The 55,639-nt window shown below is 48.9% G+C and carries 67 protein-coding genes, 2 tRNA genes and 1 rRNA gene (1 of these 70 cut by a window edge); 7 read left to right on the plus strand and 63 right to left on the minus strand.

Going from position 1 to position 55,639, the window contains the following annotated elements:
* The 12 genes from HMPREF9469_RS25805 to HMPREF9469_RS25860 all read right to left on the minus strand — a co-directional run.
* Positions 1-194 (minus strand): 16S ribosomal RNA (locus HMPREF9469_RS25805); the annotation flags it as partial.
* Between the two features lie 262 nt (positions 195-456).
* A tRNA-Ser gene (locus tag HMPREF9469_RS25810) sits at positions 457-545 on the minus strand.
* 65 nt (positions 546-610) lie between these two features.
* Positions 611-696: transfer RNA gene (locus HMPREF9469_RS25815), tRNA-Ser, on the minus strand.
* 156 nt (positions 697-852) lie between these two features.
* A complete protein-coding gene (gene ispD / locus HMPREF9469_RS25820; RefSeq protein WP_007869165.1) occupies positions 853-1,596 on the minus strand; it encodes a 2-C-methyl-D-erythritol 4-phosphate cytidylyltransferase in 744 nt (247 codons plus the stop codon).
* A 5-nt stretch (positions 1,597-1,601) separates the two neighbouring features.
* Complete coding sequence (tsaD, locus tag HMPREF9469_RS25825) at positions 1,602-2,636, minus strand: tRNA (adenosine(37)-N6)-threonylcarbamoyltransferase complex transferase subunit TsaD (RefSeq protein ID WP_007869168.1); 1,035 nt, start codon at positions 2,634-2,636, stop codon at positions 1,602-1,604.
* A gap of 24 nt (positions 2,637-2,660) precedes the next feature.
* Positions 2,661-3,572, minus strand: a complete 912-nt coding sequence (locus tag HMPREF9469_RS25830) for a ribonuclease Z (RefSeq protein ID WP_007869173.1) — start codon at positions 3,570-3,572, stop codon at positions 2,661-2,663.
* Between the two features lie 199 nt (positions 3,573-3,771).
* Positions 3,772-5,457, minus strand: coding sequence for a vWA domain-containing protein (locus HMPREF9469_RS25835; protein WP_007869175.1), 1,686 nt, complete (start codon positions 5,455-5,457; stop codon positions 3,772-3,774).
* Positions 5,458-5,598: 141 nt separating this feature from the next.
* Entirely contained in the window at positions 5,599-5,841 is a 243-nt protein-coding gene (locus HMPREF9469_RS25840) for a hypothetical protein (RefSeq protein WP_007869178.1), read from the minus strand.
* Positions 5,842-6,021: 180 nt separating this feature from the next.
* The gene (rimI, locus tag HMPREF9469_RS25845; protein ID WP_007869181.1) at positions 6,022-6,471 is read right to left on the minus strand and encodes a ribosomal protein S18-alanine N-acetyltransferase; all 450 of its coding nucleotides are present in this window, start codon (positions 6,469-6,471) and stop codon (positions 6,022-6,024) included.
* 13 nt (positions 6,472-6,484) lie between these two features.
* On the minus strand, positions 6,485-7,237 hold the full coding sequence (tsaB, locus tag HMPREF9469_RS25850; RefSeq protein ID WP_007869183.1) for a tRNA (adenosine(37)-N6)-threonylcarbamoyltransferase complex dimerization subunit type 1 TsaB: 753 nt from the start codon (positions 7,235-7,237) through the stop codon (positions 6,485-6,487).
* Positions 7,237-7,662: a tRNA (adenosine(37)-N6)-threonylcarbamoyltransferase complex ATPase subunit type 1 TsaE gene (gene tsaE, locus HMPREF9469_RS25855; protein WP_040417433.1), complete on the minus strand. Its 426-nt coding sequence runs from the start codon at positions 7,660-7,662 to the stop codon at positions 7,237-7,239. Before tsaE ends, tsaB begins: the two co-directional genes overlap by 1 nt.
* 5 nt (positions 7,663-7,667) lie before the next feature.
* Entirely contained in the window at positions 7,668-9,812 is a 2,145-nt protein-coding gene (locus HMPREF9469_RS25860) for a Tex family protein (RefSeq protein ID WP_007869188.1), read from the minus strand.
* Positions 9,813-9,991: 179 nt separating this feature from the next.
* Here HMPREF9469_RS25860 and HMPREF9469_RS25865 point away from each other — a divergent pair, with 179 nt between their 5' ends.
* Positions 9,992-10,444, plus strand: coding sequence for a DUF4190 domain-containing protein (locus HMPREF9469_RS25865; protein WP_007869190.1), 453 nt, complete (start codon positions 9,992-9,994; stop codon positions 10,442-10,444).
* A 20-nt stretch (positions 10,445-10,464) separates the two neighbouring features.
* Here the strand turns inward: HMPREF9469_RS25865 and HMPREF9469_RS25870 are convergent, their stop codons facing one another.
* From HMPREF9469_RS25870 to secA, 5 genes are all read right to left on the minus strand, one after another.
* Positions 10,465-10,815 (minus strand): DUF2752 domain-containing protein, encoded by a 351-nt coding sequence (locus tag HMPREF9469_RS25870; protein WP_007869192.1) that lies wholly within the window; start codon positions 10,813-10,815, stop codon positions 10,465-10,467.
* Between the two features lie 76 nt (positions 10,816-10,891).
* Complete coding sequence (locus HMPREF9469_RS25875; RefSeq protein WP_007869200.1) at positions 10,892-12,133, minus strand: homoserine dehydrogenase; 1,242 nt, start codon at positions 12,131-12,133, stop codon at positions 10,892-10,894.
* A gap of 81 nt (positions 12,134-12,214) precedes the next feature.
* Positions 12,215-12,658: an ACT domain-containing protein gene (locus HMPREF9469_RS25880; protein WP_007869203.1), complete on the minus strand. Its 444-nt coding sequence runs from the start codon at positions 12,656-12,658 to the stop codon at positions 12,215-12,217.
* A gap of 234 nt (positions 12,659-12,892) precedes the next feature.
* Positions 12,893-14,030 (minus strand): peptide chain release factor 2 gene (prfB, locus tag HMPREF9469_RS25885; RefSeq protein ID WP_117452023.1). Its coding sequence is split into 2 segments (ribosomal slippage): positions 12,893-13,954 and positions 13,956-14,030, totalling 1,137 coding nucleotides; the frame shifts between segments, so codons are not numbered across the junction.
* A 61-nt stretch (positions 14,031-14,091) separates the two neighbouring features.
* Positions 14,092-16,665, minus strand: a complete 2,574-nt coding sequence (secA, locus tag HMPREF9469_RS25890; RefSeq protein WP_007869207.1) for a preprotein translocase subunit SecA — start codon at positions 16,663-16,665, stop codon at positions 14,092-14,094.
* Between the two features lie 628 nt (positions 16,666-17,293).
* Between secA and HMPREF9469_RS25895 the strand changes: the two genes are divergently transcribed.
* The 3 genes from HMPREF9469_RS25895 (at position 17,294) to hpf (ending at position 19,210) form a co-directional block, all read left to right on the plus strand.
* Positions 17,294-17,497 carry a cold-shock protein gene (locus tag HMPREF9469_RS25895; protein ID WP_007869208.1) on the plus strand — a complete coding sequence of 68 codons (204 nt, stop codon included), beginning with the start codon at positions 17,294-17,296 and terminating at the stop codon, positions 17,495-17,497.
* A gap of 103 nt (positions 17,498-17,600) precedes the next feature.
* Positions 17,601-18,101 carry a CarD family transcriptional regulator gene (locus HMPREF9469_RS25900; protein WP_040417408.1) on the plus strand — a complete coding sequence of 167 codons (501 nt, stop codon included), beginning with the start codon at positions 17,601-17,603 and terminating at the stop codon, positions 18,099-18,101.
* A 578-nt stretch (positions 18,102-18,679) separates the two neighbouring features.
* Entirely contained in the window at positions 18,680-19,210 is a 531-nt protein-coding gene (gene hpf / locus HMPREF9469_RS25905; RefSeq protein WP_007869210.1) for a ribosome hibernation-promoting factor, HPF/YfiA family, read from the plus strand.
* Positions 19,211-19,292: 82 nt separating this feature from the next.
* On the opposite strand, the gene HMPREF9469_RS32200 is transcribed toward hpf, so the two are convergent.
* Genes HMPREF9469_RS32200 through trxB form a run of 3 tightly spaced genes read right to left on the minus strand, consistent with a single transcriptional unit; the run spans position 19,293 to position 21,900 of the window.
* Positions 19,293-19,430: a hypothetical protein gene (locus tag HMPREF9469_RS32200; RefSeq protein WP_156199993.1), complete on the minus strand. Its 138-nt coding sequence runs from the start codon at positions 19,428-19,430 to the stop codon at positions 19,293-19,295.
* A 45-nt stretch (positions 19,431-19,475) separates the two neighbouring features.
* Positions 19,476-20,954, minus strand: coding sequence for a C40 family peptidase (locus HMPREF9469_RS25910; protein ID WP_416390401.1), 1,479 nt, complete (start codon positions 20,952-20,954; stop codon positions 19,476-19,478).
* A 28-nt stretch (positions 20,955-20,982) separates the two neighbouring features.
* Positions 20,983-21,900, minus strand: coding sequence for a thioredoxin-disulfide reductase (trxB, locus tag HMPREF9469_RS25915; RefSeq protein ID WP_007869215.1), 918 nt, complete (start codon positions 21,898-21,900; stop codon positions 20,983-20,985).
* Positions 21,901-22,071: 171 nt separating this feature from the next.
* Between trxB and ymfI the strand changes: the two genes are divergently transcribed.
* Positions 22,072-22,803, plus strand: a complete 732-nt coding sequence (ymfI, locus tag HMPREF9469_RS25920) for an elongation factor P 5-aminopentanone reductase (protein ID WP_007869219.1) — start codon at positions 22,072-22,074, stop codon at positions 22,801-22,803.
* Positions 22,804-22,934: 131 nt separating this feature from the next.
* A complete protein-coding gene (locus HMPREF9469_RS25925) occupies positions 22,935-23,390 on the plus strand; it encodes a hypothetical protein (RefSeq protein WP_007869222.1) in 456 nt (151 codons plus the stop codon).
* A 143-nt stretch (positions 23,391-23,533) separates the two neighbouring features.
* Here HMPREF9469_RS25925 and rpsI read toward each other — a convergent pair whose 3' ends face one another.
* The 11 genes from rpsI to HMPREF9469_RS25980 all read right to left on the minus strand — a co-directional run bounded on the left by rpsI (position 23,534) and on the right by HMPREF9469_RS25980 (position 33,889).
* Positions 23,534-23,926 carry a 30S ribosomal protein S9 gene (rpsI, locus tag HMPREF9469_RS25930; RefSeq protein WP_007869226.1) on the minus strand — a complete coding sequence of 131 codons (393 nt, stop codon included), beginning with the start codon at positions 23,924-23,926 and terminating at the stop codon, positions 23,534-23,536.
* Positions 23,927-23,950: 24 nt separating this feature from the next.
* Positions 23,951-24,379, minus strand: coding sequence for a 50S ribosomal protein L13 (rplM, locus tag HMPREF9469_RS25935; RefSeq protein ID WP_007869229.1), 429 nt, complete (start codon positions 24,377-24,379; stop codon positions 23,951-23,953).
* 224 nt (positions 24,380-24,603) lie between these two features.
* Positions 24,604-25,347, minus strand: a complete 744-nt coding sequence (gene truA, locus HMPREF9469_RS25940) for a tRNA pseudouridine(38-40) synthase TruA (RefSeq protein ID WP_007869231.1) — start codon at positions 25,345-25,347, stop codon at positions 24,604-24,606.
* 42 nt (positions 25,348-25,389) lie between these two features.
* Positions 25,390-26,190: an energy-coupling factor transporter transmembrane component T family protein gene (locus tag HMPREF9469_RS25945; protein ID WP_007869233.1), complete on the minus strand. Its 801-nt coding sequence runs from the start codon at positions 26,188-26,190 to the stop codon at positions 25,390-25,392.
* Complete coding sequence (locus HMPREF9469_RS25950; RefSeq protein WP_007869234.1) at positions 26,183-27,064, minus strand: energy-coupling factor transporter ATPase; 882 nt, start codon at positions 27,062-27,064, stop codon at positions 26,183-26,185. The genes HMPREF9469_RS25945 and HMPREF9469_RS25950 overlap by 8 nt, the downstream gene beginning before the upstream one ends.
* Before the next feature lie 47 nt (positions 27,065-27,111).
* Positions 27,112-27,972 (minus strand): energy-coupling factor transporter ATPase, encoded by an 861-nt coding sequence (locus HMPREF9469_RS25955; RefSeq protein WP_007869236.1) that lies wholly within the window; start codon positions 27,970-27,972, stop codon positions 27,112-27,114.
* Between the two features lie 158 nt (positions 27,973-28,130).
* Positions 28,131-29,474, minus strand: coding sequence for an enolase C-terminal domain-like protein (locus tag HMPREF9469_RS25960; RefSeq protein WP_007869239.1), 1,344 nt, complete (start codon positions 29,472-29,474; stop codon positions 28,131-28,133).
* Positions 29,475-29,505: 31 nt separating this feature from the next.
* Positions 29,506-31,002 carry a tripartite tricarboxylate transporter permease gene (locus HMPREF9469_RS25965; protein WP_007869241.1) on the minus strand — a complete coding sequence of 499 codons (1,497 nt, stop codon included), beginning with the start codon at positions 31,000-31,002 and terminating at the stop codon, positions 29,506-29,508.
* A 15-nt stretch (positions 31,003-31,017) separates the two neighbouring features.
* Entirely contained in the window at positions 31,018-31,416 is a 399-nt protein-coding gene (locus tag HMPREF9469_RS25970; protein ID WP_007869243.1) for a tripartite tricarboxylate transporter TctB family protein, read from the minus strand.
* A 108-nt stretch (positions 31,417-31,524) separates the two neighbouring features.
* Positions 31,525-32,532 (minus strand): type 2 periplasmic-binding domain-containing protein, encoded by a 1,008-nt coding sequence (locus HMPREF9469_RS25975; protein WP_007869245.1) that lies wholly within the window; start codon positions 32,530-32,532, stop codon positions 31,525-31,527.
* A gap of 28 nt (positions 32,533-32,560) precedes the next feature.
* Complete coding sequence (locus HMPREF9469_RS25980; protein WP_007869248.1) at positions 32,561-33,889, minus strand: enolase C-terminal domain-like protein; 1,329 nt, start codon at positions 33,887-33,889, stop codon at positions 32,561-32,563.
* Positions 33,890-34,086: 197 nt separating this feature from the next.
* Here HMPREF9469_RS25980 and HMPREF9469_RS25985 point away from each other — a divergent pair, with 197 nt between their 5' ends.
* On the plus strand, positions 34,087-35,019 hold the full coding sequence (locus tag HMPREF9469_RS25985) for a LysR family transcriptional regulator (protein ID WP_007869252.1): 933 nt from the start codon (positions 34,087-34,089) through the stop codon (positions 35,017-35,019).
* Positions 35,020-35,063: 44 nt separating this feature from the next.
* Here HMPREF9469_RS25985 and HMPREF9469_RS25990 read toward each other — a convergent pair whose 3' ends face one another.
* The 32 genes from HMPREF9469_RS25990 to rplB form a co-directional block, all read right to left on the minus strand.
* Positions 35,064-37,004, minus strand: coding sequence for a sensor domain-containing diguanylate cyclase (locus HMPREF9469_RS25990; protein WP_007869260.1), 1,941 nt, complete (start codon positions 37,002-37,004; stop codon positions 35,064-35,066).
* Complete coding sequence (locus HMPREF9469_RS25995; RefSeq protein ID WP_007869262.1) at positions 36,997-38,424, minus strand: extracellular solute-binding protein; 1,428 nt, start codon at positions 38,422-38,424, stop codon at positions 36,997-36,999. Before HMPREF9469_RS25995 ends, HMPREF9469_RS25990 begins: the two co-directional genes overlap by 8 nt.
* Positions 38,425-38,748: 324 nt before the next feature.
* On the minus strand, positions 38,749-39,744 hold the full coding sequence (locus HMPREF9469_RS26000; protein ID WP_007869265.1) for a hypothetical protein: 996 nt from the start codon (positions 39,742-39,744) through the stop codon (positions 38,749-38,751).
* Positions 39,745-39,866: 122 nt separating this feature from the next.
* Positions 39,867-41,111: a hypothetical protein gene (locus tag HMPREF9469_RS26005; RefSeq protein ID WP_007869271.1), complete on the minus strand. Its 1,245-nt coding sequence runs from the start codon at positions 41,109-41,111 to the stop codon at positions 39,867-39,869.
* Positions 41,112-41,341: 230 nt separating this feature from the next.
* Positions 41,342-41,878, minus strand: a complete 537-nt coding sequence (locus tag HMPREF9469_RS26010) for a bL17 family ribosomal protein (RefSeq protein ID WP_007869272.1) — start codon at positions 41,876-41,878, stop codon at positions 41,342-41,344.
* A 161-nt stretch (positions 41,879-42,039) separates the two neighbouring features.
* Entirely contained in the window at positions 42,040-43,002 is a 963-nt protein-coding gene (locus HMPREF9469_RS26015; protein ID WP_007869282.1) for a DNA-directed RNA polymerase subunit alpha, read from the minus strand.
* Positions 43,003-43,168: 166 nt separating this feature from the next.
* Positions 43,169-43,762, minus strand: a complete 594-nt coding sequence (gene rpsD, locus HMPREF9469_RS26020; RefSeq protein WP_007869283.1) for a 30S ribosomal protein S4 — start codon at positions 43,760-43,762, stop codon at positions 43,169-43,171.
* 25 nt (positions 43,763-43,787) lie between these two features.
* The gene (rpsK, locus tag HMPREF9469_RS26025) at positions 43,788-44,189 is read right to left on the minus strand and encodes a 30S ribosomal protein S11 (protein WP_007869284.1); all 402 of its coding nucleotides are present in this window, start codon (positions 44,187-44,189) and stop codon (positions 43,788-43,790) included.
* Between the two features lie 88 nt (positions 44,190-44,277).
* Positions 44,278-44,646 (minus strand): 30S ribosomal protein S13, encoded by a 369-nt coding sequence (gene rpsM, locus HMPREF9469_RS26030; RefSeq protein WP_007869285.1) that lies wholly within the window; start codon positions 44,644-44,646, stop codon positions 44,278-44,280.
* Positions 44,647-44,672: 26 nt separating this feature from the next.
* Entirely contained in the window at positions 44,673-44,786 is a 114-nt protein-coding gene (rpmJ, locus tag HMPREF9469_RS31585; protein ID WP_003497809.1) for a 50S ribosomal protein L36, read from the minus strand.
* A gap of 199 nt (positions 44,787-44,985) precedes the next feature.
* Entirely contained in the window at positions 44,986-45,204 is a 219-nt protein-coding gene (gene infA, locus HMPREF9469_RS26035; RefSeq protein WP_007869287.1) for a translation initiation factor IF-1, read from the minus strand.
* A gap of 13 nt (positions 45,205-45,217) precedes the next feature.
* Complete coding sequence (locus HMPREF9469_RS26040) at positions 45,218-45,481, minus strand: KOW domain-containing RNA-binding protein (protein ID WP_007869290.1); 264 nt, start codon at positions 45,479-45,481, stop codon at positions 45,218-45,220.
* A 13-nt stretch (positions 45,482-45,494) separates the two neighbouring features.
* Entirely contained in the window at positions 45,495-46,241 is a 747-nt protein-coding gene (gene map, locus HMPREF9469_RS26045) for a type I methionyl aminopeptidase (protein WP_007869292.1), read from the minus strand.
* A 3-nt stretch (positions 46,242-46,244) separates the two neighbouring features.
* Positions 46,245-46,889 carry an adenylate kinase gene (locus HMPREF9469_RS26050; RefSeq protein ID WP_007869295.1) on the minus strand — a complete coding sequence of 215 codons (645 nt, stop codon included), beginning with the start codon at positions 46,887-46,889 and terminating at the stop codon, positions 46,245-46,247.
* Between the two features lie 106 nt (positions 46,890-46,995).
* Complete coding sequence (gene secY, locus HMPREF9469_RS26055) at positions 46,996-48,312, minus strand: preprotein translocase subunit SecY (protein ID WP_007869298.1); 1,317 nt, start codon at positions 48,310-48,312, stop codon at positions 46,996-46,998.
* The gene (gene rplO / locus HMPREF9469_RS26060) at positions 48,312-48,752 is read right to left on the minus strand and encodes a 50S ribosomal protein L15 (protein WP_007869300.1); all 441 of its coding nucleotides are present in this window, start codon (positions 48,750-48,752) and stop codon (positions 48,312-48,314) included. The genes secY and rplO overlap by 1 nt, the downstream gene beginning before the upstream one ends.
* Positions 48,753-48,777: 25 nt before the next feature.
* Complete coding sequence (rpmD, locus tag HMPREF9469_RS26065; RefSeq protein ID WP_007869301.1) at positions 48,778-48,960, minus strand: 50S ribosomal protein L30; 183 nt, start codon at positions 48,958-48,960, stop codon at positions 48,778-48,780.
* Between the two features lie 15 nt (positions 48,961-48,975).
* Positions 48,976-49,485, minus strand: coding sequence for a 30S ribosomal protein S5 (gene rpsE / locus HMPREF9469_RS26070; protein ID WP_002566497.1), 510 nt, complete (start codon positions 49,483-49,485; stop codon positions 48,976-48,978).
* 15 nt (positions 49,486-49,500) lie between these two features.
* Positions 49,501-49,869 (minus strand): 50S ribosomal protein L18, encoded by a 369-nt coding sequence (rplR, locus tag HMPREF9469_RS26075; RefSeq protein WP_007869311.1) that lies wholly within the window; start codon positions 49,867-49,869, stop codon positions 49,501-49,503.
* A gap of 17 nt (positions 49,870-49,886) precedes the next feature.
* On the minus strand, positions 49,887-50,429 hold the full coding sequence (gene rplF / locus HMPREF9469_RS26080; protein WP_007869315.1) for a 50S ribosomal protein L6: 543 nt from the start codon (positions 50,427-50,429) through the stop codon (positions 49,887-49,889).
* 164 nt (positions 50,430-50,593) lie between these two features.
* A complete protein-coding gene (gene rpsH / locus HMPREF9469_RS26085; RefSeq protein ID WP_007869317.1) occupies positions 50,594-50,995 on the minus strand; it encodes a 30S ribosomal protein S8 in 402 nt (133 codons plus the stop codon).
* Between the two features lie 32 nt (positions 50,996-51,027).
* A complete protein-coding gene (locus HMPREF9469_RS26090; RefSeq protein WP_002604691.1) occupies positions 51,028-51,213 on the minus strand; it encodes a type Z 30S ribosomal protein S14 in 186 nt (61 codons plus the stop codon).
* A 16-nt stretch (positions 51,214-51,229) separates the two neighbouring features.
* Positions 51,230-51,769, minus strand: a complete 540-nt coding sequence (rplE, locus tag HMPREF9469_RS26095; protein ID WP_007869322.1) for a 50S ribosomal protein L5 — start codon at positions 51,767-51,769, stop codon at positions 51,230-51,232.
* 23 nt (positions 51,770-51,792) lie between these two features.
* Positions 51,793-52,098, minus strand: a complete 306-nt coding sequence (gene rplX / locus HMPREF9469_RS26100; protein WP_007869324.1) for a 50S ribosomal protein L24 — start codon at positions 52,096-52,098, stop codon at positions 51,793-51,795.
* Positions 52,099-52,111: 13 nt separating this feature from the next.
* On the minus strand, positions 52,112-52,480 hold the full coding sequence (rplN, locus tag HMPREF9469_RS26105; protein ID WP_007869326.1) for a 50S ribosomal protein L14: 369 nt from the start codon (positions 52,478-52,480) through the stop codon (positions 52,112-52,114).
* Positions 52,481-52,505: 25 nt separating this feature from the next.
* Positions 52,506-52,760: a 30S ribosomal protein S17 gene (rpsQ, locus tag HMPREF9469_RS26110; protein ID WP_040417435.1), complete on the minus strand. Its 255-nt coding sequence runs from the start codon at positions 52,758-52,760 to the stop codon at positions 52,506-52,508.
* 96 nt (positions 52,761-52,856) lie between these two features.
* Positions 52,857-53,060 carry a 50S ribosomal protein L29 gene (gene rpmC, locus HMPREF9469_RS26115; protein ID WP_007869329.1) on the minus strand — a complete coding sequence of 68 codons (204 nt, stop codon included), beginning with the start codon at positions 53,058-53,060 and terminating at the stop codon, positions 52,857-52,859.
* Entirely contained in the window at positions 53,050-53,487 is a 438-nt protein-coding gene (gene rplP, locus HMPREF9469_RS26120; RefSeq protein ID WP_002566507.1) for a 50S ribosomal protein L16, read from the minus strand. Before rplP ends, rpmC begins: the two co-directional genes overlap by 11 nt.
* A complete protein-coding gene (gene rpsC, locus HMPREF9469_RS26125; protein WP_007869332.1) occupies positions 53,487-54,143 on the minus strand; it encodes a 30S ribosomal protein S3 in 657 nt (218 codons plus the stop codon). Before rpsC ends, rplP begins: the two co-directional genes overlap by 1 nt.
* Positions 54,144-54,152: 9 nt before the next feature.
* The gene (gene rplV / locus HMPREF9469_RS26130) at positions 54,153-54,539 is read right to left on the minus strand and encodes a 50S ribosomal protein L22 (RefSeq protein WP_007869335.1); all 387 of its coding nucleotides are present in this window, start codon (positions 54,537-54,539) and stop codon (positions 54,153-54,155) included.
* A gap of 31 nt (positions 54,540-54,570) precedes the next feature.
* Complete coding sequence (gene rpsS, locus HMPREF9469_RS26135; RefSeq protein WP_007869338.1) at positions 54,571-54,855, minus strand: 30S ribosomal protein S19; 285 nt, start codon at positions 54,853-54,855, stop codon at positions 54,571-54,573.
* A gap of 20 nt (positions 54,856-54,875) precedes the next feature.
* A protein-coding gene (rplB, locus tag HMPREF9469_RS26140) for a 50S ribosomal protein L2 (RefSeq protein WP_007869341.1) crosses the window boundary here: on the minus strand, positions 54,876-55,639 show its 3' portion. Its footprint extends 82 nt past the window's final position; only the last 764 of its 846 coding nucleotides appear in the window; its start codon lies beyond the right edge, outside the window; its stop codon occupies positions 54,876-54,878.

Raw genomic sequence — 55,639 nt, forward strand, 5'->3', positions numbered from 1 at the left:
TTATGCGGTATTAGCAGCCATTTCTAACTGTTATCCCCCAGTGTGAGGCAGGTTATCCACGCGTTACTCACCCGTCCGCCACTCAGTCAATCAGAAATCCATCCGAAAATTTCATTCTGATTGCTTCGTTCGACTTGCATGTGTTAGGCACGCCGCCAGCGTTCATCCTGAGCCAGGATCAAACTCTCAAATTAAAGCTTCGTTAGAAGCGGGCTGATTGACTCGGTCAATCAGATTCCTCTGTTTGATTCTTGGTCTTAGACTACTTAGCTTGGCTATAGTTATCTTTAACCTTCATTACTTGGTTTTGTTCCGAATTTTCTCAAATCCAAAGGTCTAAACCAGACCTTTTGTTTTTAGAATTTTCAGGGTTTGTGTATTATTCAGTCTTCAATTGTAAAGGTACATGACACTTGGGCCGGACCAGATCTTATCTTGTCCCGTTCAAACGCCGAACGCAGAAGGAGGGATTTGAACCCTCGCGCCGCTACTAACGACCTACTCCCTTTCCAGGGGAGCCCCTTCAACCTCTTGGGTACTTCTGCTTGGTTGAATCTTGTTACTTATTATATTATATTCTCGCAGGCAAATCATACAAATCCGTCTGCAGCGGAGAGAGTGGGATTCGAACCCACGCGCCCTTGCGGACAAACGGTTTTCAAGACCGCCTCGTTATGACCACTTCGATATCTCTCCAAACGTGCTTTTCAATATTACAGGACTTTAGCAGTTTTGTCAAGTGTTTTTTTGATTTTTCTCAAAAAACTTTTTTGTCAGTGTTTTTTGTCTTGCTGCTCTTCAGCGGCAACTCGATTAGTCTATCACGTATTTCGACAGAAGTCAACACTTTTTTTATCTTTTTTTCTTTAATATTGCTTCCGCTATGAGCAGGTCTTCCGGAGTGGTGATCTTTATGTTCTCATAACTGCCGTTTGTCATGTGTACCCTCACCCCCATCTGCGCCTCCACCACCATGGCATCATCTGTCACATGGGTGCAGTCCTCCCTTAACTGGCGTTCAAAGGCTTTGGTGATCAGGGGTACGGAAAATACCTGAGGGGTCTGGGCCTGCCAGATCAGGCTGCGGTTGGGACTGTCCACCACAAAGCCCTTCTCATCCACTCGTTTGATGGTATCCTTTACAGGCATCCCCACCACACAGGCATCCCAGCGGCATACATCCTCATAAGCGCGTGCAATGATATCCGTTGTCACAAAGGGACGTGCTCCATCATGTATGAATACATAGCCGTTTTTCCTGTCTGCCCATAGTCCCTCATCTTCCTTTTCATCCCGGTCCATCACGGTGCAGAGCGCTTTCCACACACTTTCATATCGTTCGCTCCCCCCCGCCCCCACGGTGGAAACCTTACTCAGCTCATACGCAGGGATCATTTCCCTTGAACAGTATCCAACATGCTGCGCATCTGTCATCAGGATGATCTCATCAATCAAAGGGGAAGCCTGAAATGCCTCAAGGGCATGGACCACCACAGGCTTTCCCCCGATTTCCAGGTATTGCTTTGCGGTCTGTGTCTCCATTCTGGCGCCCTTTCCGGCTGCCAGCACCACAGCGGTACAATATTTCTTATTCATATCTCCTACCGTTCTCCAAGCTTAAGATTGGGAATCGCATTCAGATCCCAGCCTGAGACATTTCCCTTCAGATACTCATAATATGCAGCCACGCCGATCATGGCGGCATTATCCGTACAATAAATAGGGGACGGGTGATAGAACCGGATCCCTTCCCTTTCACATGCCTCTGCCATGGCGCTTCTCAAAGCGGTATTGGATGCAACACCCCCGGCTATGGCTAATTTCTTGTAGCCGTATTCCCTGGCCGCCAGGATTCCCCTGCTTACCAGGGACTCCACCACGGAGTTCTGGAAAGAGGCTGCCAGATCAGGCACATATATCTCCTGCCCGGTCATGCGCATGTGATTAATGTGGTTCAACACAGCTGACTTAAGGCCGCTGAAACTGAAATCATAGGGCGCTCCCTCTACCTTTCCACGGGGAAACTCCATGGCATGGGGATTTCCCTCCCTAGCTGCCTTGTCCACCTTAGGGCCGCCGGGATATCCCAGCCCAACCGCCCTGGCCACCTTGTCAAAGGCTTCCCCGGCAGCATCATCCCTGGTACGTCCGATAATTTCAAATTCCCCGTAATCCTTTACAATCACAAGATGAGTATGGCCTCCGGATACGATCAGGCACACAAAGGGCGGTTCCAGGTCCTGATTCTCAATAAAATTGGCTGATACATGGCCTTCGATGTGGTGAACCCCGATCAAGGGCTTTCCGGCTGCGTATGCAATGGCCTTAGCCTCTGCCACCCCTACCAGCAATGCTCCCACCAGCCCGGGTCCATAGGTCACCCCAATGGCGGTCAGGTCCTCCAAAGTCACGCCTGTCTCTGCCAGGGCCCGCTGGATCACATAATTGATCGCCTTAATGTGCTCCCTGGAGGCGATCTCAGGGACCACTCCTCCATATATGGTATGGGTGCTGATCTGGGATGAGATCACATTGGACAGCACGGTCCTTCCGTTTTTCACCACAGAAGCAGCCGTCTCATCACAGGAACTCTCAATTGCAAGTATTAATATATCTTCTAATGTATGATCCATCATTTTTCCATCTCCACTAATAGGACATTATTCTTCATCAAACTCCAGTTCGGCGGTCCAGCCATCCCTGGCCGCTTTGGCACGGGGGAAAATGCTTCTCACCTCATCCATATACTCCTCCGGCTTGATCAGGGACGGGCTGTAATGGGTGAGCCACATCTGCTTTGGCTGTGCCTCTTTGGCCAGGGCCGCGGCCTCATAAAATGTCATATGCTTGTTTTCCTTTGCCTTGACCGCCTTTTCCTTTTCACCGTACATTCCCTCGCATATAAAAAGATCTGCCATGGAAGCATACTCGGCGATCACCGGCACCGGTCTGGTGTCTGTACAGTAGGTAACCTTAAGCCCCCTGCGTTCTTCTCCCAGAACCATATCCGGGGTCAAAAGCCGCCCCTCATACTCGATCTCCTCGCCCTTTTGCAGCCGGTTCCAGAATTTCTGGGGAATGTCCTGGGCTCTGGCCCGCTCCACATCAAAACGTCCTTTTCTCGGTATGGTAATGGAATAGCCGTAGCAGATCACATTGTGGTTGACCCGGTAGGCATCTATCACATAAGGGCCCATTTCCATGCGTTCCCTGTTCTCGGTAAGTTCTATGAACTGCAATGGAAAAGGCAGTTCCGGGGCTATGGTCCTGAGAGCCGTCACCACCCGCTCAAGGCCCTTGGGCCCGATCATGGTCAGGGGTTCCCTGCGCTCAGCATTGCCCATGGTAAGAAGCAGGCCCGGCAGGCCGCTGATATGGTCCGCATGATAATGGGTAAAACAGATTATGTCAATGGGTTTCGGGCTCCATCCCTTCTCCTTTAGTGCGATCTGGGTTCCCTCACCGCAGTCTATGAGCAGATTGCTTCCCCCGCATCTGGCCATCATGGAGGTAAGCCATCTGTATGGAAGAGGCATCATGCCTCCGGTTCCTAATAAACAAATATCTAACATATTATTTCCTCATTTTTCTTGGAGCGTGTATGAAAATCCATTTTTGGAACGCTCTGATACGTATTAACTCAGGAAATCATATCACATTTTATTAGGAATAATCAAGTAGGGCTGAAAAAGTTATGGAAGATAGGAAATAAAAAAGTCCAGAGGACCCGGGATTAAACCTCCGGACCTCTGGATCCTATGATATGATTCCCTACCGGGATTGATCGGCTGCAGCTGCAACTCGTTTTACCAGATATAAAAATTCATTGCTGTAGTCATCTTCTTTTATACGTTTTAGATCCTGGAGCCTGCTGATCACAGATGCGTAAGAGGCATTGGATGCATATTCCGATGATTTCAAAAGAAGACCTGTTTCAGCCACACAGGAGGCAAACACCATATCCTCCGGCATCTGGGTGTGGAAGCTGTCATCCTTTACCGGATATTCCAACAGGTCGCTCCTGTCCTGGTCCGGCTGTTTGTAGCGGATCTTTATGGTGAGCCACTCATCGTCATAGGCAGGCGGCGTATCCGTGTCCGGCGCCTGGGATGTCTCCTTGGGCCGCGTCTGGTATTTGAGGCTGGTTTCCGGAATCAGTTCCCTGGAGTCAGCGGGGATCAGTTCATACAGAACCGTTACCCTGTGTCCTGCCCCGATCTCTCCTCCGTCCTTGGTGTCATCCTCAAAGTCTTGGTCTGCCATCACCCGGTTCTCATAGCCGATCAGACGGTATCCTTTAATCCTGGCGGGATTGAATTCCACCTGGAACTTCACGTCTTTGGCAACCGTAAAAAGGGTGCCGCCCATTTCCTCCACCAAAACCTTTCTGGCCTCCGCAATACTGTCCACATAGGAGTATTGTCCGTTGCCGTTATCTGCCATGGCTTCCATCTTGTTGTCTTTTAAATTGCCTGTTCCAAATCCCAGAACTGACAGGAATACACCTCTGTCCTTTTGGTCCTTGATCAGCCGTGTCAGGCCGCCCTCGCTTGTGATCCCCACATTTAAGTCTCCGTCAGTGGCAAGGATAACCCGGTTGTTGCCGCCTTCAATATAATGCTTTTCCGCCAGCTGGTAAGCTGTCTCTATGCCCCTGGAACCGTGGGTGCTGCCTCCGGCCGAGAGATTCTCAATGGCTGTCATGATGGATAACCTGTCTTCACCGGCAGCGCCGTCCAAAACGATCCTGTCATCGGAGGCATAGGTCACTATGGAAATGGTATCGTCACTTTTCAGATATTCCGTCATCATCAGGAATGCCCGTTTTACAAGATCCAGCTTGTCAGGCGCCTCCATGGACCCGGATACATCCAGCAAAAAAACCAGGTTGGACTTTGGCATGGTGCCTTCATCTAACTTCTCAGCCTGAAGGCCGATCTGAAGCAGATCATGCTTGTCATTCCAAGGGCACTGGGCCAGCCTGGCGGTAACTGAAAACGGCTCCCCTTCCTTGGGTTTTGGATAGTCATAGTAAAAATAGTTAAGCATTTCTTCGATCCGCACCGCGTCCTCAGGCACCCGGTCGCCATCCAGGATCATCCTGCGGATGTTGGCGTAGGATGCAGTATCCACATCCGCCCCAAAGGTGGATAGCGGCGCATCGGCCACGGACATAAAGGGATTCTCCAGATAATACCGGTATTCCTCCGTGTTGTGTACCGGCCGGCGGCTGTCCTCCCCGATTTTTTGTCCCGGGGCCGGGAAACCGCTGTCCCTGCCGGCGGCAGCCCAGGTTTCCGCTGCTTCTGCCGTATCATAGGCAGGCGAAACCGTTGTGGCGGAAAGGGCTGCCGTGGCCGCTGCTTCCTTCTGTCCTCCTGCGGCACACCCGCCCAAGAGACCTGCGGCCGCAAAAACTGCCATAAGCAGGCAGATCCATCCGGCTCCTTTTTTCATAATCATCTCCTCCTTTGTGCTGCCCTGCCGGCAGCATTTTCCTGTTGTGATCCCAACATATCAAAAAAGGAGGAGTGTTGCAATAGGCTTAATAAAAGCATAAAGAAAGCCTAAGATTTCGTACTTAATCCTTACAAAAACTTATAGTAATTCCAGTTGCTCTTCTGTTTCCACCGGAAGTTTAAATCCGGATATCATTTCATCATAACAGTCTTCACACAAATCAAAATGATGGATCTGTCCATCTTTTTCAGAAAAATAATCCCATGCATGGTCAATACCAATGGAGCCTTCCCGGATGATCCCGTGCTCCACGACCAGCTTCTTTCCGCAGCAGTTGCAAAGGACTGCCTCCAGCTGCCCGTTTCTATTGTACCTCTTCATATGAACCCTCGCCTTTCTCTTTCATCGTGTCCTTTCATCCATCCCCTTAAATCTTTACCTAACCAGCTGCCGCGGCCTATAAAGCCATGTGCTTGCTGCCTTAAAGAAAAAAATGAAGAGGAATGTCCGATTCCCCTTCATTATATACACAAAATATTCATATTTTAAGTGGAAATTGTTTCAAATTTCCCGATTCCACATGATGACCGCATCCTCCTGAGGGCTGTGGTAGTACCCCTTGCGCACGGCCTCCTGCCGGAAACCGTAGGATTCATAAAGCTTTCTGGCTCCCTCATTGCTCTCCCGTACCTCCAGGGCAATGGCCCGTACGCCTCTGGTTTTGGAAAATGAAACCATGGCATCCATGAGTTTCCTCGCGATCCCCTGCCTGCGGTAATTGGGATAAACGGCGATCCGCTGGATTTCTCCCTCGTCCGCCAGAACCCTGATAATGGAGTATCCCAAAATCCGGTCATGATCCTGATACACAAAATAAGTGTCCAGCCTGCTGTCCAGACCGGAACGGATCAGGTTTTCAGACCAATACTCTGAAAAACACACCCGCTCCAGGCGTGCCACCTCCTCGATGTCCTTCCCAATCATGGGGCGTACCCCTGTAATCAATTCCATGCTTCCACTCCCATTAATAATCTCCGGGCAGCTTTTTGGCCGCTCCCTGCTCAGAAGCCTCTGCCTCCCTCTGGCGCTCTGCCTGGGGTTTTCTCAGATATTCCGGTGTAAATTCCTCCGGACTTACCACATGTGCGCCCTTATACGCAGGATCTTCCCCAAGGGCCCCCATCCCCAACGCAGCCACGCAGGCCGCTCTCTGGCGGTTCATCTGAGGCGGCGCAAATACATAGGGTACCTGCATCTCCTCCTCAATGATTTTCTGATACACAGGTACTCCGTCACCCAGGAATATAACCTTCTCACCCTTCCGGTTTAAAAGCCGGGCCAGCTCCCTCATATCCATGGGACACTGTTCCATCAGCACCTCCAGGCCATCCTCCGTCCGGTACAGCCCGGTGTACACCTGGCTTCTCTTGGCATCCATAATAGGGCACACAAGGCCGGCTGCCCCCCACATATTATATGCCATGGCGTCTACAGTGGGAACATGGATCAAAGGCTTTTTAAGGGCCAGTCCCAATCCCTTCGCCGTGGCCGCCCCGATGCGCAGACCTGTGAAGGAACCCGGACCGCCTGCCACTGCAATGGCATCCAGGGTGCCCAGGTCCAGGTCCAGAAGCTTTACGATCTCATCCAGCATGGGAAGCAAGGTCTGGGAATGGGTCTTTTTAAAATCCACGGTATATTCAGCTGTTAAAATGTCATCGGTCACCAGAGCAACACTGGCCACCAAAGATGAACTCTCAATGCCTAAAACTCTCATCAATTTTCCTCCACCAGAATACGTCTGTAATCAAAACCCTTTTCCAGATCCTTCTCAATGGTCACCTGGGTTACATGATCGGGCAGTATGTCCCGGATCAGGCCGGACCACTCAATCAGGCAGACTCCCTCCCCAAAAAAGCAGTCCTCATATCCGATCTCATCCATCTCACTGATATCCCCGATGCGGTATACATCAAAATGATACAGTGGAAGCCGGCCCTCATCATATTGCTGGACAATGGTAAACGTGGGGCTGTTCACCGGCTCATCAATTCCAAGGCCCTGTGCAAAGCCCTGAGTAAATACAGTCTTCCCCACTCCCAGGTCGCCGTTTAAGCAGACAATCTGGCCCGGTACGGCCTCCTGCCCCATTTTCCTCCCCAGTTCATATGTGTCCTCCGGTTTCCATGTCTCATACACCATCATTGTCAAATTCCTTTCATGGTAAGGGCGATCCTCTTCTTGGCAAGGTCCACGCTGATGATCTTCACATCCACAATGTCCCCCACGCTCACTGCCTCAAGAGGATGTTTAATATATTTGTCCGTCATCTGTGAGATATGTACCAGACCATCCTGGTGCACACCGATATCCACAAAGGCGCCAAAATCAATTACATTTCTCACGGTTCCTTTTAACACCATCCCCGGCTTCAGATCCTTCATCTCCAGAATGTCGCTTCTGAGAATAGGCCTTGGCATCTCATCCCTGGGGTCCCTTGCGGGTTTTTCCAGTTCCCCTGCAATATCCCGCAGGGTGATCTCGCCCACTTCCAGCCGTTCTGCCATCTTCCTGTAATCCGTAATCTTCCTGCTGATTCCCTTAAGGCCGCCCTGGTTCAGTTCTGCCAGGTCATATCCCAGTGTCTCAAGCAGCTTTTTCGCCACCTCATAGCTCTCCGGATGCACGCTGGTACCGTCCAGAGGATTCTCTCCCCCTGCGATCCTCATAAAACCTGCGCACTGCTCAAATGCCTTGGGACCCAGCTTGGCCACCTTAAGAAGCTGCTTACGGTTCTTAAATGCACCGTTCTCCTCCCTGTAAGCCACAATATTCTTTGCCAGGGTCTTGTTAATTCCGGAAACATATTCCAGCAGGGAAGCGGACGCCGTGTTCAGGTCCACGCCCACCTTGTTCACACAGTCCTCCACAACGCCTTCCAGGGTTTCTCCCAGATGCTTCTGGTTCATATCATGCTGGTACTGTCCCACGCCAATGGATTTGGGATCGATCTTCACCAGTTCGGACAGCGGATCCTGTAAGCGCCTTGCAATGGAAACCGCACTTCTCTGTCCCACATCAAAGGCCGGAAACTCCTCTGTGGCAAGCTTGCTTGCAGAATAGACGGAAGCCCCTGCCTCATTGACAATCACATACTGGACCTGCTCCTTGATCTCCTTTAAAAGATCCACGATGATCTGTTCCGATTCCCTGGATGCGGTTCCGTTTCCAACGGAGATCAGGGAAATGTTGTATTTTCGGATAAAATCCTTCAGGATCTTCTTGGCCTCCGCCACCTTATTCTGGGGCGCGGTGGGATAAATCACGACCGTATCCAGCACCTTCCCCGTGCTGTCCACCACGGCCAGCTTGCAGCCTGTGCGGAACGCAGGATCCCACCCCAGGACCACACGGCCCACAATGGGAGGCTGCATGAGAAGCTGCTCCAGGTTCTTTCCAAATACCTTGATCGCCCCTTCCTCAGCACGTTCCGTCAGCTCGCTGCGGATCTCCCTTTCAATGGACGGTCCGATAAGCCTTGCGTAACTGTCAGACGCCACTTCCTTCAGCAAAGGAGTGGTATAGGGGTTGTCCCTGACAATGGTCTGCTTTTCAAGGTACATCAGGATCTGATCCTCAGGCGCAGCAATTTTCACCGTCAGGATCTTCTCATTCTCTCCCCTGTTTAATGCAAGGATTCTGTGCCCTGCGCATTTTTTCACCGGCTCTTCGTAGTTATAGTACATCTCATAGACGGACTGGGCCTTCTCATCCTTGGCCGCGGACTGGATCACTCCCTTATTCATGGTGGCATTCCTGATATAAGTGCGGTACTCCGCGTTGTCCGAAATGCGCTCGGCCAGAATATCCTTGGCCCCCTGAATGGCATCCGCTGCCGAAAGCACGCCCTTATCCTCTGAAATGTAGGCGGCAGCCACAAGTTCCAGGGGTTCCTTTGTCATCTGTAAGCTGATGGTGTCCGCCAGTGGTTCCAGGCCCTTTTCCTTTGCGATCATGGCTCTGGTACGGCGTTTTGGCTTATAGGGCCTGTATAGATCCTCCACAGCCACCAGGGTCTGTGCTTCTTTTATCTTAAGCTCCAGCTCAGGAGTGAGCTTTTCCTGTTCGGAGATAGATGCAATCACCTGGGCTTTCCGTTCCTCCAGGTTGCGCAGATATCTCAGCCGCTCATCCAGATTACGCAGCACCTCATCATTCAGGGAGCCGGTAACCTCCTTGCGGTACCTTGCGATAAAGGGAATGGTATTTCCTTCATCGATCAGCTTCACAGCCGCTTCTGCCTGATGGCGGCCGATATTTAGTTCTTCCGCCAGTTTCTTAATAATATCCATGGATCAACCTCACATATCTGTAATCTAACTGTTTTATTATAGTGCATTGGGTCTTCTTATGCAAGTTCTCTTACAATGGAATTGTCTTCATCTGGACAGGTGGGGCATTTCGTGATAAAATAAGCAGGATAACAATTAGAATATGACCGTAAGAATTTACAGAAAGGCATTTGTTCAGAATGATGAATAATACTTTAAATAAGCGAAAGCCCAATGCAAATAACCAGCAGAAGAATTCAACTTCCGCTGAGCGTCTGGCTACCTGTTCCATGATTGCAGGCATCACAGGCCTGATCTGCAGCCTCTTTTATTTTCCGGCTTCCCTGATCAGCAGCAGCAATTCCTCTACCGGCCTGATCTGCGGCGTACTTGGGATCGTCTTGGCTTTCATGTCCAGGAACGCGGATGTGAGCGGTAAAAAGGATTTCAGCGCCCGGGCCATCGCGGGCCTTGTGCTGAGCGCCATTGCCATTGCCCTGACCTTTTTCTTTTTCTATCTGCTGCTCCGCTATTACGAAGTCCTCAGCGACCCTGAACTGGGACCTAAATTCAATGAGTACATCAACTACCTGCAGCAGCAGCTCAACCAGCAGATGCACTTGTCAGGCGGTTCCTCCTGGATCCATTTTTAAGGAACCGGCAGGACAGACCGCTAACTCCACAGCGGCAGCAGGTCGATGCCAAAGAATACCAGCATCACATTTTTATAGATCCAGTTTACCACCACAATCCCTGCCGCAATGTACACAAACAGCGTCTCATGCCCCAGATACCATCTGGGGTTTTTTAATGCCCTGGACAGGGCAAAGCTGATAAGTTCCACGGTGAGGACCAGCACAGCGTAAAGAATCAGGGGATGATACTGAAAACTCATCCTCAGATTCCCATGAAGCAGCGCCCTCACCGCCCTGGTGCCTCCGCATCCCGGGCAGTATAATCCTGTTATAAGCTGAAACAGGCAGGGAAGCCCCTGCCTTGTGATCCATTGAATCAGTGTTTCCATGAAGTCCTTTCCTCTAAAGCATAATCTCCGGCCGGCCCGCATTGCATCGCACTATGCGGTATTGTCCCACGCGGTATTATATCATGGCCCGGATCATCTGCTTGATTCCGTAATCAGAGCGCGCCTGCTCCGCACTGTCGTAGGCCACGGCAGCTGCCTTGAACTCGCCCTCACTCATCTCAGCAGTGAGCACAGCAAATTCATCCATGCCGTAAAGCTCCACGACCTCCACCTTGCCGAAGATGCGCTTGATATCCTCTTCCTTATTGCGGTAAGAGCCTGCTACCCGGACAAAATAGCGGAACCTGGCAAGGTCCATGGACTCGATGGCCTGTTTTTCACTGCTCCAGCCCACGGCCAGGCTGCGCTCCAGGTTTTGGGCAGCCTCAATGATGTCCGCCACAACCGCGCTGGCTGTTGGAAGCTTTCCTGCCCCGCTTCCATAGAACATGGAGGTTCCCAGCATATTTCCCTTTACCATGATCCCGTTAAACACATCATTGACAGAATACAGGGGATTATTCTTCTGGATCATCACCGGAGTAACAAAGGCATTAACCTTGCCTCCCGCCATACGGCTGGAGCCAAAAAGCTTCACCGAGGTCCCCATCTTTTCCGCATATTTGAAATCAATATCCGTGATCCTGGTAATCCCCTCCGTATAAATATCCTCAAAGTTCACTTCCCGTCCAGTTGCCATGGCTGTCAGAATGGCAATCTTTCGGCAGGTGTCATGTCCTTCCACGTCAGCCTCCGGGTTGCGCTCCGCATATCCCAGGTTCTGCGCTTCCTTCAGGGCGTTCTCAAAGGATTCACCCTCTTTATCCATCTTGGTAAGAATAAAGTTGGTGGTTCCGTTTAAAATACCTGTAATTTCCTCGATCCGTTCCCCCATCAGACAGCGGTATAAGGGCCTTATAATGGGGATTCCTCCGCCTACACTGGCCTCAAACAGGAAATTCACGCCCTTCTCCCGTGCAACGGCCAGAAGCTCTGTGCCGTAAGCAGCCACCAGCGCCTTGTTGGAGGTGGCCACATGCTTGCCGGCCAAAAGGCAGGCTTTTACAAAAGGATAGGCGGGATTCAGACCGCCCATGGTCTCCACCACGATGTTGATCTCCTCGTCCTGTTCGATCACCTTAAAATCATGGACGATCCTGTCCGCCACCGGGCTGTCGGGAAATTCCCTCAGATCCAGGACATATTTTAACTCCACCTCCTGCCCCGCCTGCTTTGCGATCACATCCCTGTTCTGCTCCAGCACCTCTGCCACGCCGGAACCAATGGTTCCATAACCCATAATTGCTATCTTGATCATAATCCTTACACTCCCTGTGTTTTATTTTCCAGGTCCCTGCCCGGACGCGTCTCAAACTTCATCTTTGCCCTTAAGGCATCTCTATTCTCTTGCAAGTATCTTTACATAGTGGATTCCATCCAGGACCTCCAGCTCATCGATCATGCTGGACACATTGCCTGTGTTGTCCCTAACCTCCACACTGAGAGTAAGGGTCGCCACACCGTTAACCGGAATACTCTGGTGAATGGTCAGGATATTAGCCCTGTACACCGCTACCACATGAAGAAGGTCACTGAGCAGCCCCTGCTCGTCATCCATCTGCACCACCAGTGTAATGGTCTTGCCTTTGGTATTATCATAAAAGGGGAAAATATCGTCCTTATATTTATAAAAGGAACTGCGGCTGATTCCCACCTTATCCGTTGCCTCCTGCACTGTAATGGCGCGCTCTGTTTCCAGGAGCTTTTTCGCCTCCACTACTTTTAAGAGGACCTCCGGCACTGCCTTCTGCTTTACCACAAAGTATTTGCTTTTATCTTCCATTCTCCAATCCTTTCATAGGTCAGCATTTATGTCCGTATTAGGAATACATCTGTACTCATGAGGAAGATATTAGCATACTTTTCTTTTAAATGCAACTACTTTCCTGTATTTTCTCCCGCACAAGAAGGAGGAAATGTTAAAAAGCAGCCAGACAGGGCGTACACCGCTCTGACATGGCTGCTTATTATGATTCTTCTTCAACATGGGACCGCCGCCCTATTCCTGCACATGATATCAGTCTTCCGGCACATCATTCTTATTCGGGCACCCCAGGCTCATCCAACGCAGGTATGCGCTGATAAAGGGATCCAGCCCTCCGTCCAGCACAGCATCTACATTGCCGCTCTCCTCCCCGGTCCGGTGATCCTTGACCATGGTATACGGCTGGAGCACATAGGAGCGGATCTGGCTTCCCCAGCCATTCTCCTTCACATCACCGCGGATCCCGGCTGCCTTGGCCGCCTGTTCCTCCTGTTTAAGCATAAACAGCTTGGATTTCAGCATCTGCATGGCCTTATCCTTGTTCTGGAACTGGGAACGCTCATTCTGGCAGGTCACCACAGTTCCCGTGGGAAAATGGGTGATACGGATCGCAGAAGAAGTCTTGTTGATGTGCTGTCCGCCTGCGCCGCTGGAGCGGTAGGTATCAATACGGATATCATCCGGATTAATCTCTATATCAATATCCTCCTCAATGTCCGGCATGATATCGCAGGACACAAAGGATGTCTGGCGCTTGCCCGCCGCGTTAAAGGGTGAAATACGCACCAGGCGGTGCACTCCGTGTTCAGAGCGCAGATAACCATAGGCATTCTCTCCGTTGATCTGTACGGTAACGGATTTAATGCCGGCCTCGTCTCCGTCCAGGAAGTCAAGCACCTCTGTCTTAAAGCCTTTTTTCTCTGCCCACCGGCAGTACATCCGGTACAGCATGCTGCACCAGTCGCAGGACTCCGTGCCGCCCGCCCCCGCGTTCAGGCGCAGGATGGCGTTGTTGGCATCGTATTCGCCGGAGAGAAGCAGCTTCATGCGCATCTTCTCCAGGGTCTCTGCAAAATGACTGAGCATTTCCTCAATTTCAGGGATCAGGGACGCGTCATTTTCCTCATATCCCATCTGTATCATGACCTGGATATCGTCATACTCCTGCTCCAGTTCCCTGAATGTCTCCACTTCGTCCTTCAGATTCTTGGCTTCCCGCACCATTCTGGTGGATTTCTCAGGATTATCCCAAAATCCGGGCTCTTCCATGGATTTATCTAATTCATCGATTCGTCTGACCTTATTATCCAGGTCAAAGTGAATCCCTCACTTCCACTAATGGTTTGTCATACGTTGATAACGTATATTTAAAATTATCTAACTCTACCACAGCTTCACCCACTTTCATATTATTATTTGATATCTGAATCTGTATTCCTTCATTTCGGTCTTTATTTGATCCTTCCGTGACACTGCTTATATTTCTTGCCGGAACCGCATGGGCACGGATCATTGGGGTAGATCTTCTGCTCGGCCCGCTTCTTTGGAGCGCTTGCCAGGGAAGTATCCTTGTTGGTGCCCGTTACCTTGGCAGCCTGCTCACGCTCTACCTTCTGCTCCACCCTGATGTGGAACAGGATACGCACCGTATCCTCCTGGATGGATGCCATCATGGACTCGTACATCTCATAGCCCTGCATCTTGTACTCCACCACCGGATCTCTCTGGCCGTAAGCCTGAAGGCCAATGCCCTCACGCAGCGCGTCCATATCATCCAGGTGGGCCATCCACTTGTTGTCGATCACCTTTAACAGGACCACGCGCTCGATCTCACGGATCTGCTCCGGCTCCGGGAATTCAGCCTCTTTTGTTTCGTAAAGCTTAATGGCTTCTTCCTTCAGGTTATGCTTTAACTCATTCTTCTTCATGGATTTCTTCTGATCATCATTTAAAATGACCGGCTTCAGCGGAATCACCGGAAGAAGAAGGTTATTCAGTTCTTTCAGGTCCCATTTGTCCGGTGACTGATCATCGGAAATAGACATATCAACCGCATTCTCCACCGTGTCCGTGATCATCTTAAGGATCAGGTCGCGCATGTTGTCGCCGTCCAGTACCTTGCGGCGCTCAGCATAGATAACCTCACGCTGCTCATTATTCACTTCATCGAACTTAAGCAGCTGCTCGCGGATACCAAAGTTGTTGCTCTCTATCTTCATCTGTGCTTTCTCAATTGCATTGGAAAGCATCTTGTGCTCGATCTGCTCGCCTTCCGGTACACCCATGGCCTCAAACATGGCCATCAGCCTGTCTGATCCAAAGAGTCTTAAAAGGTCATCTTCCAGCGACAGATAGAATCTGGATTCACCGGGATCTCCCTGACGTCCGGAACGGCCGCGCAGCTGGTTGTCAATACGGCGGGACTCATGGCGCTCCGTACCGATGATCTTAAGGCCGCCCAGTTCCTTGGCTTCCTCATCCAGCTTAATATCCGTACCACGGCCCGCCATATTGGTGGCAATGGTCACGGATCCGTGGATACCGGCATCTGCTACGATCTCAGCCTCCAGTTCATGGAACTTGGCGTTCAGCACCTTATGCTGGATGCCGCGCTTGTTCAGCATCTTGCTAAGCAGCTCGGAAGTCTCAATTGCAATGGTACCAACCAGCACCGGCTGGCCCTTTTCATACGCCTTTGCAACTTCCTCAACCACTGCTTTATATTTTTCCTTTTTGGTCTTGTATACCGCATCCTCCATATCCTTACGGACCATAGGACGGTTGGTGGGGATGACGATAACATCCATGGCATAGATGTTACGGAACTCCTTCTCCTCGGTCTGGGCAGTACCAGTCATACCTGACTTCTTGGTGTATTTATTAAAGAAGTTCTGGAACGTAACAGTAGCCAGTGTACGGCTCTCACGGCGCACATTCACATGCTCCTTGGCTTCGATGGCCTGGTGAAGACCGTCTGAATAGCGGCGGCCCGGCATGATACGGCCTGTAAACTCATCTACAATAAGAACTTCATCATCCTTTACAACATAGTCCTTATCACGGAACATCAGGTTGTTGGCGCGCAGTGCCAGAATGATATTATGCTGGATCTCCAGGTTCTCGGGATCAGCCAGGTTCTCGATGTGGAAATATTCCTCCACTTTCTTTACGCCCTGCTCGGTCAGGTTCACAACCTTATCCTTCTCATCCACAACAAAGTCGCCTGTCTCCTCGATCTCCTCGCCCATAATGGCATCAATCTTGGAAAACTCCTTGGAAACAGTGCCGCGCTCCAGCTGGCGGGCCAGCACATCGCAGACCTCATACAGCTTGGTGGACTTGCCGCTCTGACCGGAAATGATCAGAGGAGTCCTGGCCTCATCAATCAATACGGAGTCAACCTCATCAATGATACAGTAGTCCAGATCCCTTAAAACCAGCTGCTCCTTGTAAATGGACATGTTGTCACGCAGATAGTCAAATCCCAGTTCATTATTGGTAACATAGGTAACATCGCAGGCATATGCCGCCCTGCGGTCCTCGCTGTTCATGTCGTTAAGCACTACGCCTACGCTCAGTCCCAGGAAACGGTGTACCTGGCCCATCCACTCGGCATCACGCTTTGCCAGGTAGTCATTGACCGTAACGATCTGCACGCCCTTGCCCTTTAACGCATTCAGATAGGCAGGACAGGTGGAAACCAGCGTCTTGCCTTCACCTGTACGCATCTCGGCAATACGGCCCTGGTGAAGAACAATACCACCAATCAGCTGTACAGGGAAATGCTCCATATTCAGGGTTCTTCTTGCCGCTTCCCGAACAGTGGCAAATGCCTCCGGCAAAATGTCATCCAGTGTGGCTCCCTCAGCCAGCCTTTCTTTAAAGATCCTGGTCTGGTCGCGCAGTTCCTCATCTGACTTGGCCATCATGTCAGTACGCATGCTTTCAATCTTTGCCACGATTGGCCTTATCATCTTCAGTTCTCTTTCACTGTGAGTCCCGAACACCTTTTCAATTACGTTCATGGTATACTCTCCTAACTTCTTCCTTATATAATAGAAACTAATTTTCAACCAGCGCCTGTATGTGCAGCATTTGCAGGCACAGCTGTGTCCATGCCCGGTACTGCATCGCAGTACTTATATTATCTGCCCTCTGATTCCAGTTTATTCCTTATCTTTCCACAATGCCCGCTATGGGGCTTTCCAGATAAAATACTGCAAATACTCCGCCTATGATACAATCTTACTTATTGTAGCACTTGGAAGGAATTTATTCAACGGGTTAATGAAAAATTAACATTTTGGACATAAAATCAACGGTATTACAAGGTTTTCCAGTTTCCGTGTCACTTTTCTGTGCCTCCCGGGACCGTATAACATGATATAAAATAACATGAATCTACGCGGGTGCGGTCCCATCCCATCCTCTTTTTACATACTCCTTCCCTTTGATCCCCTATTTAATTCATTCACAAACAATTTATTATTTATCTTGACAATGACTCAAAACAAGGGTATACTGAATTTATATTTTTTATAAGATTCTGATTTCACATGTTTTTGTAAGTCATTATTCCTATGATGGTTTACAAAAATATGTGATTTTTTTATTTTATCAAAAGGTATAATAAAATATCAGGAGGTATCTTTCATGAATAAAGGTACAGTTAAATGGTTTAACTCACAAAAAGGATTTGGTTTTATCACTAATGCAGAAAATGGCGAGGACATATTTGTTCATTTTTCAGGAATCGCTTCCGATGGTTTTAAGTCATTAGAGGACGGTGCATCCGTAACCTTTGACATTACCAACGGCAATCGCGGTCTGCAGGCCGTTAATGTCTGCGCAGCATAGTATTAGTTAAGAAAAAGGCCTGACGGTCCTGTATAGAAAAATACGCACCATTAAACAATCCCCGTTAAATGATTGAGCAGAATCTGTTCAGAAAGGTGGTAACCTGTTTAAAAAAGGAGATTTTATATTTTATGGAACCGTAGGCGTCTGCCGGGTGGATGCTATATCAAAGACCGACTTCTCAGATAATGACAAATTATATTACCGTTTAATTCCAAAGTTTGAGTCTAACAGGACAATCAGCATTCCTGTAGACACGAACAAAGTAATGATGCGTGATATTATGACAAAAGGCGAGGCGCAAAACTTCATATTATCCTGGCCCTATGTCAAGTGCAGGGGATATAAGAATGACAAAGAGCGCCCTCAAATTTACAAACAGATATTCCAATCCGGAAGTTGTACAGAATTAGCTGCAATGATCAAGGAAATAACGCAGATGGAACAATCCCGAAAAAGTAAAGGGAGGGTTTTAAATATCCGTGAAAAAGATGGTGTTAACAATGCCCGAAGATTACTCTTTGGTGAGTTAGCCGCCGCATTGGATATATGTCCGGATACGGTACCTGGCTATATACACGATCTAACCGGCTGCATTTGTTAAGTATTAAGATATCCCAATCGGCTGGCATACGATATCAGGCATGGATATCTTATCGCTTCAGGACAACTCGTCTCCTAATAGGAGGCGGTTGTCCTTTTTCTTTAAACAAAGCCGCTTCAGCTTAGTATTCTGTCCATACTTATGGTCAACCAAGCACATTGCACAAAAAATGTGTTCGATTTTTTACCTGTCCACATTATCCCCAGAAGTTTATGCACATTACCCCCAAAGTTATCCACATCCCAGTTTGTCCATTTTAAGGCAAAATTTAGTTATACACCGACTTATCCACATTATCCACAGGTTTATAAGTTTTTGCTTTCAAACTTTACCTGGCCTTAACATAAATTTTATTTTTGTACACTTCTAATAAACTTGCGTATTTCGGGAGAAAATACATGGTTTACTCTTGACATTTTTGAATGGTTTCTATTAGTAATTCAATACTTATCCACATGGTTTGAAGATTATTTTTATAAAAAATTAAGATAAATTGTTAGGCAATTTATAGGATCTGATTGTAATTTTATACTAAATATGTTATAATGTCACTATCTCAAGTAAAGGAGTTGGTGATTATGCGTTATACCATAACAGGACGAAATATTGAGGTAACTCCAGGTTTGAAGGCTGCCGTTGAAAAGAAGATAGGCAAGCTGGAACATTTCTTCACTCCGGACACCGAAGTAATCGTTGCGCTGAGCGCGCAGAAAGACAGGCAAAAGATTGAAGTGACCATCCCGGTCAAGGGCAATACCATCCGGGCTGAGGAATCAAGTACAGATATGTATGTATCCATTGATCTGGTGGAAGAAGTGATCGAACGTCAGATCCGGAGATATAGAAAGAAACTGATTGACAAGAAACAGGCGGCAGTTTCCTTCTCCCAGGCATTTATCGAGGAAGAGGATGAGATTCAGGATGACGAGATACAGATCGTTAAAACCAAGAAATTCGCCATCAAGCCAACTATTCCCGAAGAAGCCTGCCTGCAGATGGAGATGCTGGGACATAACTTCTACGTCTTCTTAAACGCAGACACCGACCAGGTGAACGTGGTTTACAAGCGCAAGAACGGAACCTACGGATTGATCGAACCGGAATTCTGATCATAGAATAGACAAGCCGGCAGCTGTGTGATGCAGCTGCCGGCTTTTAATATATATCCCTTATCTCTATCTCGCTTTAGCCCTACAGGCCATACCCTGCCCCCTTCATGGCAGACATGGCGTCCCTTGTATACCTTGCCAATGGATGGCTGTCCCATTTATTTTTTGATCCCATTATAATTGCAAAAAAGCCGCAGCCGACATGGTTCATCATTCCCATATCTGCTGCAGCCTTCCTTCACCCCTAGGCTTTACTCAATAACCATCAATCCAGGAACGTAACAGCCTTACACGGCGTCCTGTAATTCGCAGGCGAGATACAGATACCGGTGGTAGGATTGCTGGCATGAATGACCTGTCCGCCTCCGATATAAAGCGCCACATGATTGATATAATCGCCGCTGGCATAGAACAGCAGGTCTCCCGGCTTTGCCTCGCTGACGGAGATCGTCTTTCCCCTGGCCGCCTGGTCCCTGGAGCTTCTTCCTGTGCTGATGCCGAAATGAGAGAAGATGCTCTGGGTAAATCCGGAACAGTCAGCACCGCTTGTAAGGCTTGTCCCACCGTACACATAAGGATTGCCCAGGAACTGCTTTGCATAGGCCACCACCGCATTCCTGGTCGCAGATACCACTTCGGAGGACGAGGTCCCCGGTGAACCCGGTCCCTTGGACTGGGTGCTCTCTGTGGCTTTCTGGGTGGTAGGCGCGGCCACAGTGCTGTCATTGCCGTTCTCCGGATTAGCCGCTATGGTCTGGACTACCGGATCCGTTCCCTTTGTCTCCTCTTTCTTAGGTGCGGCAGTGGTAGGAGCTTCCGTGGTCTTCTGGGCTTTGGTGGTGGCTTCCGTGGTCTTCTTTTCAGCTTCCTTCTTCTTAGCCTCCTCCAGCGCCTTGATAGCTTTTTCCGCATCTTCCTTGCGCTTGGCTTCCTCCGCTGCTTTCGCCTTCTCCTCCTCCACGGACACGGCTTTGTTAAACTCCACACTGGTCTTCATGTATTCCTTAAACACATATCCCTCCAGATCCGAATCCACGGAAACCTTCAGGAAATCCCCCTCCTCCCCGGTGACCACATAGTGGGCCCCCTCTGAGAGAAGGGTCAGGGTCTTGCCTTCCAGGTTGGGCGTATCCCTTAGGCGCAGGCTGGGCGTGCCCACGATGGTACCGTAGGTGGTTCCCACCTCCTTGGCCTTGGCCTCCGCCTGCTGCCCGGTCACAAAATATTCTGCCTTTATGTAGCCGGTCACTGAGCCGGACTGTATCTTATACCATTTACCGCCTTCCCCATCCACGGTATCCAGGATGGTGGCAGCGGAATCATTAAAGATCTTGCCTGTAACACCGCTGGCGGTATTGGCTTCGGTCCGGATATTTACAGAACCGTTGACCTTGGAAACCGCCACATTGTCATAGGCTGATGATTTTGATGCCTTTGTTTCTTCGGGTGCCTGCGCCGCCTGGGCAGCCTGGCCTACTGAAGCGTCCGCTCCGGAGGAGTCCTGGCTGTCCCCGGCTGATGTACTCTTACTGTTTCCTCCGCCGCCCTGATTCTTTCCGGCCCTAGTCTCTATATCGGAATAGATGGATGCCAGCTGTTTCTCCGGCTCCGTATTACCTGCATAGAAGTTGTTCAGGGCCACGGATATGCCTGCCAGTGAGGAACCTGTCTCCAGATTGGTGGATGCCATAGCAGGAATTGCAAAGACACAGCTGCACGCACTGCTCACAGCCAGTATTTTCATCCAATTCTTCATCTGAACCGTATCCCCCCTAGTTTTCTATCAGATACCGCTCCACGCTTGTTACAGCATTGGCGCCGTCTGCTGCCGCTGTGATGATCTGACGCAGGGGTTTTGTCCTCACATCGCCTGCGGCGAAGATGCCCGGTGCAGATGTCACCCCGTCCTCGCCTGCCTTTATATATCCGTGGTCCATCTCCACAAGCCCTTCAAACGCCTTGCTCTCCGGTGAGATCCCCACTGCAATGAACACGCCCTGAACATCCAGATCGCGCTTTTCACCTGTCTTTACATTGGTTACGGACAAGCTCTTTACCATGCCGTCTCCGTTGATGCTGTCAGCCACACTGTCCCATACCATCTCCACATTCTCAAGGGATAAAAGACTTTCCTGGAGACTTTTAGCCGCCCTCAGTTCGTTCCTTCTGTGGATGACATAGACCTTGCTGCACATACGGGCCAGGAAAATGGCATCCTCCACAGCCACGTCTCCGCCGCCGACCACAGCAGTTACCTTATTGCGGAAAAATGCGCCGTCACAGGTTGCACAGTAAGAGACGCCTGCGCCTGCCAGCTCCTCCTCACCGGGAATGCCCAGCTTTCTGTGAACCGCTCCTGTTGCAAGGATCAGAGCCCTGGCCTCATAGGTCTCATGCTCGCATACCACCCGCTTGATATTCCCCTGGTCCTCGATCCTTACCACATCATCCTCCGCGAACTCCGCTCCCAGCTGGTCTGCATGCTCCCGGAACTTAAGCCCCAGATCATATCCGCCAATGCCCGGAAGTCCGGGATAATTATCCACCTCATAGGTTGTCAGAACCTGTCCTCCGCTGACCATCGCCTTCTCGATCACCAGTGTATTCAGCCTTGCCCTCTGGGCATAGACAGAAGCCGCAAGCCCTGCGGGGCCTGAACCAATAATAATCAAATCATATACCTGTGCCATATCCTTACCTTTTCCTTATCTATTATCATATTAACAAGTTATTTACTATTTTGACCAATTTGTAATTATTATAACACATATATTTCACATATTACAATTCAATTTCTTACAATTATCCATGGGATGTGATAAAATGTAGATACAGTGTATGACAGAAAGGATGTGTGTCTTATGCCACGTAAAACAGTACTGGTCACCGGGGCCTCCAGGGGCATCGGCAAGGCCATTGCAGTCAAGTTTGCCAAAAAGGGCTATAACGTAGCCATCAGCTGCGTCCACAGAGAGGACCGTCTTCTCCAGACCCAGAAGGAGATCGAGTCCTTCCAGGTGCCCTGCCTTGCATATAAGGGGGACATGGGCGACATGAAATGCTGCGAGGAGCTGTACGGGAAAATCAAAACCCAGTTTGGCGGTGTTGATGTGCTGGTGAATAATGCCGGTATTTCCTATATAGGGCTTTTGCAGGACATGACCTGTGAGGACTGGGAAAAGATGCTCTGCACCAATCTGACCTCGGTGTTTAACTGCTGTAAGCTGTCCATCCCCTATATGCTTCAGCAAAAGCAGGGAAAGATCATCAACATTTCCTCCGTATGGGGTGTGGTGGGAGCATCCTGCGAAACCGCCTATTCCGCTACGAAGGGCGGGATCAATGCCCTGACCAAAGCCCTGGCCAAGGAGCTGGCCCCCAGCAACATCCAGGTGAACGCAGTTGCCTGCGGCGCCATTGACACGGAGATGAACCAGTGGATGGAGGAGGACGACCTGATCGCCCTGGTGGAGGAGATTCCCTCCGGCCGTCTGGGCAAGGCCGAGGAGGTAGCGGACCTGGTTTACCATCTGGGATACAAGGAATCCTACCTGACCGGACAGGTGATTGGCCTGGACGGTGGATGGATCTGACAAAGTTACATTAAAATTCCATTTTCCTTACAAATACATTAACTGTATTGACCTTGGAGTTACTCCAGGGTGTAGAATCCAACTATCGAAAACAAAGATAATCAGTAGATTCTGCAAGGAGGGAATTTTATATGAAAAAGAAATATTTGGCCACTGCTGCACTGACACTTGCTTTGGCAGCGGGAAGCGCTATGACATCATTTGCCGCAGGTTTCGTAAGCACATCACAGGGTATGAAATATCAGTGGGGTTCCGGAGATTACTGTACCAACAACTGGGTTAATTACAAGAACCACTGGTTCTTCTTTGGCTCCGACCAGATCATGAGAACCGGCTGGATCCAGAAGGACGGTACCTGGTATTATGCGGCCGACACCGGCGAACTTCAGGGCGGGATTATGAAGATCAATGGAAATGTCTATTATTTTGACAACAACAGCCTGAAACTGGTGACCGGCACCCACAGCTATAACGGCGAGTCCCATGAATTCACTGAAAACGGAACCACAGACGGCGGTCCATACGTATACACGGAATGGAACAGCAACGGTACCATCAAACGCGGTACCAAGTTTGGGGCACGTTAACCAAACTGCCACATCACACACAAAAAATACCTCCACGGCTTATCTTACGCCCGGAGGTATTTTTGTCATATCCGATATAGCAAAAAACCCTCGAAAACATAATGTTTTCAAGGGTTCTGATAAGTCTATGATATAACCTCTTATTATCTCTTGGAGAACTGTGGCGCACGGCGTGCTGCCTTTAAGCCGTACTTCTTTCTTTCCTTCATTCTTGGGTCTCTTGTTAAGAAACCGGCTTTCTTCAGAACGGGTCTGTAATCAGCGTCTGCCTGAAGAAGCGCTCTGGAGATGCCGTGACGGATTGCACCAGCCTGTCCTGTTGTGCCGCCGCCGCGAACGTTAACCTGTACATCGAATTTGTCAGTAGTCTCAGTTGCAACTAAAGGCTGACGTACAATAACTTTTAAAGTCTCAAGACCAAGATACTCATCGATATCTCTCTTGTTGATCGTAACCTTACCTGTACCCGGTACTAAATATACTCTGGCAATGGATTTCTTTCTTCTGCCTGTTCCATAAAATTTTGCGTTAGCCATGATACTTTCTTCCTCCAATCCTCATTAAAATGTTAAAACTTCTGGTTTCTGTGCTGCCTGCTCATGGTCTGGGCCTGCATATACGTGAAGCTTGTCAATCATGCTTCTTCCCAGAGGTCCCTTTGGAAGCATACCCTTAACAGCTAACTCCATAACCTTCTCAGGCTTCTTAGCCATCATCTCACGCAGAGTGGTCTCTCTCATGCCGCCTACGTAATCAGAGTGATTGTAGTAGATCTTCTGGTCTAACTTCTTACCGGTTACTTTCACCTTATCTGCATTAACAACGATCACATAATCGCCGCAATCCATGTGAGGTGTGAAAATCGGCTTATTCTTTCCTCTTAAAACCTTTGCTATCTCGGAAGATAAGCGTCCTAATGTATATCCTGTAGCATCAACTACGTACCATTTTCTTTCAATTGTCGCTGGACTAGCCATAAAACTCTTCATTGGTTAACCTCCTGTTAATCTCAATCCTGTTATACATCGACATCCAACGGATGCCCGCTTTATGCATGATAAATATGGGAAGTATTTATCTACAAATGTTCATTCCGGGGCTTTGGATGAACATTCTCTGCTAATGTCACAGTTTTATATTATATAATATCCTCCGCCGTATGTCAACCACTTAATCGGGAAAAAATGCCACAAAAACATCATAAAAACGTGATTTAGTCCACATATTTCATTTCGATCAGGGTCAGCCCCCTGGCCGGCGCCGTGGGACCTGCCCGGCGCCGTTCCCTGGCCTCCAGAATCTGCTCCATCTCCCCAGGATGGATCTGTCCCATGCCAACCGCTATCAGCGTGCCGGCAATGATCCGGACCATGTTGTAGAGGAACCCATTTCCCGTGACCCGGATGGTGATCATGTCCTCCTCATCCCGTCTGATATCCAGGCTGTATATTGTGCGGACCGTGTCCGTCACCTGGGTATGCACGCTGCAGAAGCTTTTAAAGTCATGCTCCCCTGTGAGTATGTCCGCTGCCCGGCACATCTGATCCAGATCCAGGTGAAAATAGCAAAAATGCGAATAGAAACGCTGGGTAGGCATCTCAATCCTTCGGTTCATGATCTTATATTCATATGTTTTAATGCATCTGTGTTTCCTGGGATGCCAGTCCGCCGCTACCTCCTCCGATGACTGGACCCGTATATCCTCGGGCAGCCGCTGGTTTAAGGCCAGGCAGATCTTATCCGCCGGCATGCGGTGTTCTGTGTCAAATACAGCCACATTGCCCCGGGCATGTACGCCTGAGTCAGTGCGGCTGGCTCCGATGACCTGGATCGGCTCTCCCAGAAGCATGGTAAGTTTTTCATTTAATTCAGATTCAATGGTAACCCTGCCCGGCTGTATCTGCCACCCATGGTAATGGGTGCCGTCATAGGCTACCACAAGCCGTACTCGCTTCATCTTTTCCTCCTATCCAGATTCCTGTACTCTCGGAGCCCCGTTCTACAGATACACCCTGGATGCGATCATCACCACCAGGTACAGGGCGAATATCATATATGCGTCATGATCCTCCCGCTTGTACTGCAGCGGCTTCATCTTGGTGCGTCCCTCCCCGCCCCTGTAACAGCGGGCCTCCATGGCCATGGCCAGGTCCGTGGCCCGGCGGAAGGCGGATATGAACAGAGGCACCAGCAGCGGCACCATGGCCTTGGCCTTCTGGATCAGGTTTCCCGTATCAAAGTCAGCTCCCCTGGCCATCTGCGCCTTCATGATCTTGTCCGTCTCCTCCACAAGGATCGGGATAAACCTGAGGGCAATCGACATCATCATGGATACCTCATGGACAGGCACCCTGAACCGTCTTAAAAATCCCAGTCCTTTTTCCAGGCCGTCCGTCAGCTGGTTAGGCGTGGTGGTCAGCGTCATGATGGAAGAACCGATCACCAGGTATACCAGTCTGAGCCCCATAAAGAACGCCAGGCGGACACCTTCCACCGTGATCTTAAATATCCAGAATTTCACAATTACTTGTCCGCCTGTGAGAAACAGGTTAAAGCTCACACTGATGATCAGAAGGATCATGATGGCCTTCAGTCCCCTGACAATAAAACGGAACGGGACCTTTGTGATCTTGATGGCGGCTGACAGCACCAATGTGGCAATGACATACCCCCAAATGTTATCCGCAATGAACAGGGACGCAATAAAGACCATGGTCCCGAACAGTTTTGTCCTGGGATCCAGGCCATGGACCACGGAATCAACCGGGTAATATTGTCCCAATGTAATTTCTCTAAACATTCTTATCCCTGCTGCTTTCTGTCAAATTTCGGTTCCACTGTCCAAGTATCGCTTCCCTTGCCTCTTCCACTGTGGTGATATCCCCATCAATATCAATGCCCTGTGCCCTCAGGTCATGGACCAGATAGGTGATCTGGGGCGCTGCCAGGCCGATCGCTTCCAGCTCTTTGTAGTGGTGGAATACTTCCTTGGGCGTGCCGTCAAATACCTTCTGTCCATGGTTCATCACGATCAGACGGTCCGCATACCTGGCCACATCCTCCATACTGTGTGAAACCAGGATAATGGTCATGTGCCGTTCCTTGTGGAGATGTTCGATCTGATCCAGGATCTCATCCCTTCCTCTTGGATCCAGCCCTGCGGTGGGTTCATCCAGGATCAGTACCTCCGGCTCCATGGCCAGCACCCCGGCAATGGCCACCCGGCGTTTCTGCCCCCCGGAAAGTTCAAAGGGGGACTGCTTATAATAGGAAGGATCCAGCCCCACCAGCTCCAGCGCCTGCTTGGCTCTGGCTTCCGCCTCCTCCTTGCCAAGTCCCTGATTCTTCGGGCCAAAGCACACATCGGTGAGCACATCCACCTCAAACAGCTGGTGCTCCGGATACTGGAATACCAGCCCCACCTTGCTGCGCAGTTTCTTCATATCATAGCCGTTGTCGTAGATGTTCTCCCCATTGTAGTAGAGTTCCCCGTTACTGGCCTTGATCAGTCCGTTCATATGCTGGATCAGCGTGGACTTTCCCGACCCGGTGTGTCCTATAAGCCCTATGAACTCTCCGTCCTGTATCTCCAGGTTCACGTCAAACAGGGCGTGCTGCTCAAAGGCCGTTCCTCCGCCATATACAAAATTCAGATCAACTGCTTTAATAGACATCTGTTTTCTCCTTACCGTCACTCCAACGCCCAGTGTTCAAAGGCCTCCTATGCCTGCCTGATCAGGGGCGCCAGTTCCTTTACCAGCTGTTCCCTGGTAAGGATGCCATCGGACAGAGGCATCCCCGCCTCCTTTAACTCATACGCCAGCTCTGTCACCTGGGGTACATCCAGGCCGTGTTCCTTTAACTCCCTGACCCTGGAAAAAATCTCTTTAGGTCTTCCGTCCATCACGATCCTGCCCTCATCCATCACAATGATGCGGTCAGCCTCCGTGGCTTCCTCCATATAGTGGGTGATCAGAAGGACGGTGATCCCCTCTGCCCGGTTCAGCTCATGGACGGTCTTAATGACCTCCCTGCGGCCATTGGGATCCAGCATGGCCGTGGGCTCGTCCAGTATGATGCACTGCGGCTTCATGGCCATCACACCGGCAATGGCAACCCTCTGCTTCTGGCCTCCTGACAGCTTGTTAGGGGACTGAAGGCGGAATGCCGTCATCCCCACCGCCTTAAGGCTCTCCTCCACCCGCTTCCATATCTCCTCAGTAGGCACGCCTATGTTCTCAGGGCCAAAGCCCACGTCCTCCTCCACAATGTTTCCGATGATCTGATTATCCGGATTCTGGAACACCATTCCCGCGGTCTTTCTCACATCCCACAGGTGTTCCTCGTCCCTGGTGTCCATGTCACTGACCCACACCGTTCCCTCTGTGGGCATCAGCAGTCCGTTTATATGCTTGGCAAAGGTAGATTTACCGGAACCGTTATGACCCAGGACAGCCACAAAATCACCCTTTTGTATATCCACGTCCAAACCGTCTATGGCACGGTTTACTTCTTCTATATTCTCTTCCTCGTCACGCCTGATATATTCATAGACCAGTTTTGCTGCCCTTACGATTCCCATATGATCTTCCTTTGCTTCCTTCTATTGTTTACGTTTTTCAATTGTAGATGAAATTACTATAGAAGTCAAGTATGGCGCATAAAATAAGAGGTCCGGCAGAACCGGACTTACCTGTCCCGGTCCTGCCGGACCTCCTTTTTCTGGGATGACTGCGATCCCTATCTCACCATACACGGTTTCTTATGGTCAAACTTCCACCCGGGGATCAGGTACTGCATAGCCACCCCGTCATTTCTGTCCCCGTAAGGAAGGGTACGGTAGAGTTCATTGGCTTTCATGACAGCATCCATGTCCACCTCAATGCCCAGTCCCGGTTCTTTGCGGATCTCAATGACACCGTTCCTGATCTCCATGGGATTCTTTGTCAGGTACTGGCCGTCCTGGTACACATAATGTGTATCCAGTGCCGTGATATTCCCCGGAGCGGCCGCCGCGCTGTGGGCAAAGATAGCCAGGGAAATATCAAAATGGTTATTGGAATGGGACCCCCAGGTCAATCCCCAGTCATTTAGCACCTGTCCCATTCGCACAGATCCGCTCATGGTCCAGAAATGCGGGTCCGCCAGCACGATATCCACAGCGGTCTGGCTGGCTGCATGGTAGAACTGGCGCCAATCAGTGGCGATCATGTTGGTGGCTACCTGAAGGCCTGTGGCATTTTTAAATTCCCTCATAATCTCACGGCCGGAAAATCCTCTCTCCTCACCGCAGGGATCCTCTATATAGGTAAGAATGCCGTTCATCCCCTGACAGTACCGGATGGCCTGCTCCAGAGTCCAGGAGCCGTTGGGATCTATGTTGATCCTGGCGTCCGGGAAGTTCTTTTTCAGGGCCCGGACGGTTTCCATTTCCTCCCAGCCGTTTAATACGCCGCCTTTTAGCTTAAAGTCCTTGAACCCATATTTTTCTTTCATGGCGTATGCATTCTCAACAATGCGGTCCGTGGTCATGGCTGTCCTGCGCCTGAGGCTGAACCATTTGTCATCAGAATCACTTTCATCCAGGTACTTCATATCCGTCTTTGTATGATCCTGGCAATAGAACAGATACCCCAGGATCACCACCTTATCCCTCTGCTGTCCATCTCCCAGCAGTTCGCAGACAGGCAGGCCCAGGAATTTCCCCATCAGATCCAGCAGGGCGCATTCCACCGCTGTCTCCGCATGTACCACAAACTTCAGGTTGCTCAGGTCCAGCTTTTGAAGCCCCTGCCCGTCATTGCCCCCGGGCACATATCCGTTATTTCTGATGCAGCTGACAATGCTCTTGTACTCTCCGATCGTCCTGCCCACCACCAGGGGGACGTAGCTTTCAAGTATCTTTGTGATATCATCCCCGCCGTGCACCTCTCCCACTCCCGTATTGCCGGAGTTATCCGTTATGACCACGATATTCCTGGTAAAGAGAGGGGAATGGGCCCCGCTTAAGGACAGGAGCATGCTGTCGTATCCCGCACAGGGAATGACCTTCATATCCGTTATTACAGGTGTTTTGCTTAACATTAGGTTACCTCCATCCGGAAGGCCTATCCCATCAGGCCTTATTCTGCAATTCTATCTTCTGTGCTTCTAATTTCTTGCTTCTCTTATTATCAAAATATGCATAGGCAAGTGAGATCAGGATCAGGACCCAGATCACATTGCCGATGGGCCTGTTAAAAAATGCTGCAAAGCTTCCCTCTGAAGACTTTAACACATCGATAAAATATTTCTCAAAGTCATCTCCCAAAATAAAGCCAATGAGGAAGGGAGCGGAGGGGATTCCGGTTTTGCTGAACACAAAACCAACAATTCCAAAAATCAGCAGAGTCCACACATCAAACATATTTCCGTTGCGGATAGCATAGGAGCCCACCACGCACATCAGGATCACAACCGGATAAAGGCGGTTTTTCGGGATGTTGATGATCTTTGCAATATACTTAATGGGATAAAACATTACTACAAACATGATGATGTTGCACACCACCAGGCCAAGAAGGATATCCCTCCAAAGATCCGGGTTCTGGGTAATGAACAAAGGTCCCACCTGGATTCCCTGTAAAAGGAAGGCGCCTACCAGAACTGCCGTGGTGCTGTCTCCCGGAATTCCCAGGGACAAAAGAGGGATCAGGGCACCGCCGGTCAGTGCATTGTTTGCCGCTTCGGAGGCAACCAGACCATCCACACAGCCCTTTCCGAATTCATCCGGATGTTTGGAGAAGTTTTTGGCCTGGCTGTAGGACAGAAGGGATGCCGCGGAACCGCCCACTCCGGGAAGGATTCCCATAAACGTACCAATGGCGGAGGAACGGATCGTATTAATGCCCTGTCCCTTTAAGTCTGAGAAGGAGAACCCCTTTCCTCCGCCCTTGATGCCGCCTTCCATCTTTGGATTCCGTTTCATTCCCGTTTCCGCTTCCAGCAGGATCTGTGAAAGGGCAAACAGTCCGATGAGGACAGGGAGCAGCTGAAACCCGCTTCCCAGTTCCACAGTCAGGAAGGAGGGCACCATGCGCAGCTGCTGGTTGTCAAAGAAGCGGCCGATCAAGGTAACCAGCACGCCCAGGAAACCTGCAAAAACTCCCTTTGTCATGGAACCCTTGGAAAGGGCTGCAATAACCGTCATTGCAAATACAATGATCAGGAATTTTTCAACAGCGGAAAACTTGATGGCCAGTTTTGCCAGCGGGGGTGTAAAGAAGAACAGGGCCAGCAGGGAGATCAGACCGCCGATCAGCGATACAGTGATACCGATCTTCAGCGCCCTCTCACCTTCTCCTCTGGCAGCCATGGGGTGACCGTCAAAACCCGTTGTAATGGAGGAAGGCGTGCCCGGGATATTGATCAGGATAGCCGGTACAAGGCCGCCGCTGATGCCGCCTACATAAAGACCCAGCAGCAGGCAGAGCGCCTGGCCCAGGTCCAGTGAATACGTCAGCGGCAGAAAAACCGCTATTGCCATGGTTGCTGTCATACCGGGAAGTGCTCCAAATACAATACCGATCACCACTCCGAGGAACGACATTATAATATTCATAATTCCAAACATGATCGAAACCTCCTTTTATGGTAAAGTGATGCGGAACAGGACCCCGAATACCAGCCAGATAAATATGGAAAATCCAACTGATATGACACCGGATGTTATCATGCTCTTTTTTGTTCTCTCATTGTCAAAGAGAACATTTAACAGAAAGATACTGATGATGCTGGCCGGAAGGAATGTTAAAAACTCCATCAGGTAAATATAAACAATAAAGGTGAGGATACTCCCCAGCAGCTTTACCTTATCCCATCCTGGCATAAAGAAACGGTAGTTCTTAAGGTTAATAAATGGTGTTCCTGTTTTCTTGCAGCTGATCATCCTTTGGACTGCTATGATGATTAAGAGAATCACCAGAATTACCATCACGATCCTGGGCATGACCCAGTGTGATGTTGAATTTATAATCTTAAGCTTCACAAGCTTTCCCTCCTCTTAAGGAGCACTCAGCGCCCGTGTTCCGGGCGCTTATGTGCGTTTTAGCCGGTTGTCACTGTGTCAGACTATGATCACTGTGTCAGACTATGATCACTGTGTCAGGTAATCAAAGTCCGGGCATGCCTCAATCAGCTGGGTCATGTCTGTTCTCTTATTGTAGATAAATTCTTTTGCTGCCGCGGAATCCAGATATGCGCCTCTGTAATTTAACTTGGCCATATCGGACTGGAAATTGGCATTTTCACAAACCTTGGCTGCTGCTGCATCCACTGCCTTTGCAAATTCGGCATCAATATTCTGAGGATAGTATACAAGGAAATCTTTGGACAGTGAAAATGGTTCATTATTAAAGGTGATTCCCTGCTCGGCATAAGTAGGAGCATTTTCAGCGCCCTCAATCTCATCCAGAAGGCCCACGCATTTCATGGCCAGCTGCTTGTCGTCAACACCCACATACTGCTGGATTCCGTAATAATCATCAAAAATAATGTCTACATTGCCGTCCCATAACATCTGACGCTTCTCAGAGGTAACACCTGCTGCGATCACGCGGAGCTGGTCAGCTACTTCCTGGCCGTAGTTGTCAAGTACCCAGTTGTAGTACGCAAGATAGCACAGGGTGGATACGGAGCCGTTCTCACAGGCCACGCGGATCTCAGCATCCGGATTTGCCTTCAGGTATTCAGCTGCTTCCACCATTGTACTGTAAGGCGCATCGGCCTTGGCTGCAAAACAGCATCCCGGGTTCTGGGCCACTCTTGGGCCAACGGTGATATTTTCAAGTGCGTATTCTTCTCCGTATGTGCCAAACACAACACCCAGGTACATCATGTCGTGGAAGATCGCGATGGTGTCGCCCTTGCCCTTATCGGTACGGAGGATCTCAAACATCTCTGCCGCGCCAACGGGATCAACTTTTGCATCCCAACCCATCTCTTCTGCCAGGTAACGGGTCACTGTATCAGCTATAAGGTAGCTGTCACCGCTGGTGGAGGAGGAACCGATCACCACGCGGACGGATTTCTTTCTGTTGCAGCCTGCCAGGCAGGTCACTGCCATTGCCAACACCAATAACATACACAATACTCTTCTCTTCATTACTCATTCTCCTTTTTTATATGTTTATTTATCTTACCAGACAAGGACGTTTGGGATCAAATTTCCAGCCGGGTATCAGGTACTGCATACCCATTGCATCATTTCTGGCCCCAAGGCAGTTTTCCAGGTAAAGCTGGTTTGCCTTCTTGATCTGGTCCATATCCACCTCAACTCCAAGGCCCGGCTTTTTCGGGACAGCCACGCATCCGTCCACGATCTGAAGCGGCTCCTTGGTCAGGCGCTCCAGGCCCTCCTGCCAGATCCAGTGCGTATCCAGCGCATTGTACTCTCCCGGGACAGCTGCGCCCACCTGGGTAAACATGGCCAGTGAGATGTCAAAATGGTTGTTGGAATGGGAACCCCATGTGTAGCCAAAGTCATGACACATCTGTCCCACCCTTACGGAGCCGGCCATGGTCCAGAAATGAGGGTCTGCCAGGATGATATCCACTGCCTGGGATTCCAGGGAGTGTCCTACTTCCCTCCAGTCCGTGGCAATCATGTTAGTGGCTGTGGGGAATCCTGTACGGCGGCGGAACTCGCTCATGATCTCACGCCCGGAGTACACTCCCTCTGCACCGCACGGATCCTCACAGTATGTTAGGATGCCCTGCATTCCTTCCACGTATTTAACCGCCTGTTCCAACAGCCATCCGCCGTTGGGATCCAGATCGATCCTGGCATGGGGGAATTCCTTTTTCAGGGCCCGGATGACATCCATCTCCTCGTTTCCTGGAAGCACGCCGCCCTTTAATTTAAAATCCTCAAACCCGTATTTCTCTTTTGTAGCCTTTGCAAAAGCCACAATGGACTCGGCTGTCAGAGCTTCCTCATGGCGGATCCTGTACCACTCACAATCGGAATCAGGCTCTGAAAGATAGGGAAGATCCGTCTTGTTCCTGTCTCCCACAAAGAACAGGTAACCCAGCATACGAACCTTGTCTCTCTGCTGTCCTTCTCCCAAAAGCTCACACACAGGCACCCCAAGATGCTTTCCCAGCAGATCCAGGCAGGGCGCCTCAATGGCTGTCACCACATGCACACCGGTGCGCAGGTCAAAGGTCTGGTTCCCTCTCACATCCTCCTCGCCCTTTTCCTCCAGGTGCTTCTTTACCTTTAGCAGCGTACTCTTATATTCCGCCACCTTGGTGCCCACCACAAGGGGAATGCACTCTTCCAATGCCTTTGTGATCTTCTGTCCTCCCGGCACCTCACCCACGCCTGTCTCACCATTGTCCCCGTACAGAACCACCACGTTCCTGGTAAAATACGGCGCATGGGCTCCGCTCAGGTTCAATTCCATGCAGTCACAGCCTGCAACCGGCCAGACTTCCATCTTTGTAATTGTTGGCGACATTTTCACTACCTCCCAGCTTATGAATTATGTGTTATTTTTTACTTACTGCGCTTTTTAACAAAATGTTAACCGTCATTTTGTAATTTTGCTCTTGTGTTTTTCATGTCTTTATTGTATAAAATATATATAACTAAGTCAAATTACTTGTTTCGATAGAAAGACTAAGTAAAACTTATTCACAAATCAGGAGAAGGAATATGGATCTGAAACAATTAGAATACATTGTGAAAATTGCAGATGAGAACAGCATTACACGGGCAGCCGAACGCCTTTACATATCCCAGTCCGGTCTGAACCAGCAGCTTCTGAAATTGGAATCTGAGCTGGGCATCCAGCTGTTCCACCGCAGCAAGAACGACCTGCGCCTCACAGAGGCCGGTAAGGTCTATGTAAGTTACGCCCGCCAGATGCTTCAGTTAAAGCAGGAAGCCTATGATATACTTAATGACATGGCCGACAACAAGGTGGGACGCCTGTCCGTGGGGCTCACACCGGAACGAGGCATTACCATGCTGATGAGCATCTATCCCCAGTTCTATCAGCAGTTTCCCCACATCACCATAGAGCCTCAGGAGATCGGCGTAAAGAATCAGCAGTCCATGATATCCAAGGGATACCTGGACCTGGGCTTTGTCACCCTCAGCGAGAAGGACAAGACAAATGATGAGTATATCCATATCTACTATGAGAATATCCTTTTGGCCGTTCCCCGGTCCCACCCCCTGGCCAGACACGCCAATCCCCCGGGACAGCCCTTTGCCACTGCTGACCTGCGTGACTTTAAGGACATGCAGTTTGTGCTGATGTTTAAGAACTCCACCCTGCGCACAGTCATAGACCCACTCTTTGAGGAGGCCGGCTTCGTTCCCCGGATCTTGTTTGAGACCTCCAGCAACCTGACCCTGTGCAACATGGTGAAAAACAACATGGCCTGCTCGCTGATCACTCAGAACTATGCCAAGGAGCAGCAGGATGTGGCCTATTTCTACCTCCCATCCCACCCCTTCTGGGAGCTGTGCGCCACATACAAAAAAGGTCATTACCTCACCAAAGCGGGTAAGACCTTTATTGAACTGGCGATTGAATATTATCATTCCACGGCAAAAGAGAACAACCAGAGCGTGGTCTGAGTGGAATCCATACGTCCAGTCCACCCCATAGTTCATTCCACTCCCTATGCTTTCATTTTCCTCTTATTTGCATACATTCCCGCATCCGCCCGGTTTAATGTTCCCTCTAAGTCCGAGTCCAGGACCGGGTCATAAAAGGCCGTACCGGCTGCCACAGAGGCGTCAAAGCTGCACCGGCTGCTGTATTCCTCCATTGTACATCTCAGGACCTGGACACCCTCTTCTACTTCCTGAGGGGAGACGCCTGAAAGGATGACCGCAAACTCATCCCCTCCTATACGGAACACCTGTCCCCGTGGGAATGAATCCCGGATCGCATCCGCCGCTGCGCGGATATATTCATCCCCCTTATCATGTCCGAAGGCATCGTTTACACCTTTCAGGTCATTCAGGTCACACATCACCAACGCCCATACTGACGTTTCATCCAGCCTCCCTTTGATCTGTTCCATGACCGTTCCAAAGGCCATACGGTTCTTAACCCCGGTGAGTCCGTCCCTGTCGCGCTCCTTTTTTAATGCCTTTGTCTGAAGGACCTCATCCGTCACATCCTCCACCACACAGCGCACAGGATTTTCTGAATTTTTCCGAGTTATCTTAATCCACCGGTACTCACCCTCCGCCTCCATCTTATAGACTCCCTCCTCCCCGGATTCCAGGGACTTAAGTTCCTTTAAAAAGGCGATAAACTGATTCTTATCCCTGGAAAACTTCCGTTCCTGTTCCCTGGTAAGATTAAACAGACGGGGGATCTGACTGGTCATATAAACCCGGCCTGAGTGACCGCCGATCTCAAAAACACCTACCGGAAGCCCGGATAGCTCGATCAGCTTGGCATGTCTTGTAAACCATTGGCTGGTGATAATGGCTGTGATAAACCCAATGATAATGGACACAAGAAAGGAATAATTCAGGATCCTCCCTATCTTTTCCGGGAACTGAAGAAGGACCGGCCGTTCTATCAGCCCGATGATATACCATTCCTCATTCTCAAAGGGCGTATTGTAATAATACATTCCCATGGGGTTGAGACAGGCAAATATCTCCTCATTGCTTTTGTGGTTCATAAGCCTGTAAACGGAATTTTCCTGGTCCACACTGGTAAGATCCAGGGGCTTCCCCTCCTCCAGCATTCTCTTCTGCATGGCGCCATGGGTCACGGCTGCCCGCAGCTGTCCCTCCTCATCTCTGATCCCCAGAACATACCCATATGCGTTGGCTGTCTGCAGATCGGATGCTGGAAGGAAATGATACAGGTAGCTTACGGATATTTCCACGCCGAATATGGCCTTAACGTTTCCATCCGCTCCAAACAGAGGAGTGGAGTATGTAATGACCTCCTCATCCTGAGGGTTGACCTTAAAGGGAGGGCTCCAGTATCCCAGCCACTTGGACTTGCCTATCTCCCGGGCCGCCTCATATGGTTTTGTCACAAACGCCTGGTTGGAATCTGTCATATTCAGGCGGAAGCTCCAGTTTGCCGTGGTTGCAATCTGCATTTTCTCCGCCACATTCCATGGTCCTACCAGCATATAAAGGTTGGAGTTCTCCCTGCTGCTCCTGTCCGGATTATTGTTTCTGAAGTACAGGGCAGGCAGGGAATGATCCGCATCCTCCCCCTGCTCCGGGATCACAAGAAATGCTCCCGTTGTTTTGGTGCGCAGCATTGCATCCATGACAAGGGGCGCCATCTCCTCCAGGATCTGGTCAGCCTGTTTGGCATCTGCCTCTGTCTCAAAAAACTGGCTGATCTGTTCCATGTCATAATCCAGATTCGTCCAGATATTCTTCATTTGATTTTCCAGATTATTGCTGCGGCCATTGACTTTTTCCGAGAAAAAGCGGTACTGATTGGCCTCAGCCTGTTTCAGAACACCTCCCTGCACCATAAGGGATGCCAGCAAAATGCTCTGGAATATAGCAAAACAGATAAACACCACTGCCAGCTTAAATGCGATTGAACTGCTAATATTCTTTTTACCCATCTGTCCTACCAGCCATCTCCTTTATGAGAGCTTCGTACCATTCTTTCAAGTTCCCTTCTCCCAGAAGGTCACGCTCCACACCTTCCCGGCTCTCTCCGGCCTCCATCCTCCGCTTTTTCTCATGGAGATCAAGGGATACCTTATCCTCCAGGGAAGACGCAAAGGTCTGGGTCATATCGTATGAACCCTCAAAGGGCCTGCGGATATAGAACTCCCGGGCGCTCATGGCATCCAGGGCAGTCTGTATGCTGCTCCTGACCACGGCCGCGTTGTTGGATTCATCCACCCGGCCTAAAAGGTCGTTAACAGATGCCAGCGTCTCCATTTCCACCGGAAGGTAACCGGTGGATACGGCAAACCGGATATTCTGCTCCGGCTGCGTAAACCACTTAAGGAACTGGACCGAGCCGTATTCATGAGCCGTATCAGATGCAAACACGGCCATGTTTGCCCCTCTCTGGGTCATATAGGAGGTTCCGTCCTGAAAGGTGGGGTATGGAAGGCTTTCGCACTCGATGACATGGGACTGGTTCTCACTCTCTATCACCTCCCGGGGAAAGAAACCGGCCCCGGCAGAGGAACCGATGTAAGCCATCAGACGGCCGCTCTTGATCCCATCCTGATTATATACGCTGCTCTCATACCATCCCTTGATGTGGGGCACATAGAAGGCATCCCAGGCTTTTGCTGCAATTTCCTCCGGATAGGTAAATTCCACCTTGCCGTCCCTGATCTGATACACCTGACCACCCATCTGTGCTGCGGACAGCATCATAAAGTCATTGTATGAATTCATGCCCAGGAACGCGCATCCACCAGACCATTCATAGTACATGGAAGCTGCCTCCGACAGCCCTTCCCAGGTCTGCAGCAGATCCATGGAGGCGCCGGTTTCCTCAGCAAACCGGTCCCAGTCCGTTCTGTTAAGATATAAAAGTTCCGTGGATTTTGAGACCGGGATCATTTTAAATCCTCCGGAGGCGTCCCACACACCCTCCTCCAAAAATTCCGGCCTGTATTTTTCCCTTTCCTCTTCTGTAAAATATTGGTCCAAACTGACCAGAGGGGCTATCTTATCCAATCGATACGCATTATCCGGATAGGATGCAAATATATCCGGAAGGGGGTCTGACCCTATCACATGATTAGCTGACGCGTAAAGGACATCCTCCAGCTCCTCGCTGGAGCCGTATCCCACCGCATCCAACACGATCCCCTGTTCCATACCCACGGTCTCGTTAAACTCCATTACCAGATCGTCAAATTGGGCCTTTGCCACTGCATTATAAGCATGCCACATGGTGATGACCGTGGGGGATTTAGGATCCAGCACAAGGCTCTCCCTGCCCGCACATCCTGCGCCCCCCAGCAGCACCCCCAGCAGCATAATTGCCAGGACCCTATATTTCCTTCGATTCATTGTCCTTCTCCAATACCAAACATACAGCCTGTAATACATCGTTATTTTTAAGTATACACGATTGTAAACACAGTGTCTATTTGATTTTCTTGCATATGATATGGATAAATTACGTTTTTATAAGGGATCTTCCCATTCTATTATATGCGGAAGAATCTGCAGATAGCCTTCCGTCCGGAGTTTGATATGCAGCCTGGACCATGTAAGGAATGACCATTTTAAGAAAGAATCCCCGAAGAGACATTGCTCTTTGGGGATTCAACTTATATATGTTATATCGATTTACCGCCGGACATTTACCCGTGCCTGCACATGGCCGGCAGTCTACTGCACCCAGGCCCCGTCACCGCCCACCTGATATCCGTCCGGTGTCGTAGTCCCCGCGGCCATGGATCCGTCCTGGTACATATAATACCACTTGCCGTCCAGCTCGTTCCATCCCGTTACCGCGTATCCCTCCGGGCTGAAATAGTACCATTTGCTCATAATGCGTTCCCATTTGCCGGCAGCGACCGTACCGTCATGATAGGTAAAGCGCCGCCCCTGCTGGTAATCCCCCCAGGTGCCGTCTGTAATGCCCGGATCATTTGACTGGGAGGAAAGGGAGCTTACCGGTTCTCCGTCCTCCAGATAGTCCTGCTGGTTTCCGTTCCTTGCAATGGCAGCCACCTCAAAATAGTAGGCTGTGCCGGACTTGGTCATAAAGGGAGAAAAGTCGTAGGAGGTGGCTCCCTCCACGATCTGACTCACCACTGACCCCTGGTCGTCATAGAGCACCACACGGTAGGTATTGGCGAATTTTACGCTGTTCCAGGTGGCAACAGAGGGGTTATCACTGTCCCATCCGGCCCAGGTGGTGCTGTCTAACTGGGCCGCGGCCTGGTAGGTGAACTTGACCGTATACACGTACCCGGAATCCGCCTCGTAATCACTGCCCGTGTACTTCTTTACAGAGGTGATCTGTGCATCATTGCGGCCATTGACCACCTTAATCTCCAAACTGCTCTTGGTAAGCCCCGTGCTGCTTCCCAGATAAACCGTACCCGTCACATCATTGCCCGCTGTCCAGTTCTCAGGGCTTTTGGACCAGGACACATCCGACAGCATCTCAATGGCGTCTGAATCCTCCTCGGATACATATACATCCGGCTCCAGGGGATGGACCTTATTTTTGTCATTATCATCCCTGCTGACACCCTGGCTGTCATACTGGTTTTCAATCTCCAGCCTATACGCGGACTTAGCCTGGGCTGTCATGCCCAGGCCAATAACCATCCATATTGCTGCAGCGGCTGTCACTGCATATCTGCTCTTTTTCATAGTATCTCCTTTCAACTGTCCTTTTTGATCTCCTCTATGAAAAATGCCGCCACACAATCTTTTCCTCACATTGCTCCCACAAACCTCAATCAGACTTCAGGAAGACCGGCCCCGATCAGTCTCTAATGCTGCCAGACTCCATTGGCATCCAGGATAAATCCGTCAATGGATGTATTCACTGCCTTGGATCCGTCACCCGGGTAGAAATAGTAATAGTTGTTCTCCACCTTGTACCATCCCTCCACCATGGCTCCGCTCTCATTCATAAAATATGTCTTGCCGTTAATAGTCAGCCAGCAGTTCTTTACCATGGCTCCTTCCGGTCCGCCATCATTGGGATTCAGATAATACCAGATATTGCCGCTCTTGATCCATCCCTTCCTCATATCTCCGCTGTCACCCATGTAGTACCAGTATCCGCCTGTCTGCTGCCATCCCGTGAGCATACGGCCTGAGGTGTCAAAGAGATACCACTTGTCGTTCCATTTAAGCCATCCGTTCTTCTGAAGGTTTCCGTCCGGGTACCGGAAATACCAGTAATCCCCTTCCTTTCTCCAGCCCACGTCCGTATTGCCGCCGCTGGGAGTGCTGCCTCCGTTATCCTGGCCGCTGCCGTCCGATACCTCGTCCTCATCAATATACAGGTCACCGGCTTCGGTCCATTCACTCTTCTTGCCGTACTTTTTCTCCTCATCCGTGTGAGGCACGGTCCTAACCTTAAAGGAGTAATCCCCCTCCTTGGTCATGTAGGGATAGAAATTGTAGGAGGTTCCCTTGTAGTCCTCCAGCTTTTTAACGACCGATGAACCGCGGTAGAGATATACATCATAATACCCTGAGCTGTTCTCCCCTGCTTCCCATCTGGCCCTTCCCTTACTGCTTCCCCACTCAGCGTCCTCCGGGGGCTCATAGGTTCCCTTGATCCCCGTTGCCCTAAGGACCACCTTCAAGTCGCTTCCGCTCTTGGTGGCTGATACAAAGGTTCCGCCGCTGATACTTACATTGTTGGAGCTGTAGCTGCTGCGGAAACGGTATTCATAGGCACTGCTGCTGGATGTATTGGGCTCCAGCCACACGGTGATCTTGGGGGTATCCCCAATGCCCACCTCTTTATCATTCGTCCACTCTGCTGACGCCACCTCATATTTGCTGGACGAGGAGTACACCTTGCTTCCGCTGTCGCTGGAACTGGTTCCCAGGCTGTCTCCGCTGTTCACCTCATCTCCTGAATCCAGATCAATGCTCACCTTTAGTGAGACACTTGTTATATACTTATAGTCGCTGGCTGCCAAAACCTGTACGGGCATCGCTGTCATCAGCGTGCCTGCTGTCAGGGCCAGGCATAACATTCGTTTCATGCTTCTCATGAACGCTCAACCTCCTCCAAAGGGCTGCACCCTTATATTTTCTTTACCTGTTTCTATTATAGCCCAGATGACAGTTTTGCGTCAACTTACGATATTCTTGCGATGTTTTCGTAATTTTACAAAGTTCTGACAAAAAAGCGGCCGGGGGGAGAATCAATGTGCGCCGACAGGCGCACGCAAAAAGACTGCAGACACACTTACGCGCATCTGCAGCCCTATTATGATTTGGATTATACTAATTCAATGAGAACTTCCATTGCAGCATCGCCCTTACGCGGACCAACCTTAACGATTCTGGTGTAACCACCGTTACGGCTTGTGTACTTAGGAGCAATATCATCAAAAAGCTTAGCTACCATGTCAACAGACTTGGTATTTTTCTTCTTGCCGGCTGGTGTGGAAGGAACCTCGGTCACGCCGTAAAGGACCTTTAACATCTGCCTTCTTGCATGCAGTCTGGAAGGCATATCCTTTTTGATTTCCTTCTCCACTTCATCATATACAGTAACTTTCTTGCCGTCAACAACCTCTTTGACCCTCTTGCCGTCTTTGTCCTTGCGGGCAACCTTAGCAGTAACCTTAACGGTCTCATAGTTGTCTTTTTCCTTCACTGCCATGGCGATCAGTCCTTCTGCAACTTTGCGGATCTCCTTTGCCCTGGTCTCAGTTGTCCTGATGTGACCATGATATAACAGTGCTGTTACCTGGCTTCTGATCAGAGCCTTTCTCTGATCGGAAGTTCTTCCTAATTTTCTATATCCTGCCATTGTATTTTCCTCCGTTATTGTGGAACACCTTCACCATGCTTCCTCGGACTTACTGGTTCAGGCATTGACGCCCACATATTTATTTGGCTGCCTCGGCCATGCTTCTTTGGACTTACTGGCCGGGGTGTTAATATACCAGCTTCCTCGCATTGCTCGGTCGCTTAGTTGTCATCACTTGGATTCAGCTGCAAGCCCAATTCTTTCAGCTTAGCCAGCACTTCCTCAAGGGATTTGCGTCCCAGGTTACGAACCTTCATCATATCCTCGGAAGTCCTGTTGCACAGTTCCTCCACGGTATTGATACCGGCTCTCTTCAGACAGTTGTAAGAACGAACGGAAAGCTCCAGTTCGTCAATATTCATCTCAAGTACTTTTTCCTTCTCATTGTCTTCCTTCTCTACCATGATCTCTGCTGTCTTGGCATTCTCTGAAAGGTCAATGAACAGGTTCAGATGCTCGCTGAGTACCTTGGCTGCCAGGCTGACTGCCTCATCGGGAGCCAGGGTGCCGTTGGTATAGATCTCAAGTGTCAGTTTGTCAAAGTCAGTCTGCTGGCCAACACGAGTGTTGGTAACAGCCATATTGACACGCTCTACCGGGGTATAGATGGAATCAACCGCGATCACGCCGATCGGCAGATCATCGTTCTTATTCTTATCCGCGCTGATATATCCACGGCCCTTTGTAATGGTGAGCTCCATGTAGAATTTACTGTCCGTGCCGCCGCTTAATGTAGCGATGACCTGGTCAGGATTCATGATCTCGATATCAGCATCTGCCTGGATATCTGCTGCAGTAATTACGCCTTCACCCTCAAATTCAATGTATGCAACCTTGGGTTCATCGGTATCGCTGTTGTTCTTGATCGCTAAGCTTTTGATGTTCATAATAATCTCAGTTACATCTTCCTTTACTCCAGGAATAGAACTGAACTCATGCAAAACGCCATCGATTTTTACCTGACTCACTGCGGCTCCGGGTAAAGAAGAAAGCATAATTCTTCTTAAGGAATTGCCCAGCGTAGTGCCGTAACCTCTCTCAAGTGGTTCAACTACAAACTTGCCGTATCTCTTGTCTTCTGAAATCTCTGCGATTTCAATATTTGGTTTTTCAAAATCGAACACTAATAGCCCCTCCTTTTTGGGTTTCTATCAAATCTCGAGGGATATAAAACCTGCACACAGCAGAACATAACCTGGGCCAATGCAGAGTCCGGGTTTTACGTCCTGCAAAGTACGCCTGTCCGTTAAAGACAGGCATACCTTGTACAATCTATAGAGAATGGCAGGATTATTTGGAATACAACTCGACGATAAGCATTTCGTTTACTGGAACATCAATCTCATCCCTGGTTGGCAGTTCCTTAACAGTACCGCGCAGGTTCTCCTGGTCCACTTCCAGCCAGGATGGTGTCAGGCGTCCGCCTGTCACTTCCAGAATATCTTTATATCTCTGAGCAGATTTATACTTCTCTCTTACTTCGATCACATCACCGGCCTTAACCTGGTAAGACGGAATGTTTACAGGCTTGCCGTTAACCAGAATATGCTTGTGGTCAACGATCTGCCTTGTCTCCTTACGTGTGCGGCCAAGGCCCATACGGAACAGTACGTTGTCCAGTCTGCACTCCAGAAGGATCATCAGGTTGGTACCAACCATGCCGTTCATCTTAGATGCCTTAGCATAGTAGTTACGGAAAGGTTTCTCTAACACACCATAAATGAATTTAGCTTTCTGCTTTTCTCTCAGCTGCATGCCGTATTCACTTAACTTTTTATTTGATCTTTTTGATTCTCTGTTTGACTTTTTATCAATTCCTAAATAGACCGGATCCAGTCCAAGGGATCTACATCTTTTAAGAACAGGAACTCTATCTACTGCCACTTTAATTACCTCCTAATTAAGATCATCAGACTCTTCTACGTTTTGGCGGACGGCATCCGTTATGTGGAACCGGTGTTACGTCCTTAATGCTTGTTACTTCCAAACCACATGCCTGAAGGGCACGGATTGCGGCCTCACGTCCTGAACCAGGACCCTTAACCATAACGTCTACTGATTTTAAGCCATGTACAAGAGCTGCCTTAGTAGCAGTTTCTGCCGCCATTTGAGCTGCATAAGGAGTAGATTTCCTTGAACCTCTAAATCCCAGACCACCGGCACTAGCCCATGATAAAGCGTTACCCTGCGCATCAGTTAATGTAACAATTGTGTTATTAAAAGATGACTGGATATGTGCCTGTCCGCGTTCAACGTTTTTCTTCACACGCTTTTTTGTAACTTTTTTAGTCGTGGACACTTTTTTAGCCATTTTAAACTAACCTACTTTCTCATTTTCTTGAATTCGCTCTTCCTGTTTTTAAAACATGCAAATCGAATTCTGTTACCGTGTTGCTAAATTACTTCTTCTTGTTTGCTACTGTCTTCCTTGGTCCCTTGCAGGTTCTTGCATTGGTCTTGGTTTTCTGCCCACGGACCGGAAGGCTCTTCCTGTGACGGATTCCTCTGTAGCATCCAATTTCCTGAAGTCTCTTGATGTTCATAGCAATTTCCCTGCGGAGATCACCTTCAACAGTCTGAGATTCAGCAATGACGTTAGCCAGCTTCTTCACCTCATCATCGGTTAAATCCTTAACACGAGTATCTGGGTTCACTCCAGCTTCTGTTAAGATACGGTTGGAACTTGTTCTACCGATTCCGTAGATGTAAGTAAGACCGATCTCAATACGTTTTTCTCTTGGTAAGTCAACACCTGAAATACGAGCCATGTGTGTATTACACCTCCTAATTTTAATTAACCTTGTCTCTGTTTATGCTTTGGATTTTCACAAATTACTCTGATACTGCCTTTTCTCTTAATGATCTTGCACTTTTCGCAGATCGGCTTTACGGATGATCTAACCTTCACAGTAATTCTCCTTTCTATAGACCAACAAAGTTGCTCCAGCATTATACCAAATTTTTTCAACAAATGCAAGCACTTTTTTATCTATATTTATTCTTTTTCTTTTCCCCTGGTGTACCGCATCTCTGTACCGTGCCGCTGTACCCTGCGGGGTCCCCAACTCCGCCATCGGCTGTGGTTGGGTGTGGGCTGCCGGCAGCCTTTATTTATCTCTCCAGATAATCCTGCCCTTGGACAGGTCATAGGGTGATAACTCAATGGTCACCTTATCTCCCGGCAGAATGCGGATATAGTTCATACGAAGCTTTCCGCTGATGTGCGCCAGTACCTGATGGCCGTTCTCCAGTTCAACCTGGAACATGGCGTTTGGTAATTTTTCAATTACCACTCCTTCAATTTCAATTACATCTGATTTGGACATATTATTTTACCTCCTACTGCTTGTGGGTGCGTATCAGGGATGCTATCTCCTCATCGCTCACCGTCCCGCCTTCTGTAAGCTTTTTCCTCAAGGTTTCATCGTATTTACCTGTGAGCTGCAAGTGTTTCCTGTTCTTGCGTTTCTGTTTACTCAGGGGATGCCTCCTGCCGTCTGACAGACTAACATATTCCCCTTGGACACTGATTATGATATACAGTTCATCTTTGTCGTGACCTGCTAAACTTTTTACCAGGCCGGCTTCTTTAAACTCTACCATAGGGTCACCTCTGCTACAGCGATAAAATCTCAGGCTCGCCATCCGTGATCAGGATGGTGTTCTCGTAGTGGGATGCCAGTGAGCCGTCCTCTGTCACAACGGTCCAGCCATCATCCGTCCACGCTACATCATAGCGCCCTGCAGTAATCATAGGCTCAATTGCCAAAGTCATTCCCGCCGCCAGCCTGATGCCTTTACGGCGCTGGGCAAAATTAGGGATTTCCGGAGCCTCGTGCATTTCCGTACCGATTCCGTGTCCTACCAGGTCACGGACCACACCGAAGCCAAAGCTTTCTGCATAAGCCTGGATGGCTTTGGATATATCATTGAGATGATTGCCAGCTTTTGCATACTTTATTCCTTCAAAAAAGCTCTGCTCAGTCACCTCCACCAGTTTCCTGGCAGTGTCGCTCACTTCCCCCACAATGTGGGTCCTGGCAGCATCGGATTGATATCCCTTCCATATAACGCCTGTGTCCAGGCTGACGATATCACCCTCTTCCAGGTAACGGTGCTTATCCGGTATTCCGTGAACAACTTCATCATTGATGGAGATGCACACAGAAGCCGGAAAGCCCTGATAGTTTAAAAAGGAAGGGATACATCCCTGGCTCCTGATCATCTCTTCGCAGATTCGGTCAATCTCTTTGGTAGATATGCCCGGCTTTACCACCTTGCCCAGTTCTTCGTGTACATTAGCAAGGATCCTGCCAGCTTCCCTCATTAATTCAATTTCCCGTTCTGATTTAATTGTTACCATTATTTATGCTCCTAAAATCTTAACAATGGCCTGGAATACGTCTTCCATATCCATGGTGCCATCCACTTGTGCCAGAACGCCTGCTTTCTGATAATACTCTATAAGAGGCTGAGTCTGATCATGATATACATCAAGGCGCTTCTTAACTGTCTCAGGTTTGTCGTCATCCCTGAGGACCAGTACCTGACCGCACACATCACAGATCCCTTCCTTCTTGGGAGGATTGAATTCAATATGATATGTAGCACCGCAGGCCAGACATGCGCGGCGTCCGGACATACGCTTTACAATGTTCTCATCCGGCACATCCACGTTAACCGCATAGTCAATGGACTCCCCCATCTCGCCCAGCGCCTTTGTAAGGCTCTCCGCCTGGGGAATGGTCCTTGGGAACCCATCCAGTACGTATCCGTTCTGACAGTCAGCTTCATGGATCCGGCCAAGCAGCATGCCTATGGTAATCTCATCCGGCACCAGACCGCCGGCGTCCATAAATGCCTTTGCCTTCATTCCCAGTTCTGTGCCGTTCTTAATATTGGCACGGAAAATATCTCCTGTTGAAATATGGGGTATCTGATACTTTGCTGCAATTTTTTTTGCCTGGGTACCTTTTCCGGCACCAGGAGCGCCTAACATGATGATTTTCATAGAACCGATCCTCCTCGTTATGAGCACCTACTCACTCTTTATAAACGCAATCAATCCGCCCCTGTGGAATACCGCAAAGGCAGATTGATTAATTCAACTGTGGTTGTTAATCGTTCAAAAATCCCTTATAATAACGCACAAGCATCTGTGATTCTACTGCTTTGATTGTTTCCAGCACCACGCCTACAATAATGATCAAGGAAGTTCCTGAAAATGATATATGGCTTACATTTAATAAACCGGATGCCAGAATCGGAACAACCGCAATGATGATCAGGCCGCATGCACCAATAAAAACAATATAATTCAAAATCTTATTTAGATAATCGCTGGTTGGTTTTCCCGGGCGGATACCAGGGATAAAGCCTCCCTGCTTTTTCATGTTATTAGCCACTTCCAACGGATTGAAGGTAATGGACGTATAGAAGTAAGCGAACATAATCAGCAATGCAATATAAATCACCAGACCAATGGAGTACTCCGGAGACTCGGGTCTGCACCATGAGCCTGAGTTGAGCACCATCAGAATCTTGCCTCCTATGGAGTTGTAATCAACAGTAAAGAACTGAGAGATCACAACAGGGAATGACATGATGGAAGAGGCAAAGATAACCGGCATTACACCTGCGGTATTAATCTTCAACGGGATGTTGGAAGCCTGTCCGCCAACCATCTTGCGGCCAACCATTTTCTTGGAATACTGAACCGGGATTCTTCTCTCCGCATCGTTTAGCACGATAACAAAGACAACCATGGCCAGGATCACAAGAGCAATCACCAAAATGGCAATAGCTGCTGTAAACACAGTCTGTCCGAAGATGAAACGGTAATAAAGGCTCCTCACATCATTGGGAACACTGGACAGGATGTTGAATAACAGTACAATTGAAATACCGTTTCCAACGCCCTTTTCCGTAATCTGCTCACCAATCCACATAAGCAGGGCACTTCCCGTAGTCATTGTAACAATGGCAATGATAATATTCCAGGCATTGTAATCAAGGAGAAGTCCCTGACGGCCAAAGCCGATGGCCATGGCACTTGATTCAATCAGTGCCAGGGCTACCGTGGTATATCGGGTGTATTCCTGAATCTTTTTCCTGCCGTCTTCACCATCCTTTTGCAGCTCTTCCAGTTTTGGAATCGCTATGGTCAGCAGCTGGATGATAATGGAGGATGTGATGTATGGCGTGATGCTCAATGCAAAGATGGACATGGATGAAAATGATCCACCTGTCATGGCATTAAAGAAGCCAAACACATCCGTTGTCTGTTTTGCAAACCAGTCCGCAAAGAATGTTGTTTCGATTCCCGGAATTGGAAGCTGGCATCCAAAACGGATGACTACCAGCATCATAAAGGTATAGATAATCTTTTTACGGAGCTCCTGTACCTTAAATGCATTTCTGATCGTTTTAAACATTAGATCACCTCGCAGGTTCCACCTAAAGCTTCGATTTTAGATTTTGCACCTTCACTGAATGCATTAACCTTAACGGTCAGCTTTTTGGTTAATTCTCCATTTCCAAGGATCTTTACACCATCTCTTGGATTCTTAACGATTCCAGCTTCGATTAATGTCTCAACAGTAACCTCAGCATCGTTATCGAACTGTTCCAGTGCGCTTACGTTAATACCTATAATGGTCTTAGAATTCATATTGGTGAAACCACGCTTTGGGATACGCCTGTATAAAGGCATCTGTCCACCCTCAAAGCCAGGTCTTGTTGCTCCAGAACGGGCTTTCTGACCCTTGTGGCCCTTACCAGCGGTTTTACCATTGCCTGAACCATGGCCACGGCCTTTTCTAAAATTATCGCTATGCTTTGAACCTGCAGCAGGCTGTAAATTTGACAATTCCATGACTGCACCTCCTTACTTTATCTGATTAGATTTCTTCAACTTTTACCAAATGTCTCACACTTGCAATCATGCCTCTGACAGCGCCATTATCTGGCATCTCAACTGTCTTCTGCATCTTGGTCAGGCCAAGGGCAGCAACAGTTGCCTTCTGCTTAGGAACAGCACCGATAGGGGACTTGACTAATGTAATCTTTAATTTCTCTGCCATGTCTTTCTCCTCCTATTAGCCTACAATTTCTTCCACAGATTTGCCGCGCAGTCTTGCAAATTCTTCCGGTGTCTTCAAAGAAGTTAAACCGGCAAGTGTTGCCAGAACAACGTTTGTCTTGTTGTTGGAACCTAAAGACTTGGTACGGATATTCTTGATTCCTGCCATTTCCAGTACGGAACGTGCGGGACCTCCGGCGATAACACCGGTACCTTCAGGAGCTCTCTTTAACAGAACAGCTGCACTTCCGAATTTACCAATAAAATCATGTGGGATACTCTTATTCTCATCTACTGGAATCTCTACCAGATTCTTAATTGCGGCTTCTTTACCTTTGCGGATCGCTTCCGGAACCTCGCCTGCCTTGCCTAAACCAGCACCGACATGGCCGTTACCGTCACCTACTACTACCAGAGCGGAAAATCTCATGGTACGTCCACCTTTAACAGTCTTGGATACTCTCTTGATCGCAACTACCTTGTCATTCAGTTCCATCTGACTGGCATCAATAATTGTACGCTTCATGCTTGTTCTCCTCTCTTAGAAATCCAGACCAGCCTCGCGGGCTGCATCTGCTAATACCTGAATTTTGCCCTGATATATAAAGCCGCCTCTATCGAAAACAACTTCCTTGATACCTTTTTCAAGGGCTCTCTTTGCGATTACTGTACCTACATATGCTGCAGCTGCCTTGTCATTGGTCTTCTCCAGTTCAGCGTTAACTTCCTTCTCAACTGTAGAAGCAGCAACTAAAGTGTTACCAACCGTATCGTCGATAATTTGAGCATACATATGATTATTACTTCTGAACACTGCCAGACGCGGTCTCTCTGCTGTGCCAGCAAAACGGTTACGCATTCTATTGTGTTTCTTTACGCGAACTTCGCTTCTTGACTGTTTGTTAACCATTTTTACACTCTCCTTAATTATTTCTTACCAGTCTTACCAACTTTACGTCTGATAACCTCGTCAGCATACTTGATACCCTTGCCCTTGTATGGCTCAGGCCTTCTCTTGTCTCTGATTTCAGCAGCGTATTGGCCAACTTTTTCTTTATTGATACCTTTAACAGTGATCTTGTTCTGTCCCTCTAAGACGGTCTCGATGCCTTCAGGATCTTCCATCTCTACCGGATGGGAGTAGCCCAGGTTCAGAGTAAGCTTCTTGCCCTGCTTTGCAGCTCTGTAACCAACACCGTTTACTTCCAGAACCTTCTCATAGCCCTCTGTAACACCATGGATCATGTTGTTTACCAGGGTTCTGGTCAGACCATGTAAAGATTTCATTTTCTTTAAATCGTTTGGTCTGCTTACGATAATCTGTCCATCTTTCTGCTCGATGGTCATCTCTACTGGGAGATCTCTCTCCAATGTTCCCTTTGGACCTTTTACAGTCACTTTATTTCCTTCTGCGATTGTAACAGTTACACCTGCCGGAACCGCAACTGGCATTCTACCGATACGTGACATGCCTTTACCTCCTACTTAAATTCTCGGAAGGAACTGTGCGTTCCTTCTGTTTTCAGTCGCACGCATTGAGCACTGAGCGCCCGTACATTAGGCGCTTACATGCGAAAGTGCTTCGTGATACTTAACAGGGGCTTTCCCGGTTAGTATCATCGAAGTTTCCATAGTTACCAAACAAATGCCAGAACCTCGCCGCCAACACCTAACTGACGTGCTTCCTTATCGGTGATCACACCCTGGTTGGTGGAAATGATTGCGGTACCAAGTCCGCCCAGCACCTTGGGAAGCTCTTCCTTGTTTGCGTACACACGCAGACCAGGCTTGGAGATTCTCTTGATACCGGAAATAATTTTCTCGTTCTTATCTTTACCGTACTTTAAGGTGATTCTGATGGATGCAAAACCGCCGTCCTCTACCATGTCGTACTTTGCAACATAACCCTCTTTTACCAGAATATCAGCAATAGCTAATTTCATCTTGGATGAAGGTACGTCTACTGTATCATGTTTTGCAGTGTTTGCATTACGGATTCTTGTAAGCATATCTGCAATCGGATCGCTCATTGTCATTTTAAAATGCCTCCTTCCTCTTTCTCTCTATCTTACCAGCTAGCTTTCTTAACGCCAGGAATCTGACCCTTGTATGCTAACTCACGGAAACAAATACGGCAGATTCCGTACTTTCTTAAGTAAGCATGTGGACGGCCACAGATCCTGCAGCGGTTGTACTCTCTGGAAGAGAATTTAGCCGGACGCTGCTGTTTAATCTTCATTGAAGTCTTAGCCATGAAAGTTTCCTCCTAACTATTTTGCAAACGGCATATTGAATAATGTCAAAAGTTCACGAGCTTCTTCGTCAGTCTTAGCGGTGGTAACGAAGATGATATCCATACCTCTTACCTTGTCAACTTTGTCGTACTCAATCTCAGGGAAGATCAGCTGCTCTTTGATACCGAGCGCATAGTTTCCTCTGCCATCAAATGCGTTAGGGTTAACACCTCTAAAGTCACGTACACGGGGCAGTGCCAGGTTTACCAGGCGGTCCAGGAATTCATACATTCTCTCGCCGCGCAGTGTTACCTTGCAGCCGATTGCCATGCCTTCACGGAGTTTGAAGTTAGCGATGGACTTCTTAGCCTTGGTGGTAATAGCCTTCTGTCCGGAGATGATTTCCAGATCTCTTACAGCTGAATCCAGGACCTTGGCATTTTCCTTTGCTTCGCCTACGCCCATGTTGATAACGATCTTATCCAGCTTCGGCACCTGCATAACGTTCTTATATCCAAATTTCTTCATCAGCGCGTCTACCATTTCGCTCTGATACTGTTCTTTTAATCTAGCCAACGTTTTTTTCCTCCTCTCCTGAATTAATCAATCACTTTGCCAGTTGTCTTTGCAACACGAACCTTCTTGCCGTCTTTTACATCAAAGCCGACTCTGGTTGCCTTGCCGTCAACTACCAGCATTACATTGGAGATATCAATGGGAGCTTCCTGATTTACGATGCCGCCCTGCGGATTACCGGGAGCCTGTTTTGTGTGCTTGGTAATCATATTGCAGCCCTGTACCAGGACTTTATTCTTCTTTGTGTCAACAGAGATCACTTTACCCTGCTTATCTTTATCTTTACCTGCGATTACAACTACTAAGTCGTCTTTTTTGATTTTATGCACAGTGGACACCCCCTTATAATACTTCTGGAGCTAAGGAGACAATCTTCATGAACTGTTTGTCTCTTAATTCTCTTGCTACAGGCCCAAAGATACGAGTTCCTCTTGGAGTCTTGTCATCCTTAATAATTACAGCTGCGTTCTCATCAAACTTGATATAAGAACCGTCTTTACGGCGAGCGCCCTTTTTGGAGCGTACCACAACAGCCTTTACAACATCGCCCTTCTTTACAACACCACCAGGTGTTGCATCTTTGACGGAAGCAACGATGATATCACCGATATTTGCATATCTTCTGGTTGAACCACCTAATACACGGATGCAGAGAAGTTCTTTTGCACCGGTATTGTCGGCAACTTTAAGTCTTGTTTCCTGCTGAACCATACCTGTTACTCCTTCCTCATCTCAATTATCTTGCTTTCTCGATAACTTCAACAAGTCTCCATCTCTTATCCTTGGACAGTGGTCTTGTTTCCATTACTTTTACTGTATCACCGATACCGCATTCATTCTTCTCGTCATGAGCTTTTAACTTAACGGTCTTCTTTACGATCTTACCGATCAGTGGGTGCTTAATGTGATCCTCGATTGCTACAACAATGGTTTTATCCATTTTATTGCTAACCACTTTACCGGTACGGGTTTTTCTCAAATTTCTTTCCACGGTAGATTCTATCTCCTTTCCCATTTTGTTCACCTTTGCATTTATCGTGAACAACCTTCACACCAGGTTTGACAATACCTTACCAGGCGCTTACAGTCAAGCATTAGCCTTCTCAGTGATAACAGTCTGGATCCTTGCGATGTTCTTGCGGACTTCCTTGATCCTAGAGGTGTTATCCAGCTGATTGGTTGCATTCTGGAATCTCAAATTGAACAGTTCCTTCTTCGCAGCTACTAACTCTTCATTCAGCTCGTTTGCTGACTTATTCATTAATTCTTCTACAAACTTATTAGTTTTCACTGTTATCACCGCCTTCTAAATCTGCTTTAGAAACAATCTTACACTTGCATGGCAGCTTGTGCATAGCAAGACGCAGAGCTTCTCTAGCTGTTTCCTCTGGTACACCAGCGATTTCAAATAATACACGGCCTGGCTTTACAACTGCTACCCAGTACTCCAGAGCGCCTTTACCGGAACCCATACGGGTTTCTGCTGGCTTTGCTGTTACAGGTTTATCCGGGAAAATCTTAATCCAGACCTTACCACCACGCTTAATGTAACGGGTCATGGCAACACGGGCTGCCTCGATCTGGTTTGACTTGATCCAACATGGTTCGGTAGAGACTAAACCGTACTCACCGTTAGAGATCGTATTGCCTCTTAATGCTTTGCCGGCCATAGAACCACGGAACTGTTTACGACGCTTAACTCTCTTAGGCATTAACATTATTTATCGCTCCCTTCCTTGTTTCCTTTAGTAGGAAGTACTTCGCCCTTGTAGATCCAAACCTTAACGCCAATCTTGCCGTAGGTTGTATCTGCTTCTGCGAAACCATAGTCAATATCTGCTCTTAATGTCTGAAGCGGGATAGTACCCTCGCTGTAGAACTCGGTACGTGCCATATCAGCACCGCCCAGGCGGCCTGCAACAGCAGTCTTGATACCCTTAACGCCAGCCTTCATGGTTCTGCCCATGGTGGACTTCATAGCACGGCGGAAGGAAACACGGTTCTCTAACTGTCCTGCGATAGACTCGGCAACCAGCTGAGCATCCCTGTCAGGACGCTTGATTTCCTTGATGTCTACGAACAGCTTCTTGTCAGTGAGCTTCTGAACTTCTTTCTTTAACTTCTCGATTTCAGAGCCGCCCTTACCGATCACCACACCTGGCTTAGCAGTATAGATGATAATCTTTACCCTGTCAGATGCACGCTCAATTTCGATCTTGGAAATACCGGCACTGAACAGTCTCTTCTTCAGGAACTTTCTAATATTGTAATCTTCAACCAGGCAGTCAGCAAAATCAGCTTCTGCATACCACTTGGAATCCCAGTCTTTAATAACACCGACTCTTAAGCCGTGTGGATTAACTTTCTGTCCCATATTTGCCTCCTATCTCTCATTCAGAACAACAGTGATGTGGCTCATTCTCTTCTCGATCCTGTAAGCACGTCCCTGGGCTCTCGGTCTAACTCTCTTCATGGTTGGTCCCTGGTTTGCGTAGCACTCTTCTACGTAAAGCTTTGCGGGATCCATTCCGTTATTGTTCTCAGCATTTGCTGCTGCTGATTCCAGTAACTTCTTAACTAAGCTGGAAGCATATCTGGGATTGTAAGTTACAATACCAAGTGCGGTCTGTAAATCTTTGCCTCTGATGGCATCTAATACGAAACAAGCCTTCTGGACAGACACTCTGGCGTAAGACAGTGTTGCGCTGGGTCTTGTGTCCTTATTGGCATTTCTCTCTCTCTTGACTTGGGATCTATGTCCTTTTGCCATTGGTAAAACCTCCTTTCAATTTACCCGTGAATTACTTTCTCATGCCGGATTTTTTCTCGTCTTTTCCGTGACCTCTATAGGTCCTGGTTGCTACGAATTCGCCCAGTTTATGTCCTACCATATCTTCGGTAACATATACCGGAACGTGTTTCCTACCGTCATGAACTGCAATTGTATGACCAACCATCTGTGGGAAGATTGTAGAACGGCGGGACCAGGTCTTAATTACCTGCTTCTGTCCTGCTGCATTCATAGCGTCTACTTTCTTTAACAGATGTGCATCTGCAAATGGTCCTTTTTTCAGTGAACGAGCCATGTGTTCTTAACCTCCTTTAACTATTTGATGGTTCTGCCATCACGTCTTCTTACGATCAACTTGTTAGACTGCTTGTTTTTCTTTCTGGTCTTCAGACCCAGAGCAGGCTTGCCCCATGGTGTACAAGGACCAGGACGGCCGATACCGCACTTTCCTTCACCACCACCGTGTGGATGGTCATTGGGGTTCATTACGGAACCGCGGACTGTAGGTCTGAAACCCATGTTGCGCTTCCTACCAGCTTTACCAATGTTGATCAGGGAGTGTTCACCATTGCCAACAACACCGATGGTTGCACGGCAGATGATCGGAACCATTCTCATTTCACCTGAAGGTAAACGTAAGGTGGCATACTTGCCTTCCTTAGCCATAAGCTGCGCTCCGTTACCTGCGGAACGAACCAGCTGGCCGCCCTTACCTGGATATAACTCAATATTGTGCACCTGTGTACCAACCGGGATGTGATACAGCGGCATACAGTTGCCAAGCTTTGCCTCTGCCGTATCGCCGCTCATAACCTTCATTCCATCAGTTAAGCCCTGTGGAGCCAGGATATAAGACTTGGTACCGTCTGCATAGCAGATCAGCGCGATATTGGCGGTTCTGTTGGGATCGTACTCGATACCGATAACGGTTGCCGGGATACCATCCTTGCTGTTTCTCTTAAAATCAATAATTCTGTATTTTCTTCTGCTGCCGCCGCCTCTGTGACGAACAGTGATCTTACCCTGATTGTTACGACCAGCGTTCTTGTTCAGGGATACTACCAGAGATTTCTCTGGGG

The organism is [Clostridium] citroniae WAL-17108, assembly GCF_000233455.1.
In the GTDB taxonomy this organism is placed as follows: domain Bacteria; phylum Bacillota; class Clostridia; order Lachnospirales; family Lachnospiraceae; genus Enterocloster; species Enterocloster citroniae.

Coding starts and splice junctions, on each gene's coding strand:
- ispD (WP_007869165.1), bottom strand. CDS start 1,596: ATGAATAAGAAATATTGTACCGCTGTGGTGCTGGCAGCCGGAAAGGGC.
- tsaD (WP_007869168.1), bottom strand. CDS start 2,636: ATGATGGATCATACATTAGAAGATATATTAATACTTGCAATTGAGAGT.
- HMPREF9469_RS25830 (WP_007869173.1), bottom strand. CDS start 3,572: ATGTTAGATATTTGTTTATTAGGAACCGGAGGCATGATGCCTCTTCCA.
- HMPREF9469_RS25835 (WP_007869175.1), bottom strand. CDS start 5,457: ATGAAAAAAGGAGCCGGATGGATCTGCCTGCTTATGGCAGTTTTTGCG.
- HMPREF9469_RS25840 (WP_007869178.1), bottom strand. CDS start 5,841: ATGAAGAGGTACAATAGAAACGGGCAGCTGGAGGCAGTCCTTTGCAAC.
- rimI (WP_007869181.1), bottom strand. CDS start 6,471: ATGGAATTGATTACAGGGGTACGCCCCATGATTGGGAAGGACATCGAG.
- tsaB (WP_007869183.1), bottom strand. CDS start 7,237: ATGAGAGTTTTAGGCATTGAGAGTTCATCTTTGGTGGCCAGTGTTGCT.
- tsaE (WP_040417433.1), bottom strand. CDS start 7,662: ATGGTGTATGAGACATGGAAACCGGAGGACACATATGAACTGGGGAGG.
- HMPREF9469_RS25860 (WP_007869188.1), bottom strand. CDS start 9,812: ATGGATATTATTAAGAAACTGGCGGAAGAACTAAATATCGGCCGCCAT.
- HMPREF9469_RS25865 (WP_007869190.1), top strand. CDS start 9,992: ATGATGAATAATACTTTAAATAAGCGAAAGCCCAATGCAAATAACCAG.
- HMPREF9469_RS25870 (WP_007869192.1), bottom strand. CDS start 10,815: ATGGAAACACTGATTCAATGGATCACAAGGCAGGGGCTTCCCTGCCTG.
- HMPREF9469_RS25875 (WP_007869200.1), bottom strand. CDS start 12,133: ATGATCAAGATAGCAATTATGGGTTATGGAACCATTGGTTCCGGCGTG.
- HMPREF9469_RS25880 (WP_007869203.1), bottom strand. CDS start 12,658: ATGGAAGATAAAAGCAAATACTTTGTGGTAAAGCAGAAGGCAGTGCCG.
- secA (WP_007869207.1), bottom strand. CDS start 16,665: ATGAACGTAATTGAAAAGGTGTTCGGGACTCACAGTGAAAGAGAACTG.
- HMPREF9469_RS25895 (WP_007869208.1), top strand. CDS start 17,294: ATGAATAAAGGTACAGTTAAATGGTTTAACTCACAAAAAGGATTTGGT.
- hpf (WP_007869210.1), top strand. CDS start 18,680: ATGCGTTATACCATAACAGGACGAAATATTGAGGTAACTCCAGGTTTG.
- HMPREF9469_RS32200 (WP_156199993.1), bottom strand. CDS start 19,430: ATGGGAATGATGAACCATGTCGGCTGCGGCTTTTTTGCAATTATAATG.
- HMPREF9469_RS25910 (WP_416390401.1), bottom strand. CDS start 20,954: ATGAAAATACTGGCTGTGAGCAGTGCGTGCAGCTGTGTCTTTGCAATT.
- trxB (WP_007869215.1), bottom strand. CDS start 21,900: ATGGCACAGGTATATGATTTGATTATTATTGGTTCAGGCCCCGCAGGG.
- ymfI (WP_007869219.1), top strand. CDS start 22,072: ATGCCACGTAAAACAGTACTGGTCACCGGGGCCTCCAGGGGCATCGGC.
- HMPREF9469_RS25925 (WP_007869222.1), top strand. CDS start 22,935: ATGAAAAAGAAATATTTGGCCACTGCTGCACTGACACTTGCTTTGGCA.
- rpsI (WP_007869226.1), bottom strand. CDS start 23,926: ATGGCTAACGCAAAATTTTATGGAACAGGCAGAAGAAAGAAATCCATT.
- rplM (WP_007869229.1), bottom strand. CDS start 24,379: ATGAAGAGTTTTATGGCTAGTCCAGCGACAATTGAAAGAAAATGGTAC.
- truA (WP_007869231.1), bottom strand. CDS start 25,347: ATGAAGCGAGTACGGCTTGTGGTAGCCTATGACGGCACCCATTACCAT.
- HMPREF9469_RS25945 (WP_007869233.1), bottom strand. CDS start 26,190: ATGTTTAGAGAAATTACATTGGGACAATATTACCCGGTTGATTCCGTG.
- HMPREF9469_RS25950 (WP_007869234.1), bottom strand. CDS start 27,064: ATGTCTATTAAAGCAGTTGATCTGAATTTTGTATATGGCGGAGGAACG.
- HMPREF9469_RS25955 (WP_007869236.1), bottom strand. CDS start 27,972: ATGGGAATCGTAAGGGCAGCAAAACTGGTCTATGAATATATCAGGCGT.
- HMPREF9469_RS25960 (WP_007869239.1), bottom strand. CDS start 29,474: ATGTTAAGCAAAACACCTGTAATAACGGATATGAAGGTCATTCCCTGT.
- HMPREF9469_RS25965 (WP_007869241.1), bottom strand. CDS start 31,002: ATGTTTGGAATTATGAATATTATAATGTCGTTCCTCGGAGTGGTGATC.
- HMPREF9469_RS25975 (WP_007869245.1), bottom strand. CDS start 32,532: ATGAAGAGAAGAGTATTGTGTATGTTATTGGTGTTGGCAATGGCAGTG.
- HMPREF9469_RS25980 (WP_007869248.1), bottom strand. CDS start 33,889: ATGTCGCCAACAATTACAAAGATGGAAGTCTGGCCGGTTGCAGGCTGT.
- HMPREF9469_RS25985 (WP_007869252.1), top strand. CDS start 34,087: ATGGATCTGAAACAATTAGAATACATTGTGAAAATTGCAGATGAGAAC.
- HMPREF9469_RS25990 (WP_007869260.1), bottom strand. CDS start 37,004: ATGGGTAAAAAGAATATTAGCAGTTCAATCGCATTTAAGCTGGCAGTG.
- HMPREF9469_RS25995 (WP_007869262.1), bottom strand. CDS start 38,424: ATGAATCGAAGGAAATATAGGGTCCTGGCAATTATGCTGCTGGGGGTG.
- HMPREF9469_RS26000 (WP_007869265.1), bottom strand. CDS start 39,744: ATGAAAAAGAGCAGATATGCAGTGACAGCCGCTGCAGCAATATGGATG.
- HMPREF9469_RS26005 (WP_007869271.1), bottom strand. CDS start 41,111: ATGAGAAGCATGAAACGAATGTTATGCCTGGCCCTGACAGCAGGCACG.
- HMPREF9469_RS26010 (WP_007869272.1), bottom strand. CDS start 41,878: ATGGCAGGATATAGAAAATTAGGAAGAACTTCCGATCAGAGAAAGGCT.
- rpsK (WP_007869284.1), bottom strand. CDS start 44,189: ATGGCTAAAAAAGTGTCCACGACTAAAAAAGTTACAAAAAAGCGTGTG.
- rpsM (WP_007869285.1), bottom strand. CDS start 44,646: ATGGCTCGTATTTCAGGTGTTGACTTACCAAGAGAAAAACGTATTGAG.
- infA (WP_007869287.1), bottom strand. CDS start 45,204: ATGTCCAAATCAGATGTAATTGAAATTGAAGGAGTGGTAATTGAAAAA.
- HMPREF9469_RS26040 (WP_007869290.1), bottom strand. CDS start 45,481: ATGGTAGAGTTTAAAGAAGCCGGCCTGGTAAAAAGTTTAGCAGGTCAC.
- map (WP_007869292.1), bottom strand. CDS start 46,241: ATGGTAACAATTAAATCAGAACGGGAAATTGAATTAATGAGGGAAGCT.
- HMPREF9469_RS26050 (WP_007869295.1), bottom strand. CDS start 46,889: ATGAAAATCATCATGTTAGGCGCTCCTGGTGCCGGAAAAGGTACCCAG.
- secY (WP_007869298.1), bottom strand. CDS start 48,312: ATGTTTAAAACGATCAGAAATGCATTTAAGGTACAGGAGCTCCGTAAA.
- rplO (WP_007869300.1), bottom strand. CDS start 48,752: ATGGAATTGTCAAATTTACAGCCTGCTGCAGGTTCAAAGCATAGCGAT.
- rpmD (WP_007869301.1), bottom strand. CDS start 48,960: ATGGCAGAGAAATTAAAGATTACATTAGTCAAGTCCCCTATCGGTGCT.
- rpsE (WP_002566497.1), bottom strand. CDS start 49,485: ATGAAGCGTACAATTATTGATGCCAGTCAGATGGAACTGAATGACAAG.
- rplR (WP_007869311.1), bottom strand. CDS start 49,869: ATGGTTAACAAACAGTCAAGAAGCGAAGTTCGCGTAAAGAAACACAAT.
- rplF (WP_007869315.1), bottom strand. CDS start 50,429: ATGTCACGTATCGGTAGAATGCCAGTTGCGGTTCCGGCAGGTGTAACT.
- rpsH (WP_007869317.1), bottom strand. CDS start 50,995: ATGACAATGAGCGATCCGATTGCAGATATGCTTACAAGAATCCGTAAT.
- HMPREF9469_RS26090 (WP_002604691.1), bottom strand. CDS start 51,213: ATGGCTAAGACTTCAATGAAGATTAAACAGCAGCGTCCGGCTAAATTC.
- rplN (WP_007869326.1), bottom strand. CDS start 52,480: ATGGTTCAGCAGGAAACAAGACTTAAAGTTGCCGACAATACCGGTGCA.
- rplP (WP_002566507.1), bottom strand. CDS start 53,487: ATGTTAATGCCTAAGAGAGTTAAGCGTCGTAAACAGTTCCGTGGTTCT.
- rpsC (WP_007869332.1), bottom strand. CDS start 54,143: ATGGGACAGAAAGTTAATCCACACGGCTTAAGAGTCGGTGTTATTAAA.
- rplV (WP_007869335.1), bottom strand. CDS start 54,539: ATGGCAAAAGGACATAGATCCCAAGTCAAGAGAGAGAGAAATGCCAAT.
- rpsS (WP_007869338.1), bottom strand. CDS start 54,855: ATGGCTCGTTCACTGAAAAAAGGACCATTTGCAGATGCACATCTGTTA.